Origin of the sequence: Herbaspirillum sp. ST 5-3, assembly GCF_004804275.1 — a bacterium.
GTDB lineage: Bacteria > Pseudomonadota > Gammaproteobacteria > Burkholderiales > Burkholderiaceae_D > Noviherbaspirillum.
On record NZ_STGI01000004.1, the window covers coordinates 1 to 57,671 of the forward strand.

The 57,671-nt window shown below is 58.0% G+C and carries 38 protein-coding genes (1 of these 38 running past the window's edge); 14 read left to right on the plus strand and 24 right to left on the minus strand.

The window, feature by feature from the left end:
* Positions 1-367: 367 nt before the first annotated feature.
* The 15 genes from ppc to E6W33_RS09475 all read right to left on the minus strand — a co-directional run bounded on the left by ppc (position 368) and on the right by E6W33_RS09475 (position 21,007).
* Positions 368-3,118, minus strand: a complete 2,751-nt coding sequence (gene ppc, locus E6W33_RS09405) for a phosphoenolpyruvate carboxylase (RefSeq protein ID WP_136416842.1) — start codon at positions 3,116-3,118, stop codon at positions 368-370.
* Between the two features lie 107 nt (positions 3,119-3,225).
* A complete protein-coding gene (gene zwf / locus E6W33_RS09410) occupies positions 3,226-4,692 on the minus strand; it encodes a glucose-6-phosphate dehydrogenase (protein ID WP_136416845.1) in 1,467 nt (488 codons plus the stop codon).
* 296 nt (positions 4,693-4,988) lie between these two features.
* Positions 4,989-6,341 carry an ATP-binding protein gene (locus tag E6W33_RS09415; RefSeq protein WP_136416847.1) on the minus strand — a complete coding sequence of 451 codons (1,353 nt, stop codon included), beginning with the start codon at positions 6,339-6,341 and terminating at the stop codon, positions 4,989-4,991.
* A 3-nt stretch (positions 6,342-6,344) separates the two neighbouring features.
* Positions 6,345-7,496, minus strand: coding sequence for an FIST N-terminal domain-containing protein (locus E6W33_RS09420; protein WP_136416849.1), 1,152 nt, complete (start codon positions 7,494-7,496; stop codon positions 6,345-6,347).
* Positions 7,497-7,536: 40 nt separating this feature from the next.
* On the minus strand, positions 7,537-8,682 hold the full coding sequence (locus E6W33_RS09425; RefSeq protein ID WP_136416851.1) for an ABC transporter substrate-binding protein: 1,146 nt from the start codon (positions 8,680-8,682) through the stop codon (positions 7,537-7,539).
* Positions 8,683-8,762: 80 nt separating this feature from the next.
* Positions 8,763-10,049 carry an ABC transporter substrate-binding protein gene (locus E6W33_RS09430; protein ID WP_136416853.1) on the minus strand — a complete coding sequence of 429 codons (1,287 nt, stop codon included), beginning with the start codon at positions 10,047-10,049 and terminating at the stop codon, positions 8,763-8,765.
* 114 nt (positions 10,050-10,163) lie between these two features.
* Positions 10,164-11,810 (minus strand): methyl-accepting chemotaxis protein, encoded by a 1,647-nt coding sequence (locus E6W33_RS09435; RefSeq protein ID WP_136416855.1) that lies wholly within the window; start codon positions 11,808-11,810, stop codon positions 10,164-10,166.
* 180 nt (positions 11,811-11,990) lie between these two features.
* Positions 11,991-13,031 (minus strand): porin, encoded by a 1,041-nt coding sequence (locus E6W33_RS09440; protein ID WP_136416857.1) that lies wholly within the window; start codon positions 13,029-13,031, stop codon positions 11,991-11,993.
* A 391-nt stretch (positions 13,032-13,422) separates the two neighbouring features.
* Positions 13,423-14,445 (minus strand): SIS domain-containing protein, encoded by a 1,023-nt coding sequence (locus E6W33_RS09445; RefSeq protein ID WP_247869598.1) that lies wholly within the window; start codon positions 14,443-14,445, stop codon positions 13,423-13,425.
* Positions 14,426-15,565 (minus strand): N-acetylglucosamine-6-phosphate deacetylase, encoded by a 1,140-nt coding sequence (gene nagA / locus E6W33_RS09450; RefSeq protein WP_136416859.1) that lies wholly within the window; start codon positions 15,563-15,565, stop codon positions 14,426-14,428. Before nagA ends, E6W33_RS09445 begins: the two co-directional genes overlap by 20 nt.
* 78 nt (positions 15,566-15,643) lie before the next feature.
* Positions 15,644-16,690 (minus strand): ABC transporter ATP-binding protein, encoded by a 1,047-nt coding sequence (locus E6W33_RS09455; protein ID WP_136416862.1) that lies wholly within the window; start codon positions 16,688-16,690, stop codon positions 15,644-15,646.
* Between the two features lie 21 nt (positions 16,691-16,711).
* The gene (locus E6W33_RS09460; protein WP_136416864.1) at positions 16,712-17,776 is read right to left on the minus strand and encodes a Gfo/Idh/MocA family oxidoreductase; all 1,065 of its coding nucleotides are present in this window, start codon (positions 17,774-17,776) and stop codon (positions 16,712-16,714) included.
* A 108-nt stretch (positions 17,777-17,884) separates the two neighbouring features.
* Positions 17,885-18,724: a carbohydrate ABC transporter permease gene (locus E6W33_RS09465; protein WP_136416866.1), complete on the minus strand. Its 840-nt coding sequence runs from the start codon at positions 18,722-18,724 to the stop codon at positions 17,885-17,887.
* 17 nt (positions 18,725-18,741) lie between these two features.
* On the minus strand, positions 18,742-19,701 hold the full coding sequence (locus tag E6W33_RS09470; RefSeq protein WP_136416868.1) for a sugar ABC transporter permease: 960 nt from the start codon (positions 19,699-19,701) through the stop codon (positions 18,742-18,744).
* 46 nt (positions 19,702-19,747) lie between these two features.
* The gene (locus E6W33_RS09475; RefSeq protein WP_136416870.1) at positions 19,748-21,007 is read right to left on the minus strand and encodes an ABC transporter substrate-binding protein; all 1,260 of its coding nucleotides are present in this window, start codon (positions 21,005-21,007) and stop codon (positions 19,748-19,750) included.
* Positions 21,008-21,837: 830 nt separating this feature from the next.
* On the opposite strand from E6W33_RS09475, the gene E6W33_RS09480 reads away from it, so the two are divergent.
* Both E6W33_RS09480 and E6W33_RS09485 read left to right on the plus strand, forming a co-directional pair.
* Positions 21,838-22,758, plus strand: coding sequence for a BadF/BadG/BcrA/BcrD ATPase family protein (locus E6W33_RS09480; protein ID WP_136416872.1), 921 nt, complete (start codon positions 21,838-21,840; stop codon positions 22,756-22,758).
* 67 nt (positions 22,759-22,825) lie between these two features.
* On the plus strand, positions 22,826-23,809 hold the full coding sequence (locus tag E6W33_RS09485; protein ID WP_136416874.1) for an AraC family transcriptional regulator: 984 nt from the start codon (positions 22,826-22,828) through the stop codon (positions 23,807-23,809).
* Between the two features lie 367 nt (positions 23,810-24,176).
* Here E6W33_RS09485 and E6W33_RS09490 read toward each other — a convergent pair whose 3' ends face one another.
* The 4 genes from E6W33_RS09490 to E6W33_RS09505 all read right to left on the minus strand — a co-directional run bounded on the left by E6W33_RS09490 (position 24,177) and on the right by E6W33_RS09505 (position 32,886).
* The gene (locus E6W33_RS09490; RefSeq protein ID WP_136416876.1) at positions 24,177-26,972 is read right to left on the minus strand and encodes a ShET2/EspL2 family type III secretion system effector toxin; all 2,796 of its coding nucleotides are present in this window, start codon (positions 26,970-26,972) and stop codon (positions 24,177-24,179) included.
* A 46-nt stretch (positions 26,973-27,018) separates the two neighbouring features.
* Positions 27,019-29,028 carry a ShET2/EspL2 family type III secretion system effector toxin gene (locus E6W33_RS09495; protein WP_136416878.1) on the minus strand — a complete coding sequence of 670 codons (2,010 nt, stop codon included), beginning with the start codon at positions 29,026-29,028 and terminating at the stop codon, positions 27,019-27,021.
* Between the two features lie 261 nt (positions 29,029-29,289).
* On the minus strand, positions 29,290-31,026 hold the full coding sequence (locus E6W33_RS09500) for a hypothetical protein (protein WP_136416880.1): 1,737 nt from the start codon (positions 31,024-31,026) through the stop codon (positions 29,290-29,292).
* A gap of 279 nt (positions 31,027-31,305) precedes the next feature.
* Positions 31,306-32,886 carry a hypothetical protein gene (locus tag E6W33_RS09505; RefSeq protein WP_136416883.1) on the minus strand — a complete coding sequence of 527 codons (1,581 nt, stop codon included), beginning with the start codon at positions 32,884-32,886 and terminating at the stop codon, positions 31,306-31,308.
* Positions 32,887-32,959: 73 nt separating this feature from the next.
* On the opposite strand from E6W33_RS09505, the gene E6W33_RS09510 reads away from it, so the two are divergent.
* Complete coding sequence (locus E6W33_RS09510) at positions 32,960-35,896, plus strand: NEL-type E3 ubiquitin ligase domain-containing protein (protein ID WP_136416885.1); 2,937 nt, start codon at positions 32,960-32,962, stop codon at positions 35,894-35,896.
* Positions 35,897-35,992: 96 nt separating this feature from the next.
* On the opposite strand, the gene E6W33_RS09515 is transcribed toward E6W33_RS09510, so the two are convergent.
* The 3 genes from E6W33_RS09515 to E6W33_RS09525 form a co-directional block, all read right to left on the minus strand.
* Positions 35,993-38,836, minus strand: coding sequence for a ShET2/EspL2 family type III secretion system effector toxin (locus tag E6W33_RS09515; RefSeq protein WP_136416887.1), 2,844 nt, complete (start codon positions 38,834-38,836; stop codon positions 35,993-35,995).
* A 57-nt stretch (positions 38,837-38,893) separates the two neighbouring features.
* Positions 38,894-40,627 (minus strand): hypothetical protein, encoded by a 1,734-nt coding sequence (locus E6W33_RS09520; protein ID WP_136416889.1) that lies wholly within the window; start codon positions 40,625-40,627, stop codon positions 38,894-38,896.
* Between the two features lie 118 nt (positions 40,628-40,745).
* The gene (locus E6W33_RS09525; protein WP_136416891.1) at positions 40,746-42,728 is read right to left on the minus strand and encodes a ShET2/EspL2 family type III secretion system effector toxin; all 1,983 of its coding nucleotides are present in this window, start codon (positions 42,726-42,728) and stop codon (positions 40,746-40,748) included.
* 277 nt (positions 42,729-43,005) lie between these two features.
* On the opposite strand from E6W33_RS09525, the gene E6W33_RS09530 reads away from it, so the two are divergent.
* Positions 43,006-46,683, plus strand: coding sequence for a hypothetical protein (locus tag E6W33_RS09530; protein WP_136416893.1), 3,678 nt, complete (start codon positions 43,006-43,008; stop codon positions 46,681-46,683).
* 195 nt (positions 46,684-46,878) lie between these two features.
* Here the strand turns inward: E6W33_RS09530 and E6W33_RS09535 are convergent, their stop codons facing one another.
* Positions 46,879-47,199 (minus strand): hypothetical protein, encoded by a 321-nt coding sequence (locus tag E6W33_RS09535; protein WP_136416895.1) that lies wholly within the window; start codon positions 47,197-47,199, stop codon positions 46,879-46,881.
* 156 nt (positions 47,200-47,355) lie between these two features.
* On the opposite strand from E6W33_RS09535, the gene E6W33_RS27295 reads away from it, so the two are divergent.
* The 10 genes from E6W33_RS27295 (at position 47,356) to E6W33_RS09585 (ending at position 57,237) form a co-directional block, all read left to right on the plus strand.
* Positions 47,356-47,964, plus strand: coding sequence for a toxin co-regulated pilus biosynthesis Q family protein (locus E6W33_RS27295; protein WP_247869599.1), 609 nt, complete (start codon positions 47,356-47,358; stop codon positions 47,962-47,964).
* A complete protein-coding gene (locus E6W33_RS09545; RefSeq protein WP_136416897.1) occupies positions 47,961-49,610 on the plus strand; it encodes a PilN family type IVB pilus formation outer membrane protein in 1,650 nt (549 codons plus the stop codon). Before E6W33_RS27295 ends, E6W33_RS09545 begins: the two co-directional genes overlap by 4 nt.
* Before the next feature lie 15 nt (positions 49,611-49,625).
* Positions 49,626-50,915 carry a type 4b pilus protein PilO2 gene (gene pilO2, locus E6W33_RS09550; protein ID WP_136416899.1) on the plus strand — a complete coding sequence of 430 codons (1,290 nt, stop codon included), beginning with the start codon at positions 49,626-49,628 and terminating at the stop codon, positions 50,913-50,915.
* Positions 50,905-51,465, plus strand: a complete 561-nt coding sequence (pilP, locus tag E6W33_RS09555) for a type IV pilus biogenesis protein PilP (protein ID WP_136416902.1) — start codon at positions 50,905-50,907, stop codon at positions 51,463-51,465. The genes pilO2 and pilP overlap by 11 nt, the downstream gene beginning before the upstream one ends.
* Positions 51,462-53,075: an ATPase, T2SS/T4P/T4SS family gene (locus tag E6W33_RS09560; RefSeq protein ID WP_136416904.1), complete on the plus strand. Its 1,614-nt coding sequence runs from the start codon at positions 51,462-51,464 to the stop codon at positions 53,073-53,075. Before pilP ends, E6W33_RS09560 begins: the two co-directional genes overlap by 4 nt.
* The gene (locus tag E6W33_RS09565; RefSeq protein ID WP_136416906.1) at positions 53,065-54,141 is read left to right on the plus strand and encodes a type II secretion system F family protein; all 1,077 of its coding nucleotides are present in this window, start codon (positions 53,065-53,067) and stop codon (positions 54,139-54,141) included. Before E6W33_RS09560 ends, E6W33_RS09565 begins: the two co-directional genes overlap by 11 nt.
* A gap of 38 nt (positions 54,142-54,179) precedes the next feature.
* Positions 54,180-54,728, plus strand: a complete 549-nt coding sequence (locus E6W33_RS09570; protein ID WP_136416908.1) for a type 4 pilus major pilin — start codon at positions 54,180-54,182, stop codon at positions 54,726-54,728.
* A gap of 189 nt (positions 54,729-54,917) precedes the next feature.
* A complete protein-coding gene (gene pilM / locus E6W33_RS09575; RefSeq protein WP_136416910.1) occupies positions 54,918-55,424 on the plus strand; it encodes a type IV pilus biogenesis protein PilM in 507 nt (168 codons plus the stop codon).
* Positions 55,425-55,435: 11 nt separating this feature from the next.
* A complete protein-coding gene (gene pilV / locus E6W33_RS09580; RefSeq protein ID WP_136417441.1) occupies positions 55,436-56,785 on the plus strand; it encodes a shufflon system plasmid conjugative transfer pilus tip adhesin PilV in 1,350 nt (449 codons plus the stop codon).
* Entirely contained in the window at positions 56,782-57,237 is a 456-nt protein-coding gene (locus E6W33_RS09585; RefSeq protein ID WP_136416912.1) for a lytic transglycosylase domain-containing protein, read from the plus strand. The genes pilV and E6W33_RS09585 overlap by 4 nt, the downstream gene beginning before the upstream one ends.
* Positions 57,238-57,341: 104 nt before the next feature.
* On the opposite strand, the gene E6W33_RS09590 is transcribed toward E6W33_RS09585, so the two are convergent.
* Positions 57,342-57,671 carry the 3' portion of a response regulator transcription factor gene (locus tag E6W33_RS09590; protein ID WP_136416915.1) on the minus strand. 387 nt of this gene lie beyond the right edge of the window, so the window shows 330 of its 717 coding nt (coding positions 388-717); its start codon lies off the right edge, out of view — the gene reads right to left on this strand; it ends in the stop codon at positions 57,342-57,344.

Sequence of the window (57,671 nt, forward strand, 5' to 3'; positions counted from 1 at the left end):
AGCGATTCCTCGCCGCCGCACCTTCCACCAAGCGCCCACACTTATCGGCTGTTACTTTTTAAAGAACTCGTTCCGCCCGCACAACCTCTGCAGGCTGCACATCACTTTCAAAGCGCTGTGTTTGAAAGCGAACCGTGTTGAACGGTAGCCCCTGTCTCGACTCGGAAAAACCCTCAATTTGCAGAGTTTTCTTGTTCGCGTTTCGCGACGGGAGCCGAACTATAGCAAAGCCTTCGGCGCAACGCAACACTTCTTTTATCCAAAACTGAAAGAAAACAATTTATTAAAAAACCGACAATTGCGAAGTAAGGATAAGGGCAGGCATCCAGGCAGCTTGCCATCATCGCATCGGGGCCGTGACAAGCACTCAACCGGTGTTGCGCAGTCCGGCGGCAACACCGTTGATGGAGAGATGGATGCCGGTCCGAACGCTGTCATCCGTCTGACCATCGCGGAAGCGCCGGAGCAGTTCGACCTGCACAAGGTTAAGCGGATCGATGTAGGGCAGGCGACTGCGGACGGCATAATTCACAAAACGAGAGGAATGCTCCGGATCCGTCTGTTCGGTAATTAACGCCAATGCCGTGACAGTCAAGTCATATTCGTGCTTAATGCGTGCGTAAATCGTCTTGCGCAAGGCCTCGTTTGAGACCAGCGATGCATAACTGCCGGCGATCGCCATATCTGCTTTCGCAAGCGCCATATCCATGTTCGAGAGCAGCGTCCGGAAGAATGGCCACTCCCTGTACATCCGCTGCAGCAGCGCCCGGCCCTTCTCGGACTCTTCCGAGAGGTAGACGCGCACGGACGACCCAAAACCGAACCACCCGGGAAGCATGACGCGGCATTGCGACCAACTAAGCACCCAGGGAATGGCACGCAAATCTTCTATTGCTGTCGTCTTCTTGCGTGATGCCGGGCGGCTGCCGATATTAAGACTCGCGATTTCCGATATGACAGTGGACTCCCAGAAATAGCTCTCAAATCCATCTGTTTCATAAACTAGGCCGCGATATGCGCGAAATGCGACTTCGGACATGCGTTCGAGAGCCGCCAGGAACTCCGGCGCCGGCGCGCTGCCCGCTTGGAAACTCGCTTCGAGCGTGGCTGCGATCAGTACCTCGAGGTTGCGCCTTCCCACTTCCGGATTGGCATACTTGGCTGTAATCACTTCACCCTGTTCGGTCAGGCGAAACTGTCCTTGCACGGACCCCGCGGGTTGCGCGAGGATAGCATCGTAGCTCGAGCCGCCGCCGCGCCCCACCGACCCGCCACGACCATGGAACAGACGTAACCGTATCTGATGCTTGGCGAAAACACGAACGAATTCGGACTCCGCCTTATATAGCTCCCAGTTCGAGGTCAGGAACCCGCCATCCTTGTTACTATCCGAGTAACCGAGCATGACTTCCTGGATTTCCCCACGGGATCGCAGGAACTGCTTGTACTCGGGTATCGCAAATAGTGCGTCCATGACAGATGCGCCCCTGCGCAAGTCTTCAATGGTTTCAAACAAGGGGACGACGTTGATATCAAGCTTGCGCTCGGCCGGACGATACAAACCTGCCTCCTTGAGCAGGGTCGCAACTTCGAGGATATCCGATACCGACGCAGCCTTGGAGATGATGTAGTTTTTGATCGCACCCGCTCCGTACCGGACGTGGGCGTATCGCGCCGCATGAAAGACCGCGAGCTCAGACGCGCATTCGTCGGAATACAGCAGATGCGGCGAAACGAGTGGTCGAGATGAGGCAAGCTCCCCGAGCAGCAGCGCGACACGGTCCGACTCGTCGAGAGATAGATAATCAACATGGACGCCGGACGTGCGCAGCAATTCCGCTACGACGCGCTCGTGCACATCGGCATTCTGACGCAAGTCGACAGACGAAAGACAGAATCCGAATACATCTACCGCGCGCCGCAAGTACCGCAAGCGTCCGCGAGCAAGAATGGCGGATCCGTTGATCGTTAGCGAATGGTGCACGACGTCCAAATCGTGCATTAACTCGGCTGCATTGTCATACCGTCGGGCTTCTGCCGCAGAATGGCGCGTCGGCCGTCCGCCGGTCATGGCATGAAAAGTAGCAAACAATCGCGCATGTATTCCCGCCATCGCGCGGCGGTATGGTTCGCCAGCACGGTGAGGCGATGTATCGGGGGATCGATTCGCCATTTCCAGAAGCTCTTCCGAACATTCCCCTTCGGCTTTAGCGATCGACAACTGCGAAGCAAGAATATGCACTTCATCCAGGTAGAAGCTCAATGCCCTTTCGCATTGCATCTTCAAGGTCTGCTCCAGGACTTCCGCGGTCACAAAGGGGTTGCCGTCTCGGTCGCCGCCGATCCAACTGCCAATTGTCAGGAAGCTGGGAAGGGCAGCTAGCTTGGGCGAAGCCAAGCGCGGCGCTAACAGGTCCTCCAGGTGCGCATACAGACGCGGCACTTCACGCAGCATCGTGTAGTCGTAATAAGCCAGTCCATTTTCAACTTCATCGATGACCGATAGCTTTGCCCTGCGCAGCATATGCGTTTGCCAAAGAGTGAGAATTGCACGACGCAATGCGCCCTCGTTCTCCGACGACTCTTCCGGCGTCTGCTGGACGCGGTCGCGCTCGTTGAGTAACTGCGCGATCGCCATACGGCAGTTGAGAATGCTTTTGCGCTGTATCTCGGTTGGATGGGCTGTGAGCACGGGGCTTACCAACGCGTGCCTGAAAAATTCCCACAGATCAGACGGCTGCGCACCAGATTCAAGTACGCCAGTCACTGCATGCGACAGACTCCCTGCCTTAGGCGCCGAGCCGACGATGCGATCAGCCCGTTCACAACGGAGTTGATGCTGGTCTTCCGCCATATTGGCAAGGAGTAAAAAGTAGCTGAACGCACGCAATACATGCGCTGCTTCCCCAGGCGACAATGAACACACGATTTCTTTCAGCTCTCGGTGCGCCGCCTGGTTTTCGTCACGCTGGAATCGGATTGCCGCTTGGCGGACGTTTTCAATCAGATGGTAGACATCGTCACCTTCTTGTTCACGAATCGTCTCGTCTAGTATCCGGCCTAGTTGCCGAATATCGTATTGCAGGCGATTGTCGTTGCCGAGGTCAAGGAGTTGCATATCTGGCCGAAACGTTTCAAGATCAAGGTGCAAAAAAATTAAGTGATTACTGCTACCCCGTAATACCGTGCCTCGAAGAAGAGGTGCAAAAACAGATCGGAGTCTGATTATTCATGCCATACGAAACCGTCGCGTGCGAGCAAGGCGGAGGCCGCACTCGGTCCCCAGCTTCCCGCAGCATATGAATGCGGATTCTCGCCAAGCCTCGCCCAGCCGTCGATAATCGGCTCTACCCATTCCCACGCCGCCTCAAGTTCGTCGCGGCGCATGAAATGCGTAAGTCGGCCACGAATAACATCGATCAACAGGCGCTCATATGCCTCTGCCCTTCGTTGAGGAAAAGCGGATTGCAGGTCGAGGTTTAGCGTGACCGGGCGCATGCTCATGCCGCTACCCGGTTGTTTCGCCATGATCTGCAAGCGGATAGCCTCTTCCGGCTGCAATTCGATCACGAGGCGGTTTGCGACACCATGGGATGCATCGGGAAAGATGGAAAACGGCGGGTTGGTGAATTCGACTACAATCCGCGACGATCGCTTCGGCATTCGTTTTCCAGTGCGAAGGAAGAATGGAATCTTCGCCCAGCGCCATGTGTCGACATACGCGCGCAAGGCAACGAATGTCTCGGTGGTGCTATCCTGCGGCACCTCTTCCTCCTCGAGGTATCCCTTTACTGCTTCGCTCCCAACCGCCCCTCGTATGTACCGGCCGCGTACAGTGTCGCGGGCGATGTCAGCCACGGTCATGCGACGCAAGGAACGGAGCACCTTCAACTTCTCGTCGCGCACACCATTGGGCGACAATGAGACAGGAGGCTCCATTGCGATGATGCATAGGAGTTGGAGCAAATGGTTCTGCACCATGTCGCGCATCGCGCCAGCGCTATCGTAGAAGCCGGCGCGACTACCGACACCCACCGTCTCCGCCACGGTGATCTGAACACTTGAAATATTCGGCGCGCGCCAGATCGGTTCGAGAATCGAATTCCCAAAGCGTAAAACCATCAGGTTCTGCACTGTCTCCTTGCCCAGATAGTGGTCAATGCGGTAGATCTGCTCTTCCTTGAAATGCACACCAACGGCATCATTGATTTCTGTTGCCGAGGATAAATCACGTCCCAAGGGCTTTTCGAGAACCACCCGACTATTGCGGTCAACCAAGCCGGATGCAGCTATCTTGTTGCAAATGGTCGTAAACAACGATGGCGCCGTTGCGAGATAGAACACGCGTTCAGCTTCCTTGCGGGTTCTATCTGCAAGCGCCGAGAAATCGCGGTCTTTCATGACATCGATGCAGATGTAATCGAGCAGCTCTAGAAAGCCGGACCAGGCGTCGGCGCCAAAGTTATCAGGGGATACGAACGGACGCGACTGAATTTCGACGAAGGCGAGATAATCGGAGCGGCTGAATTCATGACGGCCAAGCCCAATAATGCGTGTATCGCGCGGAAGATTGCCGTGCAAATGGGCCATATAAAGTGCAGGCAGCAGCTTGCGTACAGCCAAGTCACCGGCACCGCCGAAGATGATCATGTCGAGAGAAAGTCCAGACAAGGACTTCGAGGCGTTGCTCATGGAGTGACTCTAACGTGTTTAGGTATTTTCCCGGGCAGGCGGTGCATCAACAAAATTGAGCCCAACGGATCTGATTGAAAAAATCCTGGGTGCGTCGCACCCAGGACCAAAAGGCTCTGCAAGTCGGCGTCATGCCGCGTTGCCTTCACCCTAGGAGACAAGCTGTTTCGGTTTGTCTTCATCCGATGTTCATGACGTTCGGGCAGTACATTTTGTTTCCCTCCACCCACTTCTTTCCTTGTATGAAATCAGTATCGCAGACGCCTTCATAATATGTGGTGCTGGCCGCGCGGAAACTAATACGATTCTTGCAGCACGCCGATTCCACGCTCGCCATCATTGCAAGGAAGGGGTGCGAAGCGCGGCAAATCCAGAAAAAAGGTGGTGCCTTTCCCCTCCTCGCTACTCAGTTCGAGATGCCCGCCAAGCAGCTTATAGACTTGCGTGTACACGATATACAAACCAAGCCCCGAGCCCCCCTGCCCCAACTTCGTTGTAAAAAACGGGTCGAAGACATGATTGCGTTTGTCGACCGGTATGCCGATTCCATCATCGGCGAGCGACAAGATGACGTGCTCCCTGCCTCTCGCTGCGACATGTATCTTGATTGCTCCCGCAGTTCGCCCTTCAAAAGCATGAACAAGGGCGTTGCTGATGAGGTTGGTAAGTATCTGGCTTATCGCCCCAGGATGGCTGTGCATTTCTATTGGCTCAGTCTGCTCGACGACCACCGCGTAGGGAGTACGCCGTAGCGTCGGGGCCATTGCCAACAGCGTGTCTGAAATGACATCCTTCAATAAGAATTTGCGACGACTCTCATTCACCCTGTCGACAGAGAGTTGTTTGAAATGGCCAACGATATCGGCTGCACGAACAAGATTGCGTTCGAGAATTTGCGCGATGTCGCATGCCGTATCGAGATAATCTTCCAGCGTACTGCGTTTCAAGCCGCCTGCTGTATACTGGCTCTTCAGACTATCGGCTTCATGGGCAAGCGTCGTTGCTACCGTCAACGCATTTCCGATAGGTGTATTGAGTTCGTGTGCAACTCCTGCCACCAGAGCGCCAAGGCCGGCAAGCTGCTCCTTCCGAACAAGTTCATTCTGCGCGGTTTTCAACTCGCCTATGGTGCGGGAAAGCAGAGCATTTGCCTCGGCAAGTTCGCCTGTACGCTGCTTTACTCGAAGTTCAAGTTGATCATTCAACGCGTGCAGAGCATCTCTTGCTGCACGAAGTTCGTGAATTTGATCGCTCAATCGCAAGGTCAGCCGGTTGTAATCGCGGCGCGTCATCTCCAGCTCTCGGCCCAGGCGTTGAGCCTTGAATTCTGCTGCCACTGCCTGTTGCGTTGATGTGTCTGCGGCAGATATCGCTGCGAACCAGCATGTTGCGAACGATGGAATCAGACGCAGATCCTTTTCCGGCACAGAAAGTCGCCATGCGAGGGATGAGAACTGTGCGATCTGAACGCATTCTCCCGGCGTGACGACAATGCCGGCGAAGTCATCTGCAGAGTCTCCCAGAGAGACCAGCACCTCGTCCAGGCTTCGAGCCAAGATAACAATCGGACCGTTAAGCAAAAGTCGTTTGCTCGGAACTGCGAGGCTAAAGCCATCCGGCGCGGGCTCGATTGTGGATAATAATCGCATCGCCTATTTGCCAAGCAACAGCAATACGAAGGTCATGTTGTGGAATAGATTGCGAGTGAGTTGGCCGTGGTGACAGAGTGGGGAGAACTCTCCGAAACCGGGGAACCCCGCCAACGGAATCGGTCTCTTCAAAGCGCACGTGAGCTCTTCTAGTTCAAGTTCTATGTTCCCGCCAGCGAGCCACTTCCGCCCCGCGCAGCTCACAACGAGGGCGGCGAGAGGTTCAAATCGACATTCACTGAGGCACGCTGCCAGCGACTGCATCTCCAGCCTCATGTCATCGGGCCGCGTGACGCAGACCTGAACTGTTTCGCCGGCGGCGATGCTGCCCCGAAGCATCAACGCGCCGTCGGAGAGGTAATCCTGCTCGAAGGCCCGGAGCCGCTTCTCACCAGGATACTGCGGAACAGTAGTCATCAATGCAATGCCCTGGTCCGCCGGCATTATCGGCTTTCCCATCGCGTTTTCAATGAAACTTACTGCGTCAACGCCCGCAATTCGATGAACAATTTTCCCGCCAGCTTCATTAATCACACCGTTCTCACCAGTCGGAACAAAGGAATTGAAGGCATACACTTCAAATGGAATCTCGCCCGCAACGGCCAACAGCACAACCGAATCGCGCATGACTTTACGGTCCCTGAACTGATAGCCGCGCGCCAGATTGCTGTTGTCGTGCCCTGCCATCCCACCAATGACCGGAACGTTGATTTCATCTCGGATGACCGATTCGATGCTGCTTCCGTCCGCGAGGGAATCCGATACGATGTAGTAAAAGGCGGGCTTTCGACCGTCCAGTGCCAGCTCCAATTTGAACAATGCACTGTGCACGGCGCGTTCTGGGTCACCCGCGACTCCATGTCCGCTTTCAACATACCATTCAAGCTTTCCATCGCTGGCGATTCCGAGTGCGGCAGCCCCGACCTCGCTCGCGCCTTGCCACTCGTAGATGCCGTCACCTGTCGCCCCGATCACGCGCGTTCCGTGATCGTCGAGGCCATCGTACAGTCCATCCATGAACTGCCCCATATCGTCATACTGGACAGTAGCGAACAGAAATACAATTTCCGGCCTGATCTCGCTTAAGGCCTCCCCAAGAAACAGGCCGGCACGATATGAGTCGACAATACTTGTTCGGGCAGACTTTGCACGCATGGAATCTCCTTGCAAAGAGACTGAATCGATGGCGCCGGAATCAGTGCCTTATTTTTCCGTCCGACGTGAGTAGGGTCAGGTCTACCATTCTTGACGCTGAGTGTCTTTTCGGCCCGAAGCTTACGTTGAAGCCTCCGAGATCAAAATCGGCAAGAGACTCAAGGGCAGCAATTACACCCGCTTGCGAGAGATTTTCGGGCGCTTTTCGCATCGCCTCAACGATTGTTCTGGCTGCGACGTATCCCTCGATGCTGCTGTAACTCGGTTCGAATTTTTCCTTCAAGACAGCCTTACCCGTCGCGAGGTATTCCTTTGCGATGGGGGTTGTCGCCGCAAATGGATAGGGCATTACCTGGCTGACCATTACACCGCGCGATGCTTCCGGCAGTTCTCGAATGAGAGATTGTGTGCCTACGGAAGAAATGTCGCAGAACATTCCCTGATACCCGGCCTTTCGCGCAGCCCGAATGAATGCCGCGCACGAGTGATACGCTGCGATTTGCACGATGGCGTCAGGTTTGCTCGCCAATATTGATCGAACAGCGGCCTCGACATCATCCGAGTTTCGCTCCACTTTACCAATACCAGTCGGCGACAAATACCTGAGCTTGAGAGCGCGTCCCACACCAAGAAGCCCAGCTTTCCCCTCGCTGTCATTCTGATAGAAAACCGCAATCCGCTTGATTCCCACCGTCGTTAAATGATTGACAATTGCCGTCGTCTCATCGACATATGACGCGCGAATGTGAAAAACGTACGGACTGAACGGAATGCGTAATGCTTCCGAGCCAGAAAATGGCGCAAAAAACAGCTTCTGTGATTCATTCGCATAGCGCAACGCCGCCATGCTCGTTGCGGTTCCGACATACCCGAACAAGGCGAATACACCTTCGTCAATCAGGCGGCGTGTGTTTGCGGCGCATCGTTCCGGATCGTATCCGTCATCCAGCGTTCGCAGTTCAATTTTTCTGCCGCCGATTCCGCCACGTGCATTGATGCTTTCAAAATGGCAGAGCGCACCATCTCTGAACTGCACTCCCAACTCGCCTGCGGGCCCGGTCAACGCCGCAGACTGTCCAAGCACGATATTCCCGTTGGTCTTCGTCTGTGTCGAGGCAATCGCGGCCGGCAGCACACCGTATGCCGCCATACCGTATGCCGCACGCAAGATTTGACGTCGCTTCATCACTTACTCCCTACACGGTTGCTTAGCTTGTTTGCATGGATTATTTGCATCGATTGGGAATCCGCGTCCTCGGATCGACTTTAATTGGTTCCTCGGTCACGGCGCGGCCCGTGTTTCTTTTGCGGTTCGTACCACCGCATCAAGCCACTCTGTAGCCTTTCGGCTGCGGCTTCAGGAGTCAGAGTTCCATTAATTACGCCGGCAGTGACGACCCAGAACTCGTCTTCAAGATTTGGAGTTCCACGGGATAAGATCTGGTAGGTGGGTCGAATTGTGGGCTCGCATTTGCTCCGCCAGCTCGCGAACTCTCTTGCCAAGGGGCTGCTGAGTTCGATTCGCTCTTTGTTGAGGCTGAAAAATCCCGGCAGCGCGTTTGAGTAGAGCGTGGCAAACTCGCTGGACGCAACCCATTCAAGAAAGACCTTTGCTTGCTTGACATGCGGCGATTTTGGGTTGATGCCAAGCGCAATGTCAGGATGATCACTGATATAGCAGGTATCACCGGCACTTTGAACCGGCGGAGGAAACGCACCAAGCTTGAATGGAGCCTTCTCGAAATCGGCAATTTCCCAGGAGCCGGCAGGATAAATCGCTGCGGCGCCGAGTGTGAACAGGTTCTGGCTATCGGGGTAGGTTTGCGCTTCAAATCCCTCTCCCAGAAATTGCCTCCATTTTTGCAGGGCTCGAAACGGCGCCACCCATTGGGGATCGGTCAGCTTCTCAACACCTGAAATCAGCGCCTTTCGACCGGCCTCCCCCATGTAGTAGGTAGGACCGATATTCTGGTATCCCATCGTTACGGTTTCCCAACCGTCTTTCGTCCCCATGGCCAAGGGAATGTATGTGCCATCAGACTTGAGCTTGTTCAGAACAGAGAAAAACTGATGCACAGTAGCCGGCGCAGTCAGTCCGAGCTTCCTGAATGCGTCCGCGTTGTAGATGAACCCGTGAATGACAGCCGCCATCGGGACACAGAATGTCGTCTTCCCGTCGTCCGTTGACCATGCAACCTTTGCCAGCGGACTGAAGTTCGCCATTCCCTCCAAATCATTTACCGCCAGCAAATGCCCCGTTTGATAGAGCTGAAGCGATTTGTCAAATGCACGACAGGTAATGAGGTCGCCGGCAGTTCCATTCTTGAGTCTTGTAGCGACCGCATTGTCATACTGCTCGGGCGCTGTTGGATCGAACTTGATCCTGATCCCCGGGTGTTTCCTTTCGAAAGCGGGAATGAGTCTGTCCCGCCATACCGGTAGGTCATCGTATCGCCAGCTCTCTATTTTCAACGTAACAGTAGCCTCGGCGAAGGATAGGTTCGCAGATAGCGCAAGTATGGCCAACAGCACACGTGAAATGACTGTAATCAATCGATGTCTCCCCGTCCCCGCGAGCAGTAGCTGCGGTGACCCTAATTCCTGGAAATTGGTGGGTGCGCGCACGGCATGCGCACTTTCCTCGTCGGCCCGCTTCTGCGTTGCAGCCTAATGAGCGAGCCGCTTCACTTGACGGATTCTCTGTACCGGCTCGCGCATCACTTCGAACTCGGGCGGATCTTTCTTGTGGGTTGCCATGCCGGCGGCCGGTTCCCGTATCCTGAACGCGGCGACAGCGTTGACCAAATGCTGCCCCTGCTGGGCAAGGCTTTCAGATGCCGCTGCGGATTGCTCCACAAGCGCAGAGTTTTGCTGTGTCGAACCGTCAAGTAATGTGATGGCACTGCTCACCGCGGCGATGCTCGACGCTTGCCTGGCTGATGCTTCACTAATCGTTGCGATGAGCTCGCTTACACGCCGGACCTGGCCCGCAATATCTGCCATGGACTGTCTGGCATTGATCACCTGCCGTGCGCCAGTGTCGACCTTCTCATTGCTATCGACAATCAGCTCCTTGATTTCCTTGGCTGCTTGGGCGCTGCGCTGGGCAAGACTACGCACCTCGCTGGCGACGACACCGAATCCGCGCCCTTGTTCACCTGCCCGAGCTGCTTCCACCGCCGCATTCAGTGCGAGGATATTGGTCTGGAAGGCGATGCTATCGATCAGCCCGGTAATATCGCCGATCTTGCTGCTCGCATCCGTAATTTGCCGCATCGTGATGACGACATGTTCCATCACAGCATCCCCCAATGCCGCGGCCTCGCTTGTTTCCGCAGACAGTTTCTTCGCCTGCTGCGCCGTGTCGGCGTTTTCGCCAACGCTTTCACTCAGCCTGCCCATTGCAAACACTATCTGCTGCAAGTTGGCTGCTTGCTCCTCAGTGCGATGCGACAAATCTGCGTTGCCGGCTGCAATCTCCTTGCTGCTCTTTGCAATGAGGTCGCTTCCATTTCGAACTTCCACAACCAGATGAGACAGTCCGTCGTTCATTTGCGACAGTGCTCGAAGAAGTTGTGCAGCTTCGTCTCGCCCGGAAGTATTGAATCGCGTAGTGAGATCTCCCTTGGCCGTCGCCTCCGCGACTTCGACGGCGGTCCGCAAGGGTTTCAAAATGCTTCGGGTAATCGCAACTGCAAGTGTCGCTCCCAGTGCAATGGCACCAAGCATGGCCGCAATGATCCATGTCCGTGCCGAAACGAAGGTCCTGGTGCCGTAAGCGCCGGCATCCTGACCTCCCTGGATGTTGTAATCCACGATACGGCGCAAGGCCGCCGCCGCACGGTCGTATTTCTGCTGCGAGTTGTAGCGCAGGAGATTTCTGGCGTCTTCCGCCTCATTTGCGCGTGAAAGCCTCAGCACACGCGCATGCTCGTCGAGGTAACGGCGTCTCTCGCGCTTGTATTCGTCCCAAAACTTCTTTTCCTCAGACGAAGTAATGAGCTTCTCGTAGCCGTCGGCATTCTTGTCGAGCAGAGCGGAAATGGCGGCCATTTCCTTTTCATACTTTGCCTTCTCGTCCGGTTCCGTCGAAAGAATGTGCTGCACCTCTGCGATTCGGAAATTTGAAGAATCGGTATTCATTTCCGCGGTATACCGTGCGGCTGCCATCCACTTGTCCGTAACGTCACTTGCGGCCCGCCGGACTTCCGTAAGCTGCGAAATCGCAAACACACCCATTACCGATGTCAAGGCCAGGGTTGCGGCAAAGGACGCCGTGAGTCGCGTTCCAATCTGAATTGCGTTCATCTTCATGATTGACCTCTCGAATCCATCGAGGTGCGAACCTCGGCACTGCACATGACGTCTGGCGATAACGCATCTCGATCGCTAGCTACCGCCCAGCTTTTTGCACGCTTGACCGTGTCTTCGGTTACGGTTGGTGACGGAAGACACGGTTGTTTGCAGCAATCAATTACTACGCTATAGAGTGCTTCAGAAGCTGTGCCCCATGCCGAACTCCAGGGTATTAACTGCCGACAATCCATCAGCCTTTGACTGGCTGATGTTGGTGTACACGTTGGTGCGCTTGCTCAGGTTGTGCTGATATCCGAGCGAGACGCGCTTGTACGCAGACTTCGTAGTCGAGCACAAGCAGTCATCCAGATGGCCATACGCCGCCTTGACAAGGCCAGCACTGCCAACAGGAGCGGTCGCCGCAAGCACGTAGGAGGTGTAATCCACGTTGTTGACGGTAGTCCGGGTATAAGAGAAGGCCGGCTTGACAACGCCAAAGTCGTAGCTACCGACGATATCCCACAGTTTGTCTACCGGAACGTCATTGCTCAGGCCGTGACTGCGGTCAAAACCGAGCCCGACCGTGAGCGGTCCATTGCGATAAGTGACAGCACCACCGACATCTTTGCTGGTGCCATAAACATTGGCGCGATCAGACGGCGCGTAGGCCAATTGGAATGTGATGCCGTTCAAATCCGGAGAACGATAACCGATCGTGCCAGGCGTACGGAGGTAGTTCGTTTGCGTGTAGTTGGCTTGCTGAATCACCCAGCCCATGCCAGCCTGATTGCCGTCCCAATACCACGGGTCGGCGGCGAGAAGCAATTGCAGACCCGCCGGAGACAGAACATAGCCGCCATAGAATTCGCCGAAGCTGCCGCCGAACTTGATTTCAGAGTTTCTCCCGAAAATTCTTCCCTGGGTTTTGAAATCCTGGCCGCCCGTACCATTCTGGATATTGAGGCCGCCTTCAAGGTTGAAGCCCGCGTAGAGGCCGCCACCCAGGTCCTCTTTCCCTCTAACGCCCCACAGGGAAGAGTTATCGACCATCTGGAACTTGTTGATGAGTGCCGTGTTGGTGCCGAGAATCGGCGTCTGGCCGGTAAGCTCAAAGTTGCTGGCGACCAGGCCGGCATTCACGCTACCGAACACGGTTACCGAAGATTGGGCGCTGGCTGCGCAGCAAACGAATGCAAGGGCCAATGCGGCCGGCATGGATTTCAAATTGTAACGGTTCATTACATCTCCTCCCAGGTTAAAAGATTTGCAGCTAAACTAGCTGCGTGTTGAAGTGCTAGTGGTCCTCTTCTTACAGACTGGTGGCGGCACCTATTGCCGCACAGGCGTTGAACAAACAAATCGCTGTTTCGTTTTCTCCCTTCTCTTCAAAGTGGTCCTGTTATAAAATTGACGTAGTCGTCCCCCCGCCGATCCCAAGCCGGGATAGCGTGCGCGGCAAAGCCAATTTTTCGGGCAAAAATCTCCCTCTCATTCCGACGCGTATCGGAAATCCGGTGAACTGCGTAATCACTGTGCAGCCGTCTAAGGCGGCCCGCGATTTTGCGATATCAAGTGATTCATGATGTAGTTCATCATCGTGAATGCCTGCGAATTTTTTCGCACTTGGCTGTCAGAGTGTTGAAGTCACCTTGTTCAAATGCCGTGGCTTGTCGGGATCATAGCCTCGCGCCCGTGCGACGGACTCGACCATCAGATAAAAACTTTGAATTGCAGAGATAGGGTCCAGGTCAGGCGTTGCCGTTGATGTCAGCGTGAGGTCCCGTCCACGAACATCGTCCGGAGCCGCGAGCAGTACATGGGCGCCTCTTGTCCGCATTTCCTCGGCGAGAGCGAGTAGCGATGCCTGGGCCGGGCCGCGCGGCGCAAAGACGAGCATCGGATAGCCATCGTCCACCAAAGCCATCGGACCATGCTTCACTTCGGCTGCACTGAACGCTTCCGCCTGAATCCCGCACGTCTCCTTGAATTTGAGCGCCGCTTCCTGCGCAATGGAGAGGCCGGTGCCCCGCCCGATGACCATGATCCTTTCCGCTGGCTTGAGGACATCGATGGCCAGACTCCAATCCTGTCGACAGGCGTCATGCAAGACATCCGGCAGCGACTGGATTTCATTCGCCAAACGTTGATCATCGCACCAGGCGGCGACCAATTTAGCGCTCGCGACCAGACTGCAAATGAAGCTCTTGGTTGCAGCTACGCTGCGCTCCGATCCCGCGTAGAGCGGAATCACCCACTCGGACGCCTCGGCCAATGGCGAAAGCGTGTCATTGACGAGCGCGACCGTTTGCGCACCATCATTTCTGAAGGCCCTGATCGGGGCCGTTAAATCGGGGCTGCGACCTGATTGCGAAATTGCGACTGCGAGCAACCCCCTCGCCGAAATGGGAGCATCGTACAAAGTGAACAAAGACATCGGCAACGACGTCACGAGATGCCCCGCGCGGACTGCACTCAGGTAGGACAAATAGCTCGCGGCATGATCTGAACTTCCACGCGCAATCGTCACGGCGCCCGCTGCTTGCTGGCGGCGCAACATTGCCCCGATCTGGCTGTAGCGCCCCTCGTTCTCCTTGAGATGAGTTGCGACCCGTTCGGCCGCCGAGCAGGCCTCTTCACGCATCAGTGAGTACAATTGATTCTCCTTCGACATAAACGGCTTTGACCTGCAGATCTGGCGTCAGCACAACCAGATCGGCCCATACTCCTCGCTCCAGTCTGCCTCGATCGGCGAGGCCGATATGGTTCGCTGGGTAAGTGGAAAGGCGGCGTGCTGCATCTGCCACATCCAGGCCGATTTTCACCAGGTTTCTTAGCGCCTGGTCCATGGTTAAAGTGCTTCCCGCCAGCGTTCCATCGGACAACCGGACTCCGCCCATGCACTTCGTGACTCTGTGTGTTCCCAGTCGATATTCGCCATCAGGCATGCCAGACGCGGCTGTCGAGTCCGTAACGCAGTACAAATAGGGAATCGAACGCAGGGCCGCTCGAATCGCGCCGGGGTGAACATGTATCAGGTCTGGAATGATCTCCGCATAGTCAGCATGCGCAAGTGCTGCACCAACCATTCCCGGCTCACGGTGTTGAAACGGGCTCATCGCATTGAACAGATGGGTGAATCCTTTTGCACCTGCCGAAAGCGCTGCAACGCCGTGTTCATAACTCCCTGACGTATGGCCGCATTGGACCACAATCCCCAGGTGCTTCAGGCCACGGACGAACTCAAGATGCCCCACCATTTCGGGTGCCAGCGTCACAATCCGAATCCGCGCTATTTCGTTAAGCGCTTGCAGCTCATCCATGTTGGCACTGCGTGCGAAGTCCGGCTGTGCTCCGAGTTTCCTGCTATTGATGTAGGGACCCTCAAGGTGAACGCCGAGAACCCTGGCGCAACCTGGACTGCGGTTCGTTACAGCGTGGCCAACCGGTGCAATGGCGACTTCCAGTTCCGACCGGGCTGCTGTCACGGTCGTTGCAAGGATTGCGGTGGTTCCATTCCGCGCATGGGTTCTCGCAATTGTGTCGATCGCGTCACCGCCACTCATGACGTCGGCTCCACCTCCGCCGTGTACGTGCAGATCAATAAAACCGGGCAGGATAATGGCGTCATCAACGTGCGGATAATCTGCGCTGGTTCCATCCACGCGCCAAATTTTGGAAGTAAATTCGATTTCTCCACGAATCCATCCACCCGGAGTCAGGATACATCCTGCCAGCCGCTGCCGATCAGCCGTTGTTCGTTTATCGCTATTCATGATCTGGCATTTCCTGCGAAACCATTGTCCTGGCATGCGCAATTTGCATGTATTCCCTCTGATTTCTGCGATGGCGTCTCACGCCGCCGACACCTTCTGATAGTTCGTCGATGACGTGCCATCGTCACGCACACGCATTCCGGACTGGTCGAAGCGGAGCACCTTTCCCAACATGGGAGTCAGGCCGATACGGTCTCCCACCGCCGCCGCACTTCCACCTACAATCCGAACAGCGAGCTCCGTTCCGAAGTCCATCGTCACGAACAGATAGCTATCAGAACCGAGATACTCCACATGCCTGACAATGCCCATCCACTTTGGCGCATCATCCGTAACGACTATGTGTTCGGGCCGCACCCCGATCGTTGCGACACCTTCGCGCTGAGCCACAGGTCCCGTAATGAAGTTCATTTTTGGCGAACCGATAAATCCTGCCACGAACAAATTTACCGGGTCGTTGTACAACTCTTTCGGATGGCCGACTTGCTGGACGGTACCGTCCTTCATCACGACAATTTTGTCGGCAAGCGTCATTGCTTCGGTCTGGTCATGCGTCACGTAAATCATCGTTGTGCCAAGTGCGCGATGCAGTTGCGCAATTTCCAGACGTGTATTGACGCGAAGCTCCGCGTCGAGATTGGATAACGGCTCGTCGAAAAGGAAAAGCTTGGGCTTGCGCACAATAGCCCGGCCGATGGCAACACGCTGCCGTTGCCCGCCCGATAATTGTGCCGGGCGGCGCTCAAGAAGGGACTCTAATGCCAGCATGGCGGCGGCGGCATCGATGCGCCGCTTGATCTCATCCTTGGACACCCCCTCCCGCTTAAGAGCCAGACTCATGTTGTCGGCGACGTTCAGGTGCGGGTAGAGCGCGTAGCTTTGAAATACCATGCCGATCCCTCGCTTTGAGGGCGGCACCGTATCCATGAGCGCTCCGCCTATTCGCAGGTGCCCCGACGTGTGCTCTTCGAGTCCGGCAATAATTCTCAGCAAGGTCGATTTTCCGCATCCGGATGGGCCCACAATGACCACGAAACTGCCTTCCTCGACCTTTAAATCAATCCCGGTGAGGACATCATGGCCGCCATAGGATTTTTTTACTTGTTCAAGTTCTAATGCAAACATTTTTCGTCTCCTCCAGCAGCATCAGATGTCAATGGCCCGGCGCTCTCGCATACTTCTCTCGGCGGCCAATACGATCTCCAGCGATCGAAGTGCGTCCGCGTGGTGATTGGTCAAATCGAGATCGTTGGCAATTGCCTGCGCAAGAAATTCCTGTTCGCGGTCGCACAGCGACTGGTGATCCACTGTGTCACCGAGCGTCACAAAAGCCTCGGTGTAATCCTCGCTTCCCTTCTCCGCTGAGGCGACACGAAGGCACAGCTGCCCTGCCCGCGTGTGGCTATTGATATCCGCCGGATCCGCATCGTCGCCCATCACGAGAGAGACTGCGCCGCGCTTGCCGATGACATTCTTTACGAAACATGAGGTGCCAGATATCATCGGTCCCCAACCCGCTTCGTACCAGCCGACCGATCCGTCTTCAAAAATAACCTGCAGATGGCTGTAATTTACCTGGTCATTCGGGATGTCTTCAGCAAGGCGAACCCCCATGCCCCGCACCTGGACGGGTCGAGTCCCGGAAATCTGGCACATGACATCCACGTAATGCACCCCGCAATCGACAAACGGCGGTGTCGTTTCCAATAAGCGCTTGTGAATCTCCCAGGCGGCGCCAACCGAGGGCTGATTCAAGTTCAAGCGCATTACATACGGGGCGCCGAGTTCGCGTGCCGTCTTGATGAACTCCATCCAGGAGGGGTGATGTCGCAGGATATAACCAATGACCAGTTTCCGATTCGTTTTACGGGCGACGGACACGACTTCTCGAGCCGAATCGATGGTCAATGCAAGAGGCTTTTCGACAAATACATGTGCCCCTGCTTCCATTGCCCGAATTGCCAGATCGGCATGGCTGTCGGTATAGGTGTTGATTGAGACGACATCCGGCCTGAGCGCCAATCCGCCCTCGAAGCTATCAACGAACTTGTAGCCGTTCAGCTCTTTCGGGAGTTCGACCTCCGTGCGATTGAACAAGCCAATCACCTCAAATGCCGAATTCTTGTGATAGGCGAGAGCATGGGACCTACCCATTTGCCCCAGGCCTGCGACCAGAACGCGTAGAGGACGATTTGAAGAGTTGTGGTTCATTTAAGATATCCAAATTGAGTTAAAGATGTCGATCTCGCCGCTGCGATTACTGGCTGCGGTAAACACAAGCAAAGTGCCTTGGCATTTCCGAGACGTTCCTCAGGCAATTCACTTGACTGCTCCTGAAGTGATGCCGCGGATCAACCCCTTCGAAAAAACCATGTACAGCGCGAGAATCGGAAGAATGCTCAGCGATAGCGCTGCCAGAACTGAATTCCAATCAGTCACATACTGGCCAAGAAATACCTGAGCACCCAAAGTGATTGTCTTGGTTTCTTCGCTCGGCGCCAGGATGAGCGGAAACCAAAGATCATTCCAAATCGGAATCATCGTGAACACCGCAACGCTCACCATCGACGGACGAAGAAGCGGCAATACGAGCCAGAAGAAAATCGCGTACTCCGAGAGTCCATCGACCCTGCCAGCGTTTTTGAGATCGACGGAAATCGTGCGCATGAACTCTGTCAGAACGAAGATCGCTACCGGTAGCCCTTGGGCGATGTACACCAGAATCAGTGCAGTCCGGGTGTTCACCAGTTCAGCGTGCAACATCATGTTCAGGATCCCGACGGTGCCAAGACGGATCGGGATCATCAGCCCGATCGTGAAGAAAAGCCCGGTTATGCTGTTGAAGCGGAAACGATATTCCGAGAGCGCGAAGGCGGCCATGGCGCCGAAAATAATGGTGCCGGCCAGAGCGATCACGGTAACGATCAAGCTGTTCGAAAAATACGACAGAAAATGGCCTTCCGTAAGCACTGATGTGAATCCGGTGACGTCCAGCGTCTCTGGTGTTGGCAAAGCGAGCGGCGCGCTGAAAATGGCCTGCCTTGACTTGAAGGCATTCATGACAATCACGTAAATTGGCGCGAGCGCCAAGGCGGCGAAGAACGTCAATATCCCGTGCACTACAAAGGTAGAACCAGGTGATTGTTTTGCCGATGACATGGAATCGTCCTTTCTCTTCAAAATTGATAGCGCATGAGTTTGCGCTGGACGAAGAACAGGTAGACGCACACCACGGCTAGAATGATGAGAAACATCATCGTTGCAATTGTGGCGCCCATATGTGGATCGCCGAACTGGAATTGCGCTCCGAAGAAAGTGCGATACAACAAGGTTCCGAGAATATCAGTTGAGTAGTTCGGCCCCGCCGATACGCCTTGCGCTGTGTAGATCAGATCGAACGAATTGAAATTGGACACGAACGTGAGGATGGCGACCACACCAACACTTGGCCAAAGCAAGGGAAGCTTGATCTTGAAAAATTGCTGTATCCCGATGATTCCGTCGATTTCCGCGGCCTCAAGGATTTCAGTGGGAATCGAAAGCATCGCCGCATACATGAGGACCATAGGTACGCCCAGCTCTTTCCAAACCGAGATAAGCCCAAGTGTGGTGAGCGCGTACGCCTCTTTCCCAAGGTAAGGAGCGAACAACGATTTCAGGCCGACTGCGTCCAGAATATTGGGGGCTATTCCCCAAAGTGGCGACAGGATTAGTCGCCACACGAAGGCAACGATTACGAAAGACAGCATCGTTGGCATAAAGATCGCCGTCCGATAGAACCCTCCCCCGCTGATGCGAGGAAGCGACAGAAGTGCTGCGATAAAAATCGCAAGCGGCACCATGACCAGCATATGGATAAGGAAAAAATAGGTGTTGTTCTTGAGCGCGTTCCAGAAGTGCCACGCCATGCGCTCATCTCCGAACAAGGAAGCGAAATTCGAGAACCCCACATAGATTTCGCGCTGATCAAGGGACTGAAAAAACGCGAGGCGGAGTGTTTCCACGAGCGGCAGAACCATCACCGAAAAGTAGATCAACATCGCGGGAGCCAGGAACACCGCGATATGCCACCTTACCGCCCGCCTGGGCGCTACGCACTCGTGCTCAGTGGCTGCGGTGAGAACCGTGCTTTGCATGGAAACACTCCTTCGTTACATCATTGCTTGAAAAGGGAACCAGAACTTAGTGCTGCGGCTTGTACCAGCTATCCAGGCCCTTCTGAAGTTGCTGTGCAGCTGCCTCAGGCGTCAAGGTCCCGTTGATCACTCCCGACGCTTTTACCCAGAGGTCGTCTTCCAGGTTCGGCGCACCGCGGGAAAGAATCTGATGCGTAGGACGCGGCGTGCTTTCGCACTTGTTGCGCCAGCTCACGAATTCCTTTGCCAGCGGATCGCTCATTTCGACCGGCGTCTTTTGAAGACTGAAGAAGCCCGGCAGAGAATTGGCATAGATGGTGGCAAATTCCTTGGATGCTACGAACTCGAGGAAGGCCTTCGCTTGCGCGACGTTCTTCGACTTTGCGTTGACGCCGAGGGCGATGTCCGGGTGGTCCGAGATATAGCACTTGTCACCCGCCTTTTGTACGGGCGGGGGGAAGGCGCCGATCTTGAAACTCGCCTGCTTGTTGAAGCCGGCAATTTCCCAGGACCCCGCCGGATAGATCGCGGCACGGCCAAGGGTGAACATGTTCTGGCTATCGGGATAGGTCTGCGATTCAAAACCCTCGCCCAGGAAAGGCTTCCACTTTGCGAGTACGCGGAAGGGTTCGAGCCATTGCGGATCTGTCAGCTTCGCCTTGCCGGCGATCAGTGCGCGACGACCCTCTTCGCCTTTGTAGTACGCTGGTCCGATGTTCTGGTATGCCAGCTGGGAGGCTTCCCAAGTATCCTTGGTTCCCATCGCGAGCGGCACGTAGTGTCCGTCAGCCTTGATCTTGTTCAGCGCCGCAAAGAACTGATCAACGGTTGCCGGCGGGGTCAGCCCCAGCTTGGCGAATGCATCCTTGTTATACATGAATCCGTGGATGACGGCCGCGATCGGCACGCAGAAAGTGGACTTCCCGTCGTCCGTCGTCCACGCGGTCTTGGCAACCTGGGTGAAGTTGGCCATACCCTTCAGGTCATTCAGTGCCAGAAGGCGCCCCTTCTGGAAATGCTGCAACGGCACATCGAACGGTCTGCAGGTAATCAGATCACCCGCGGTACCTGCCTCAAGTTTAGAATTCAATACGGCGTTGTATTCTGCCGGCGCGGTAGGCGCAAACTTGACTTTGATGTCCGGATGGTTCTTTTCGAAGGCGGGAATAATCTTGTCACGCCAAATGGCGAGATCGTCGTTACGCCAGCTTTCAATGGTGAGAACGACTGGTGCGGCACTTACGTTCGCCGCGCCGACAACTGCTGCAACTGCCAGCGCGCCCAGGATTACATTTGTTTTTCTCATCGCTATTTCCTTGAAAAGGGCCGCCTTCCGGGGCCACGAACTCTTTGAATAGCCTCAAACCGTTGATCGGCCTTGGCCAACAATGCTCCTCCTTCGGCAACCATCAACTGCTACTCGTATTGAAGCATCCTGCCTGAGTTCACAATTGGTTACCGTGCTGAAAGTCTGACAGCGGTCGCAGCACGATTGTTATCTGCGTGTCGCAGACATTAATACAATTCTGGCGTCCGCTGACGCATCCTCTCCACTGCAACATACGCCAGCCAGGCAATTTTTTCAGCCCACTCATACTTAAGTCTATGCCGGCACAACTGACGATTCCGTTAGTGGCGCGCAGGCGCAGATTTGTCCATTGCCTGCGCGCGAGTCCGAACAACTGGTGGATCATGGCGTTCATGCACGATACACGCGGATGCATCGGCTTTCCGATTGATCGACACCGTCACACATCTCGTATCTACTTGCCTTGATGTCTCGGCACTCGCTCGCGAGCGAATTTGTCGAAATCCTGTTGATTCAAAAATGCCGGGGCATCCCGACGCATGCATCGGCGCCTGCCTCTGCGGCGACGCCAGAATCGTATCAATGCTCGCAATTGCCGAGCAACACAACTCCCCTCTCGATAACGACACTTGCGATATCGGAAGCCTTGCTTGCTAAACGGCCGCTGGAACCAGGCGTATCGAGCCTGCGACGCATGGATTCAACATCGTTCGCGCGCGGTACGCGAACGCTGGACGCAAGAAGGCCTTGGAAGGGTGTCCTTGGGCGTAGGTCCTTGGCGTTCTCGACGGATAACGTTAACGGTGGCAGAAAGCCACGGAGATCGAATGGTGGATGAATCGCATTACTTCCTTGGAATAGACGGTGGGGGAACCGGGTGTCGCGCGCGACTGACCAACACGAGAGGACAACTTCTCGGCGAAGGAGTTGGAGGGCCGGCAAATCTGGCCTTGGGGATCGACGTGGCGGTCAAATCAGTCATGGAGGCCGTGTACCACGCCTTGGGGCAGGCAGGCGTGGGTGCCAGCGTGCTCAAGCGTACCCATGCCGGGCTGGGTATGGCGGCAGCAAACGTTCCCAAGCATCGGGAAGCGCTTGAGAGCACGCAGCTCCCATTCATGTCGGTCGCGATCCGATCGGACGCCGAAGTTGCGTGCCTCGGAGCGCACGGTGGAAACGATGGCGGAATTCTGATCCTGGGGACTGGCAGCCAGGGAGTGGTATTCCAGGACGGCTCTTTCCATACTGTCGGCGGATGGGGATTTGCCCTCTCCGATTCCGGGTCAGGATCCATACTCGGCCGCGCTGCGGTGCGTCGTGCATTTCTTGCGCACGAAGGAATTGAAACGCCATCCTTGCTCACCAATGAGGTAATGCGTCGATTTAACTTCGACCTGGTCGCAATGCTCGAATGGGCGGAGAAGGCAAAACCGAGAGACTGGGCCGACTTTGCGCGTCTCGTTTTCTCATGCGCAAAGCAGGAAGACAAAGTAGCTCTGGAACTCGTACTGGAAAGCGCAGGCGCAGCCGAACGGATGCTGGACCGGATGCTGGCTCTTGGGACCGCGCGAATCTGCCTGATGGGCGGCCTTGCCCAACCGATCAAGCCATACTTGTCACAACGCTTTAACGACGCTATTGTGGAACCGGAAGGCGATGCCATGGACGGAGCACTGCTATTGGCACGCGCCCAGGCGGATGATTGTTGTGAACACCGATTCGCGGTGCCGGCCAAGTTGGTACCGTAAGAAAACGTGCCAAATGCACTTTGGCCCATAATAATTGCCTGTTGGCAAGTGGTGAAGGAGACAAGTCATGAAAGCCGTTTTGGAGAGTCTGCTCGTCCCCGAGGGAGCAACCTGGACATACTTTCACCGCCGCCTTAACGAATGCATTCCCTTTAACTGGCACTATCACCGGGAATTCGAGCTGACGCTGACGGTCAACAGTATCGGCCAGCGCTACGTAGGAGATACGATCGAGCCGTATGGCGACGGTGATCTTGTTCTGCTCGGTTCGAATGTTCCACACACCTGGATGTCTCAGCGCAAGCTGAATGAAAGCCAACCTCACCTGGCACACGTTTTCTGGATAAGAGCGGAGTGGCTGGATGCCTTGCTGGAAACGGTGGTTGAACTGCGGCCTATTCGGCCCATGCTGCAGAAGGCGAGCCGAGGTATTGTGTACTCGCCAGGAACAGCGATAGCAGTTCGAACGCTGATCGAAGGTTTGGAAAACCTCGATGCAGCCAGCCGCGTCATCAAACTACTTGAGATTTTCAGGCTTCTTGCCGACGACAAGAAGTTCAAGTTGCTCTGCGCCCCGCACAAGGGAAGCGAAAACATATCTCCCTCTGATCGGACACGCATCGATCGCGCTCTCGATTACATTCACCGCAACTATCAATCCGAGATCTCGATGGACGATCTCGCAAAGCTGGCAGCCCTCAGTGTCTCCGGCCTGCACCGCCTTTTCAAGCGCCACACGCGCCAGACGGTCGGCGAATACATTGCGCAACTGAGGATTGGAAAGGCTTGCTCTCTGCTGATTTCAACTGACCGCCCCATTTCCTGCATCGCAAGTGAAGCAGGCTATACAAACGTATCGCATTTCAACAGGCAGTTCCTCGCTATCAAACACGTGACGCCGAGAGAATTTCGCAGATCATACGTGGACCACGATGCGCTGGCGCCTCTGGCAGCCTCGAATAATCCGTTTGGAACCACGACCAAAGAGTCTCGTGCGTCGTCTGCCTCCGGTTTGGCAAAGAGCCGCGACTCTAACGTCGTGGCAGCCTAGGTCAACATTAGCCGCAGGGCGTCATTTCACAACTGGAAGCCAGAGAAATCCTATCGCAGTGCAATGAGATGCGCTCGACGGTCTGCTCCTGCGCGCCGCCTGTACGTTCTGCATGCCCCAGCAAACGACGGATTTCCGCATCACGGCCGGATTCCAGAGTGGTGCGCAAGGCACCTGCCTAACTCTGGTCAGGTAGTAGAAAAGACGAGCCGAATCCACTCGATAGGGCGCGATTGATATGCATGCTTGTCAGCGGTAACGCCGGCCGGCCACGAACACGCACAGTGTCGACGGTGTTCCAATGAACGCGAGTTTTTCCCGCTCGGAAGGGACCGGCTTGGCGCAGGGCCTTGATGACCGGGTGCGTCTATTGTCCGGAATGGTGGCCGTCGATGATTCGTTCCAACTCTTCCACGTCTTGCTGCGGCAGGCCGGCATCGTCAAGTATGTGATAGAAGGCGCGAATCGTCGCGTCGTCCCCTGCTTCCGATGCTGCGACGACGCCGGGCACGTCGGTGCCGTTTGCGGCGAGCAGCAAGACCATTTTGTAGGGGCGCGGCAAGTCCAGCTCGCGCAATGTCGCGCCAAAGGCAACGACCGCATCGGCATGGCCATTTGCCAAAGCAGCATGAAGGCCCGGTGTGCCGCTGGCGTCTTCCGCCATCAGCAAGCCGGCCACCTGCCTCGGCGTCAGCCCGTGCAGTTCATGCAGGATGTCACCGAAAACGACAACGGCGTCCGCGTCGCCGCGTTCTAGCGCCGTGTGCAGCGCTGGCCTACCGCGGCTGTCTCGCGCGTCAAGCCATGTTTCGGCTTCCTGCCGTGTCAACCCTTTCAGGAAGTCCGTGATATGAGCCTCTCGCATGCGCAGTTCATTGGCTCGGCCGTCAGCGAGCAGATCGTGGGCGAGCGCAGCATCGGCCCTCCACACATCGCCAGCCGGCTGCGGTCCCTGGCCGCCGGCAAACCGGAAGGCTTCCTGGATGTCTTCAAGTTGACCTATATCCTCATCTGACAGACCGGCCTTGTGTACCATCGCCTGGAACGCCTCTATCACTTCTGGGACAGCGTCGACCTGCGCGAGCGCCGGTTGGCCCCAAGGGTTCCTGGCCAACAGCAGTTCCAGCTTGAGCTGCGCCGGCAAACCGGATTGGCCGACAAGGTCTCCGAAAGCATGCATGGCGGCGATTTGCTTGTCTTCCATGGCCAGATGCAAGGCCGGCAGGCCGTCGCGGTCAGTTGCGGCCAGCACCTCGGCCTGCATGGGTGCTGGCAGGCCTGAGCCCTTGACCACGCGCCCGAAGGCTTTGACCGTCTCCACGTGGCTCTGTCGCATGGCCTTGAAGAGTCCGGTAAAGCCGTCCGCATTTCGACAATGGAGAAGAGCAATGACTTGTTCCGGTAACAGCCCAGAGCGGTCTGCAATGCTTCCGAACGCGCTGACCGCTGCAGTGTGGCCTTCTTGCATCGCCATGTGCAGACCTGGCACGCCACGCTGGTCCTTCGCCGCAAGCAGATCGGTCAATACGTGGGGCGGAATCTCGAACGTATCCAGCAGATCGCCATAGGCCGCGATAGCCGCGGCATTGCCGTAGTTCAGCGCAGCGTGCAAAGCCGGCATGCCGAGGCCATCTCGGGCCGCAAGCAAATCGATGCCAGCCGGCTCATCCAGCCCTTCGACGGCAGCGCAAATTTCCTCTTGCCGCGCGACGAGCTCCCCGGCGAGGTTCTCGGTCAGCAAGTAGTGGAGCACGGTGGGTGTGACCGGTGGCATGTCGCTCGACAGTCTGCGCGGCGTACCGAACGGCGGAGGAGCGTCGAGATGATCTCCGGACAAGACAAACGCGCTGGACAGTTTTTCTTCCTCTGGATAGTACGCGGCCTCATGCGCAGGGCTTGCCAAAAAGGACGCGAAGCGCCATTGATTCACGACAGCCAGGTCGCCGGTAGCGGCACGCTTGTGAACGTTAGTCAGGTTGGGGTCATACATGGACACTGCGAATTGCTTGGTGCCGTCCGGCCGGAATTTGATCGACAGGTTCGCGCCCAGAGTATGCGTCAGCGAATTCAGGCAGATCTGGCGCTGGACACCCTTCTCGCCCGGGATGGCCGATGCCTGCATCGCGTTGAACTGGTTGACCAGGAAACGTCCCCACTGCCGGTTGTCGAAGAGATGAATTTCTGGTGCGATATTGGACAGCATGGCAGCGGTCGTGTTGAGCTCGATGCCCACATGCTGCGCAATGCTGTCCGCTGTCTGCAGCGCCGAATAATCATTCTTTCCCTTCAGCGCGCGCTGCCGCAGCCAGAACAAGGCCAGGTGTCGGCATTCGATCGGCACGTCTGTGCCGGGGAATGTCGCCTTGCGGTTGAGATCCCGAGGCGGACTGAAGCGATGCGGGAAATGCGGCACTTGCTTGAGCCAGGCGCGGAGCGCGGGGTGGCCTATGCGCATCGCGTGTTCCAGGAGATTGCGTCCGGCGGGCCTGCGAGGGCTTGCGAGTTCTTCAATGGATGCGGAATCGCACAGAACAAGCATGGCGCAATGGATATCGCTGCGCTTTTCATGCGCAGCTCTCGTCCACAGGGCGACGTTGGAACGATCGGAATGCCGTGTACGTTCCTCATCGAGCAATGCCTTGGCCTGCGTCAAATCATATTCACACAATGCCTGTTCAAGCGGCGTAGGCAGTGTCGCAGTGCGGCCGCTGCGTGCCCGTTTCGATATCAATGCATTGATGGTGATCGCTGCTGTCAGAAGCTCGCCGATTTCTTTCGTTGGGACAAGGTCGCGCCGCGGCTCACGCGGATCGGCTCCCATCTGCAATAGATGCCGTACCAAGCCGCTGTCCGCAGCATGAATGGCAGCGGATAAGGGCTTGCTTCCGTCCGCCGCGGCGCAATCGACCTTGAAGCCAGGAAGAGTGGTAAGCGCTTTCTTGATCTGCAGCGAAGATCCGACTGTGCAGGCGTGTTTGAACAGATCACCGGCATTCTCTTTTCCAACTTGCTGACGTTCGCGTGCGGTGCGCGTCACCAGTGCAACGACCTCTCGCTCGCTGCCTTGCGCAATAGCGCGGTGCAAGGCGGATACCAGCATGTCCTTCGCATCGGGAGAACGGTATGCTGGGGCGGTTTCGAACCGAATAGGTTTGCTCAGCATGTCTGGCTCTCCTGGATCCAAGTAAGAGAGAAAAACCTGAGGACCGTTAGCGATGGTCTGGGCGGTTTCCGCCGCTCACGGCCGCCCGACTGCTCTCCTCCACCGCTGCCCATACCGCGGCCTGTTGCGCCTCGCTGAGATGCTCATGGAGAAGCTCCTGAAATATTTCGACAGCCTCGTCATGGCCGCGAACAGAAGCATGGATCACGCCGGGAATTCCATTCGTGTCGCGGGCGAGAAGCAGATCCATCTTGTCGGACGACGACAAGCCAGACTGCGTCAGCAGGCGACCGTACTGCGCCACGACAGCGCCGTTGCCTTGATGCAGGGCCACGAATAAGCCGGGCGCACCATCATCTCCCTTGGTCGCGATAAGATCTATCAGCGCCTCTCGCGGCAGGCCGCATTCGGAAACAATGCCCGCGAACGCAGCCACCGAGCCGTCGTAGCCATCGAGCATCGCGATATGCAGCGAGGGAGTGCCGGTCCGGTCGGCGCCGGAGAGAAATGCAGTGGCCTCGTCCGGCGGCAGACTGCGCAGGTGCGCCACGATATCCTGCTTATGCTGCCACAAATCGCCGTCGAATCCATTGCGCACCAGCGAGCGAAACACAGTTGGTTCCAGAGGCGACGGACAGCTCGTGGCGGTTCGACCGGGCGCCGCAAATGGCTGCCTGGCGCTGCCGGATGGCGGTGCGGCTGCCTCGATATCGGTGATCACATATGCCGTCATGATGAAGTGATCGTTGGGAAAGTATCCTGCCTCCCTCGCGCCCGCCTCCAGAAACGACGCAAACTTCCATTGTCCAACCACGGTCGGGTCCGAGGTGCTGGCGCGCTTATGCACATTGGTCGCGTTCGGGTCATAGAGCAAGGCGCTGTACTGCCTGCTGCCGTTTGGTTGATGCTCCAGCTTCAGCTCGGCCGCCAAAGCGTGCGCGTCGGTCAGCAACAGAATCCGTCGCTTGCAGGATGTTTCGCCGGCGGATAGTGACGCGTCCATTGTTTCGAACTGCCGCATGAGGAAGCCGCCCCAGTGGTCCTTGTGAAACAAGTGGGCCTCGCCCGCATGCGTACGCAATTCCAGGAATTTTTCTTCCATGGAGGGAGGAACCTGCCGAGCGAGCAATTCCGGCGACTGCAGCGCGCTGTAGTCGTATTTCCCGTCCGTCGCGCCGACGCGCTGCATGAGCCAGAACGAGGCCAGGTGACGGCAGACGATCGGCTCACCATCTTCCGGGAAGCTAGCCACATCGTTACCATGTATTGCCGGACCGCGCTTGTCCGAATAGTAGGGATACTGTTTGAGGTAGGCCCGCAGCGCTGGCGGAGAATGACGCATTCCGGAATGCAAGGCGCTGCGTCCGGTTTCGTCCAATCGCATGGCTGCCGCTTCGATGGCGGTATGCGGCCGCGTGGTGAGGATCGCACAGCGGATATCGGCGCGCTGCTCATGCACTGCCTGCATCCACAATCCAAAGGTGGACAGTCCGGGATGCCTTGCCTGCTCCGCAGCGAGCAGCCTGACGACCCGCGGCATGTCGTAACGGCGCATGGCTGTGCCGAGGGGTGAGCGAGCAAGCTCGTCAAGTGGCGCTCCTCGTGGAAACAGCTTGTTGATCACCTTTGCTGCATACAACAGGTTGTGGATTTCCTGTTGCGCGTGCGGCTGCCGGTTCACCGTCACATGGGGCGATGGGTCCGCTCCCTGCATCAACAGGTGGCGCACCAGGTCGGTATCTTCGCATTGCACGGCGGATGCAAGCGGAGTACGCCCTGTCGGACCAGCGACATTAGGATCAAAGCCCGGCAAACCGGTGATGGCACGCCGGAGGTTCGATGAACGACGGTGCTGGCAGGCATGGTCCAGCAGATCCGACAATTCTTGCGCCGGAAAGACCGTGCCGGCTCTGCCGGCATTCTGCAGGCGCGCATGCAACGCATTGTTGCTCTCGTTGCTGATCGCGTTGCGCAGCTCGGCGACGGCCGCCTCGTACGGCGCAGTGACGGGAACATCGCGGAAGGTGGCGAGGTGTGGAAACCTGTTTGGGAACATGGTCTGGTTGGGTGAACGCTGTATGGAGAAGGCCGCTGATCGAGAAGTAAGTGGACGGCGGCCCCGTTACGGTTCCGTCGGGTGTGCGTCGCCTTTCCGAGCCTATGCGGCCGTAGACATTGCGGGCGAGTTTGCGCCGACACATCCGTTCAGGCGCCCGGAACCAGGGTCGTCAAGATCACTTCGAAGGACGGAGAGTCGCCTTTTTCCACGGCGGCTTGCGCGGATCGCCCCCTCCTCATAGTCATCTGGAAGACGGGCCTATTGCAGAATCCAATCTCGCAGCCCCGCACCCATCGTTGCTGCCCGTGCCGCAATAACGTTAGAGGCATACATCTGCTCCGGCCCAGACAGAAACTCGATCTTCTGTCGGAGGGTCTTCAGCACTCCAGCCTCTTTCTCCTTGGGCAGGCCAGCGCTTTGCATGCGAATCGCTTCGAATTGCACCAGCCTCGGGTATTCGGGCAGATGCTCGATGTTCTCGGCAAGATGGTCCAGCGCCACCGCTTGATGGACCGCAGGCAAGCCGGCGCTCCGGGTTCGTATCGTATCGAATGCGTCGCTCCGCCGGTATTCGGGCAGATACTTGATATTCCAGGCCATCTCTGACAGCACATCGGTTTGGTGTGCCGCAGACAGTCCCGCACTCTGCGTACAGATCGTCACGAACTCGGTAAACCGGTCATCCATGGGTAGATGCTTGATGCTCCCCGCCATCTCGGCCATCACCATGGCCTGATGATCCGCGGGCAAGCCAGCACTCTGTTCGCGCAGGGATGCGAAGCAAGGCTGACGTTCCGGTTCGGGCAGGAATTGCACCTGTCGCTGCAGAGCCTTCAGCGTCGCGGCCTGCAAGGGCAGCGCCATTTCCGCGCTCGCAGCCTGAATCGCCTCGAAAGCCTCGCGTCTGTCCGCTTCGGGCAGGTTCTCGATTTGACCTGCCACGGCATACATCATTCCGGCGGTACGACCTGGAGGCAAATCAGCGCTCTGGTTCAGAATCGACAGGAAAGCCGGCAACCGCTGCGCTTCCGGCAGCCGGCCGAATTCCGTGGTCATGAGTTTCAGCAAGCCAAAGTGCTTCTCCGAAGGCATGCCTGAGCCCTGGGATTGAACTGCCTGGAATCCCGTCAGGCGCTCCCCTTCCGGCAGATGCTCGACTGCGGTTATGGCCCTCTTCAACACATTGACCCGGTTCTCCCAAGGCAGATCGGCGCTCTGATCCAGAATCAGCCGCAAGGCGTCCAAGCGGTTTTCTGCCGGCAGGGTGCCGATCCTCGATGTCAAGCTAAGAAACACCTCCGTTTGCTCCGTGACCGGCAATTCCCTGGCGCTTGCGACAAGTTCCCCGAAAGCGCCCATACGCTCACCCTCGGGCAATGCTGATAGCTTCACGCCCATGAGCTTCAAGGGCATGACGCGATGCTCGGGAAGCCACTTTCCAATCTCACCGACGGCATCACGGAAAGCACCCCGGCGATCACCCGGCGGCAAGGTGTCGAAGTGCCAGTGCACTTGCGGCTCTTTCCAGTCGGCTTTTTGCGGGATCAGACCCGCGCTATACATCGCAAAAATCTGGAAGCCGCTCATTCGCTGCCGGGCCGGCAGATCGATCCCCTGGAAGCCCAATATCGTTCCAAGTTTCTTGCTATGTGCCGGCGTCATGCCGACACCTTGCCGGGCAATGGCGCGAACGCCCGTGAGGCGATCCATTTCAGGCAAGGAGCCGGTTTTTCGTGCCAGCGCTGCCAAAGGCCTGTACTGGTGGTTTTTCGGCAGACGTGCAATGTCTGCACAATGGTTCTGGAATTGCTCCGCTCCCTCATCCCTTACCCCGATATAGCGGATCATGATCTCTTCCAGTTCCTTGGCCTGCCTGAACTGGAATGACGTGGCGCCGCGGACGGCCTTGCTGGTCGCGGCAAAATGTGCGAGACCGTCCAGGGACAATTCCTCGCCCACCCTGGCAAGCACATCATCCGGCAGATCGGTCAGCAATATCGGTCGCCGGACCGCCGCAAGGCTGGACAGACTGTCACTGTTACGGGCCGCGGGCGCCTCCCCAAATCTCCGTCCCACCGCATCCATAGGCGCCACCACTGGTAACGACTCACGACTGATTACCCTGCCCATGCAATTGCCCATAATGCTTCCCCCTCATGGTCCATGCGGCGTGTTGCCATACAGCGATGAGTCGCGGCGAGTGCGGCGGGAGTTCCATCCGTGCGGAAACATTTCCCGGTGTGAACGGCGAGGGCCGCTCGCATGCCCGGGGGATCACATGAGAACCCAGTCTCGCAACTCTGGAGGCAATTCCTCGATCTGTGCTTCAAGGGTGTTGTAGGCGGCCAGGCGATTGGCATGAGGAAGCCATCTGATATTCTGCTTCAGGGCTTTCAGCACGGCTGCCTCGCATTCAGGGGGCAGATCGGCGGCCTGCGCACGAATTGCCTCGAATCCCGCCAGCCGATCGGTTTCGGGAAGGTGCGAGATACTCGCCGCCAGCGACTTCAGCGCCGCGGCCTGGTGTTGTGCCGGCAGGTTCATGCACTGCGTGCGTAGCGCATTGAAACACGCCATCCGATTCGGCCCGGCGACATGGGCGATTTCCCGTGCCAATCGTGCCAGGATCTCGAGCTGGGCGTCCGGCGCCATATTCATGCTCGGTACCCGAACCGCTTCAAAGCCCCCCAGATGATCCTCTGCGGCCAGGTTGCCGATGCGCTGCATCAGCCCGCAAAGCGCCTCCGGCGCAAGCGCTGGGGGCAAGCCCATGATCTGCGCCCAATTTCCCATGAAGGCCGGCAGGCGGTCTCGCCGCGGCAGCTTGGTGATTCCCCATGCCAGGGTTTCCAGCAGCTCGACCTGGAGTGCCGGCGGCAAGCCCTTGCCCTCCGATTGAATTGCCCGGTAGCCGGCAAGCTGCTCTTGTGCCGGCAAATGCTCGATTTCATTTGCAAGGCTGTTCAACACCTCGAACCGATGCCTTGTGTCCAGCTCGCGGCATTCGGTCAAAATCATCTGCAGGGTCGAGAGGCGACCGCTTTCCGGCAAAAACCTGATGCATGACGCTGCACGCTGCAGCAAGGCCGCCTCCTGCTCACGCGGCAGATTCAGCTCCGGCAATCGCATCGCCTCAAGCCCGGCAACACGATCATCCACCGCCAGAAAACCGACGCGCCGCATCAGATTGCCCAATACCGCGGTTTGGCCCACCGGCCCCAAATCGTCCACCTGGTCGCGAATCGACACAAATGCACCGAGACAGGAAGTCTGCGGCAGCTCGCCGATTCGTGCTGTCAGCTCGGTCAGCATCACCTCCCGGCAATCCGCCGGCATCCCCTTGCTCAGCTCGACCAGCGCCTCGAAGGCCGCCGTCCGCTCCTCCACCGGCAGCGAAGACAGATGCCCGGCCAGGAATCTCCCCGCCGTGACGCGATGTTCCGGAAGCCAGCCGGCAGTCTCGCGGACAATCTCATGAAAGGCCGCCGCACGTTCCGCATCCGGTTGCACGTCGATATGCCAGTGCAATTCGGGCTCCCGCCATCCCTCCTGCTGCGGAATCAAGCCCGCGCTATGCATTGCGCGAAGCTGGAAGCCGCGCAATGCATCCGGCGCCGGCAGCGAATGCCTTTCCGCGCCCAAGACGGCCGCCAATTCCGCACGATGCTCCGGCAGCATGCCCACGCCCTGCCTGGCGACAGCACGCAGCCCGGCAAGGCGGTCGACCTCGGGCAAGGTTCGGATTTTCCTTGCCGCTTCCACCAAAGGTCTGATCCGATGATTCTTCGGCAGGCGGCCGATGTCGGAACACAATGCCTGGAAGTCCCGCGCTCCGGCATCGGCCTCGTAGGTCATTGCACGCGCGGTTCGATGCAGCGCCCTTGCCTGCCTGATCAAGAATGCAGTGGCGCCGTAAACGGTTCTGCTTGTGGATGAAAAATTTCCGAGCGAATCCGTCGGCGTCTCCTGCCCGATTCTAGTGATCAGCTCGTTCGGCATCGAAGACAAGGATGCCGCCGGGTTTGCGCTCGCCCTGCCCGGCGCCGCAGCGTCCGAACGGCTTGCGGCAACGGGCAGCGGGTTCGCCTTTCCCCTCCCTCCTGCGCTTCTGTCCATCTTCACCCCGCTCAAGCCGATGTCTGTTTCTCACCCGATCTTCATGGGTAATCCTGCGCCACGCAGAGTTCCACACTCTCTTCACCAGCAGTGCTTCCTGGGGCACAAAATAAATTGCCGACTTGAATCGCCCGGTGCGAACCACACTCCATCCTGGTGCCACTCAGCAATGCGACTCACGACATCATCTTTCGACATGCGAAATAACAGACCCAATCAACGCACATCGATTCCCGGCTCTCCCGATCAGAGAATCGGCAATGACACGAGGCCGCAGCCTGGCGCGCTCCCGGTCCCCGCCGCCCCACGCGATGCGCGCGCGTCGTTGGAACAACGAACTCTCCGCCCCCACCCTGAGCAGCAGTCGACGAACGTGCCCGCTTCATTATCAGCGCCCAGGGAAATCAACCGCGCGGCCCATCTCTCATCCTGGAACGCATGGGCCCAGGCCAGGACCTCCACCACCGAGCGGCGTGACGTCGCCGTTGAGCGCTTGGCCGGATGGCTCGCGCATAATGATCCATCTGTCCCACTCGATTTATCGGGACTTCAGCTGAGCAGCTTGCCTGCCCGGTTGCCGAGCACAGTACAAAACCTCACGGTTTCCGGCAATCACCTTACGATCCTGACGCCGGGCAGCGCGCCACAATTGCGGCATCTGGACGCGTCCAACAATATGCTGATCCAGTTGTCGCAGTTGCCTCGTTCGCTTCGCAGCGTCAACCTCAGCGACAACAACTTGCGTTACCTCCCGATCCATATCAGCGGGCTGCATCCCGAATGCTCCATCAATCTCGAAGGCAATCCGCTGCCTGACCGCCTTCGCAACAATTTGATGGGCTTGAACGAGCATCCTTCCTACCACGGCCCACGGTTCTATTTTTCTTCCCTGGAATGGGCATTCGGTGCATCCGGCAATCGGCTGGAGCAGATGCTGAACCAGACAGCATCGACCTTGTATCCTCCGATAGACATGAATGTCGCTGCCATGGATGTCGATGGGCAGGCACCAGGTGCTCTCGCACCGGAAGCACCCCGTGAGAGAACAAGGGAGGAATATTTTGCGGAATGGGATGCATGGGCAGAGCAGCCCTGCGGCTCGGACGAACATCGCGAAGAGGCGGTCGATCGGATGAAGGACTGGTTCGACGAAGACAATCCGAACAGCATGCTTGACCTGACCGAGTTGGGGCTGACCAGCACACCACCGAGCTTCCCTCCCACGGTCACGCGGCTGGATATTGCACGCAACGCGCTTGTCGAGATAAACGTACCGTTCCCCGAAGGGCTTCTCGAACTGGATATCAGCGACAATCCGTTGCCAAGATGCCCTGATGTACCCGACGGACTGGAGAAGCTGGTCGCGACCAACAACGATTTTACCGAAATTCACCGCCTGCCCGGCCGGCTCCAGTACCTGGAGATTTCAGGGACGCCCGTCTCCCAGCTGCCGGAGCTGCCAGGCGGGTTGCATACCCTGATCGCGCCCAGAACCGACTTGTCGCATTTGCCGCCCTTGCCGGAAGGCATGGAAGACATTGACATTACCGGATGCAACTTCCGGCAGATTCCTTCTCCCCTGCCTCCTCGCTTGCAAGTTCTTGAAATCTCCGAAAACGAGATCGAGGCCATCACGGAGTTGTTGCCGACGCAATTGGAGAACGTCGATCTCTCTGGCAATCAATTGACCACCGTTCCAGAATGGCTTGCAAGCAGGCTGGGAAGCCATTGCGCCGTTGATCTCGGCAACAATCCATTGTCGGAGGAGACCCGAGCTTTCCTCGAACGCGTTACCAGCGCGGAGAACTACAACGGACCACAGTTCTTCATCTCTGAGGGTAACGAGATGGAAAACGAACCCCGCCGCCCGCTGAGTGAGGCGATCGGCGCCTGGTTTGAAGACGAAAGCGTGGCGGAGAGATGGAGTGAATTCCAGGGTGCACCAGGCGCTCCGGAATTTTCGCAATTCCTCGATCGCCTGCGCGGCACGGTCAACTACAGTATCCCGGCATTTCGTCAAAGTGTCACGGAATGGCTTTCCGACCTGGCGAACCGGCCGGAGCTTCGCAAGCAGAGTTTTCTGGTGAGCCACGGGGCAACAGAATCGTGCGAAGACCGCGTCGCCCTGACCTACAACGAAATGAAGAAAGTTCGTCTCAATGCGGATGTCGAAGAAGGACGCTATGACCAGCGGCTGGGCGAGCTCATCGAGATCGGCAGAGGCATGTTCCGCCTCGACGTACTGGAAAAAGTGTCGCAGGAGAAGGTGAAATCCCTTCGCCTTGTCGATGAAATCGAGGTCTATCTTGCATTCCAGGTCATGCTGCGAGACAGGTTGGACCTGCCGGTCGATACCGAAGCCATGCGATTCTTTGCTTCGTCCTATGTTACTCAAGACGACCTCGCCGCCGCCGAACATCTCGTGAAAGAGAAGGAAAACAAAGAGTTCGTCAATTACTTGTCGACCTCGTGGCAACCGTGGCAATCGGTGCTGAAGCGCCTGGCCGGTGAACAGTTTGAAAGCAACCAGGACAGACTGATCGAAGCAATGGGTGAACCGTTCCAGAACTTGCTCAACACCCGCTTGCGGGAACATGGTTTGCAGAATGATCCCGATGCGCAGCGCGAGATGGGCACACAGGTAAGAGACGAGATTGCCCATGAGATCAAAGGCGCTTTGACGAGAGAATTCCTGCAGTCTCGCGGTCTGGGCACGACGCTCGCGCAGCGGTGGATGGAGGATGAGTGATTCGCAAGATCTCGGCTGCTCGGGGACTCGGCTGGCGACGTCCTGTCGCATCTGAGGATTTGCATTCCTCGCATGGATGATTAGCGGCGATCTTCCCTAGATTTGCTGATCGCGCCGGGTACTCCACATCTGCCGCGTCGTCTCGCGCAAGGCATCCCGCGCCTCGGCGCGGCCGTGCTGGTAAAGCACAAAGGCGCCGGACGTGCCATTCAAGCTTCTTGCCTCCATCAAGCGCTCCTTCACTTCCTGCGGAATCGGCAGCGTCGCAATCGACCCGCCGAAGGCGCGGATCGCGTCCGCCCGATTTGCCGCGAAAGCCTTGAACAATCCAGGTATTCCCGCCGCGTCGCGTGCCTCCAGCAGTTGCACCGTTCGGTCCGTGCCCAGGCCGCATCTGCCGAGCAGCTCGACGAAAGCACGGATCGCTGTGGCGTCCCCGCGCTGCAATGCTGCATGCAGAGCGGGGGTGCCGTCGATGTCCGCGGCGCGGAGTAATGAAAAAGTCGTTTCCGATGGCAGCTCAGCCCGTGCGATGAGGTCGCCGATCGCTTCGACGGTCTCCTCGCTTCCCGACTGCATTGCGGCGGCGACGGCGGGAGTACCGTCGACCTCCGTCACGCTCAGCGCCCGCACCAATTCTTCGCGTGACAGGTCTGCCTGAAACAGGACCTGCCCGTAGGTGCGGATTGCGTTGGCGCGGCCGTACCGGCATGCCGCACTCAGCCAGGAAATGCCACCGAAGGCCGGCGCGGATACCGTGAGCAAGGCAAGCCGGTCGGCTGCCGGGATGTCGGCCGCCTGGATGGCCGCGCCGTAGGCGGCAAGACCACCGGCCGGGCCATCCCGCAGGGTTTCGAACATCCACGGGATGCCGTCGCGCTCGTGGGTGAGAAGTGTGCGACGGTCGGCGACCGGCAATCTGAAGCGCTGCAGGAGTTCCCCATAGGCCCTTGCAGCCTCGACATGCCCGCGCCTGCAGGCCGCAACGATTGCCGATGTTCCGGTATCGCTCCTGGCGGCCAGGATCGGGGACAGGTCGTCCCGCTCGATGCCTGAACGTGCGAGCACATCGCCGTACAAGGGAATCAGGTCGTCGCGCCCCGTTCCCATCGCCTGGTACAGCCAGGGCATGCCGGCATGCTCAACGCCAAGCACTTGGGCACGTCCGGCAGGATCGATACATTTTCGCAGCAGATCGCCATAGGCACTCAGTGCCTCGACGCGCTTGTAGAGCAGGCCAAGATGCAGGGCGCTCATGCCATCGACGTCGCGCGCATCGAGCAGCCTTATCTTCGCTTCGCGCGAAAGATTGGCGTCCGCAAGGAGGTCACCGTATGCATCCACGGCATCTGCATTGCCACGCTGCGTCGCCATTTGCAATCCCGGGTAGCGACGGTAGTCCTCGGATCGAAGAAAGCTTTCCGTCTCTTTTTCATCAAGCCCGCGCAGATGGACCAGGATTTCCGTTTTCCGTTTCCGCAACTCGCCGCCCAGCCCCGCCTCGAGCAGATGATGGAGCACCGTGGGTGAAAGCGGTGGCAGCCTTCCTGACAGCATTCTGCCGGCATGCGTGCCGGTGCTGTGTTCTGCCTGTGACGCGGTGGATGTATCAGCGGACAGGACATGGACCAGGGACAGTTTTTCCGCCTCGGGATAGTACCTGGCAGGACGCCCCGGCATGCCGAAGAACGACTCCAATTGCCAGCGCGCCACGACACCAAGGCTTGCCGTCGCCGCCCGCTTGTGTACATTGGTCCAGTTCGGATCGTAAACAATGGCTGCATATTTCCGCTCGCCGTCATCCCGCGCGGTCAGCTTCAGTTCCATCGCCATCGCGTGCACCGAGGACAGCAACAGCATCCGCTTGCGCAGCACGCCAGCCGCGAGCGATGTATTCTCCTCCTGCATCGCAAGGAAACGCTCGCGCAGAAATTGCCCGAATTGCCGGTTGTCGATCAGGTGCGTTTCGGCCTTGGCCCGCATCTCCCTGTACACCTCTCCCATATTCGGTGCCATGGTTTGCGCGATGCGCCTGGGACTGGCAAGTACCTCGTAATTTGCAACACCGGAACGTCGGCGCTCCTGCAGCCAATAGGCGGCCAGGTGGCGGCAGGCGATCTGCTCCGTGCTGCCGTGAAAGGTCGCCCTCAGATTGTTATTGACGCGTGCAGGACGCTTGGCGGAATAGTACGGAACCTGCTTGAGGTAAGCGCGCAATGCGGGATGTCCGATTTCCATTGCCCGGTGAAGAACACTCGCCCCCATTGGCGCCGGACCGTCCGCAAGCGCCTCGATTGCCGCTGGTTGGCGCAATGCGAGCATGGCGCAGAGCACATCCAGGCGCTTGCCTTCCGTTGCCGCGATCCAGAGCTTCCTGTCGCTCGGATCCGGCTGTTTTTCCCTTTCTGCTTCCAGCAAGCGTGCAGCGGTGTCAACCTCATATTTGCGCAATGCCTCGCCGAGCGGCGTTGTGAACGCATCACTGCGCCCTGCCTCTGCTTTCGGGATAAGTGCGTTGATGGCCTTGGCCGCGCGCAACAAGGCCGCGGCATCGGCCTTGTCGTCACCGACGTGCAATGCCGGTTCCGCTCCGATGCGCAGCAGATGGCATGCAAACGCAAGATCGCCTGCAGCGATCGCGGCGCTGAGCGGCACCCGGCCACGCGCGCCGGCGGCATTCGCATCGAATCCCCGCAGCCGGGTGAATGCTTCCTTGACCGGCGGAGGACGCCCCGCGACACATGCCTCATGGAGCAAATCTGCAATGACACCGGGTGCGAGTTGATGGCGCTCAGCATTCGCCTGCGCCACCACTGCGGCGGCATCCGCCCTTCCCTCACCCCTTGCAAGCGCGTGCAGCGATCGCGTCAGCTTTTCGATCGGCGAATCATGGGCAGGAGCGGCCCCCGCCTCAGTCGATAACAAATGTTTGATGTGCATGCCTCGTCCGGAAAAATATGCTTGCGCCTGCGCTGGGGATTGCCCGCAACGTTCGTGTTACCGACGAAGCGGTGAGCGAAGATCTTCCGGCAAGGCGTTCATCACCTCTTCGCCCCATACCGGCGGCAAAGCTGGAATCATTCTTTTGATCGAAGTGACGCCGTCCCTGCGTGCCTCCAAAGGCATAAACTGGATGTTTTCCGCCAGCGCAACCAGTACGCCTGTACGTAGCTCCTCGACAAGTCGCCGGCTCTGATAACACACCAGGCGGACGCATCGCACTCCCGAGTGCTCCGGCAAGTGCCGCAGCTTGCCTGCGACCTTTTCCAGCAGTGCCGTCTCGTCGCGGGGGTTCAGGTCCTTACCCGCGACTTGAATCTCTTCGAGCATCTCGGGGCCGAATACGTGCGATTCGGGATTAAATACGGTGACAAATAAATCGAGCATGCCAGCCTTTAACGCTGGCGGCAGTTTCCTGATATCGGCAAGAATCCCCGTGAAGGCCTTCCGTTGTTCTTGCGACGGCAGGCCCCTATATTCGTCAATCAAGATTTTCAGAAGAGCCTCTTGGCCTTCAGGAGGCATGTCCTTGCCCATTGATTGGATGAGCTGAAAACCGGGCAATTGATCGAAATATCTAGTGCGTTTCCATTCCTTCAAGAGGGTCGGCGCCATGGCAAGCTTCCCCTCGGGCGGCAGCCCCGCGCACTGCTCCACGGCCATCCGGAGCCCCTCGAGAACATTAGGCTCAGGCAAGCGCGCGATGGATTCCGTCATGGCCTTCAACAGGATGACCTTCGACTCGGGCAGAAAGGGCATTTCCCTCACGTCGATCGCATGGAATACCGCAAGCGCGCCGCCGACCATTGCCCTCCCCCCGCTATGGGCCACACCCAGTAGGTAGTCGAGTCGCTCGGATTCCGCATTTGGCTGATGCGACATGAGTAACGTGAGTGCTTCATGCACGTCGGCCGCAGGAAGGCGGCGGAGATGCTTGTGCAGTTCATTCAGGCCAGCCATCGCTTCCGTTGGTGGCAGCCCGGCAACAGTGTCCACGAGAAGTCGGTATGCCGGCAGGCGGTCGTGTTCGGGAAGGTCGCCGAGGTAATCAACCAGCCCATCTGCCGCAAGGCGACGATCCTGCGGCAGCCACAGTCCGGTTTCGTTGATTGCCAACTGGAGTTCCGCCAGTCGCTCTTCCGGCGGTAGCGTGTTCAGCCTCCAATGCACCTTAGGCTCCACCCAGTCATCCTGCTCAGGGATCAGGCCGACGTTATGCAGGGCGAGAATCTGCAAGCCGTTCATGCGCTCGTGGTAGAGGAACCGCCGCTTCTTCGTCAGCGCCGCCCCCAGCTCGGCCTTATGCTCGGGCGACATACCCGCGCCCAGTATGGCGGCAGTACGAAAGGCGCCAAGCACATCCGTGGGCCTTGGCAACCATTCAACGTTCCGCATCAGCCGCTGCAAAGGCTTGATCTGGTGGTTCTTCGGCAAGCGCGCGATTTCCGCGCAGTGGGTACGGAAAACCCTCGCACCGCCGTCCACGCTCGGTTCATACTGACCCACCTTGTGATGAACCTCTCTAGCCTTGCGAAGCAAATGGCTCGCAGCGCGATTGGCTTCCTTGTTAGTCGCCGCAAAGTGAGCGAGCGAATCCAGCGGCAACTCTTCCCCTATCCTGCGAAGCAACTCTGGAGGCAAACGTGATAGCGGCCCCTGCTCCACCTCCACCTCACGCGCTGTGTTTGATGGAACCAGAACCCCGGATGCGGCCCCTCTCCCTTTTCCCATGCAATTTCCCACTCAGCGACCTCCTCGCGGTTCTCAACGATGCTCCGGTGCGATACCAGATCGACGATGAGTGCGGATAAGGAGGCCCGAGTTCCGGTTCGCAGGCGCATTCTTCGTCTCAGGCCCCCAGCATCTCCCACCAGATCTCGTCACGTTGTCCTGCTGTCAGGTCCGAGTAGTAGACGCTTTCCTTGAAAGCCCTCACGGCATCCGCATGCCCGTTCGCTTGCGCGGCCGCCATTCCGGGCGCACCGGATTGACCGAAGCGGGCGAGAAACAAGGTTTTCATATCGTCCGGCGATAGCCCGGCATGTCCGATAATGTGCCCAAGGGCCGCGACCGTATCGGCATGACCAAGGGACAGGGCGACGTACATGCCCGGCGGGTTTTTGCCGCGTCGGCATTCCAGAATTCGCGCCTTGTCGTTTGCCGAAACATTGGACGCCATCAGGATTTCGCCGAACGCCTCAATGGCATCGTGATGCCCTTCCTGACAGGTCAGATAGAGGCCCGGGATGCGCCTGCCGTCCCTTGCCGCAAGCACCTCCGCAGCAGCCTTGGGGTCCAGTCCGTTCAGATGTTCAAGTATCTTGTCCTTTTGCGCACGCAGCTCCCCACCAAAACCGCCGCGCAACAGATGAAAGATGGTCTCACGGCACGGTCGAAACATGGGACCGGCAAGACGACGATTGGGGTCCACTCCGGGCGCCGATGCGCCGAAATCTTCCTTCAGCCCCGGGTTATCGTCCGTCACCGCAAAGGCCATGAGAAGCGGCGTCTTTTCCAGCAAATAGGTGCGCTGACTGCCGGGAGCAAGCAGAAAGGATTGGAAGGTCCACTGTCTTGCCGTCGAAAGGTCGGTACAGCTTGCGCGCTTGTGCGTATTGGTTTCGTTCGGATCGTACAGGAGAGCGGAGTAGGTTTTTTCACCATCGGGCCGGTTCGCGATCTTCAGTTCAAGCGCCATCGAATGATTCGAGGTAACGATATAGAAATGCCGTCTGACCGATTCGCTCGAATCAACCGACAGCGGGCGCATCGCCTCCAGACGATCAGCCAAAAACGTTCCCCAGTCGTCGACATGGAGCATGTGCGCTTCGGGAGAACGGTTCATGAACGCCACATAGCTGTTCTGAATTCTTGACGAGATTCCAGCGCGGATCGCATCGGCACTGCTCAACGCGGCATAGCCATCCTTCCATGCTCCCGAGATCATTCGCTCGCGCAGCCAATGCGAACTCAGATGCCGGCAAACGATGGTTCCCGGCCCATCCGCAAACGCGACGGTACCGTTGTTATATTTGGGAAAATCATGGCGCAGCGACCGATAAGGAAACTGCTTGAGGTAGGTCTGCATTGCAGGGCTCACGTCTCGCATCGAACGGTGCAACACGGAATGCGCATCAGGACGTGCCGCGGCGGCGAGTTTCTCGATGGACTTCGGTGAAACCGTCGCGAGAATTGCGCACTGAATGACCTCCCTGCCCTCACGTACTGCCGATGCCCACAATGCGTCGAGTGTACCCAGTTTTTTCCTCGTGGCCTCCTGCTGCAGCAAGGATCTCGCCCGTTTCAGGTCGTAGTCTCGCAGCGCTTGCGTCAATGGACTGGCGGCGGCGCGTCTGATTGGCCTTGCGTCTCCCTCGTTCCTCGGCAACAGGCGGCTGATTGCCTTCGCCGCGTGCAGCAATTGCATCGTTTCGTCTCGTGCGTCCGCTGGCACACGCATGTCAGTACACGTCGAGGGATCGGCTCCGAGCCGCAACAAATGACGCACAAACTTGACGTCGCCGGCATTGACAGCGGCAGCCAGCGGACTGATGCCGCCTTCGGCGCGTGCATTGGGATCGAAACCATGCACCCGCGTCAGTGCCTTCTTGAGGTGGGTCTTGCGGCCAGTTCGACAGGCCTCGACGACGATGTTCGCCAGCGTATCTGGCGCGATGCTTTGCCGGCTGTTCGCGGCACGCGTAATCTTCAAGGAAAGCGTGATATCGCCGTTTCGAACAACGCTGTCCAGGAGCGCGACCGCAAGCGGATCAGTTGGACTCCTGGGTGTCTGGCCAGGCTCGCCGAGTCCTCGGACGACGCTCCTATCCACTTCGGAATCTCCTCTCTATTGAATCATCCAGATGAAATTGCATGGCACGCCCCGCCGGGATAAGTGACTTCACAAGCGCCGCAGTTCCCTCTGCCGTCCACTATTTGTATGCGCCCGCCGCGCATATGCCTTCAGCTTGAAAATCCGCTTGATCCCGCTCAAACGGGCCAGGTCGGAACCGCGTAGTGGAACAAGCCACTCAAGTGAGGCAACAAGACGCCGCGCATTCCTGCGTGGCGCCTTGTCGCGCCCGAGTCGTGCCACGGCCGCAGCTTGCATGGGCACCAGATATCACAGCGAATCTAAACGAGAGAGCCAAGTCATGGGAATGTTGGACAGTTTCCGCCGATCCGGCGGTGGGGTACAAGAGAAATCATCGGCATGGAATCCGTTCGTATCTCATACCGTCGCGCAGGTCACGAATAAACCTCAGGTGGTCAGGGACGGTCAGACCCGGCCCCAGCTCCCGATCGACGAATCCGAAAAATCCCGGTTTGCCGGAGCAATAAGAGCCGCCTATCACTCCACCGAGACCAAAAAGTGGCACCTGGAGTTGGCGCCCTCCAAAAAGAACAAACAGGGCGACAATTTTGTACAGACACTCAGCCACAAGGATGCCTATCTGAAGATTGTTCAGAATGATACCTACTTTTCTCGCGACACCGGCAGCCATCTCGATAGGGCAGCGCTGGCCGGGGTTCTGCGCGCAACTCAGGCCTCCCTCCCCCGCTCCGCGGATGCGCCTCCCGAGATTGCAGGGGCCGAGCTGGTCGTGCTCGCCCAGGCGGCAGCCCTGGCCAGTAGATATCAGCTTGATGGCACAGAAAATCCCATTGCGATCGCCGACGCGGCGCGCGGCCTGTCCTGTCTGCAAAATCTGGATCTGCTCGCGAGCATTCGCGACCCCGAGGGAAGGGGCTCCCCTCCAGGCAGCGACTCGCCCGAGGAGCTGGTGGTCAGTTGTCCGCGCGGTGTAGGCATCGGCGCGGGCGCTGGCAGCACCATCGGTCATGACAACGATCAGTTCGATTCCAAGGACGTGGATTGCGCATGGCGCATCGCCTCGGTTCTCGAAGCGACGCCGCTCGGCTTTGCAACACTCAAGAAACTGACGCGTTCCAATCCTCCTTCGCATCCCGTGCACCCGAGCGTGGAAAAACACGACGATGTGATGCTGCATGTCTATCTGAAAGCCGCCCGTGAAAAGATGAAAGAAGCCAGGGCGGAGAACCGTCAGATCAATCCCGATCCGCGCAACATCAATAGCTATCATGGTGGCGACAACGATTTGGCGGGCCCGGCCAGGTTGACACTGCTTGACAAGGCACTGCTGGCGGCGCGCGAACATCTCGTTGCATCAGACATGCATGCACGCAACGAGGCTGAGGCCACCAAGCCGTTTCGATTCGATCCCACGAAGTCGCAAGCCCCGGTGCATGAGTGGGCGGTGGCGGCGGTCCGCAACGGCATCTATTCCGACAAACGGGTGGATGAGCGTGGCGAGTTGACGCAATTTGGCAAGATTGAAGAGCAACTCGAAAAAATGGACCTTTGGGTCAACCGGGCCAGCGGCAGAAACGATGATGGCACGCCTGAAACAAAATGGGACAGAGTCGTGCGCGGCATCAAGCAATTCTACCGGCCGCGCCATTATCGATCGCCGTTGAATGCCTATAAACGGCTGGCTCCCGGAATAAAGAAGAAGTCCGGCGTAAGTTTCGGGAATCCCGAAGAAGGCGGTGTCGGCGATGCCCGGGAGTTCAGGGACAGCTTGATCCGTAACCTCGAAGCGGGCCTGAAGAGCCTGGGCGGATCGAATTGGATCTACACCGATATGGACGCTCATGGAGAGGAGCAGAAGGGGGAAGACGCGTGGCGCCTGACGAACAGACGCGGCGCCTTGTTCGGGTCCTCGGAGGACGGCTCGCGCATGATCATTCAAGTGGACCAGGAACGTCCGGACCTGCGCACTCTCAAGAGTGCAGCACGGTTAGCCATTCTGGAGCAATTCCGCGAGGAGACGGTCTTTCTGCCACGCTACCTGCATGGCGACAAGCTCGACGACGGAGCGATGGAAAAGGCACTGGAGCGTGTAAGCGGCTTTCTGGATGGCGGGCTCGAAAGCCAGTCAGAAATTGTGCAGGCCGATCTCAGGTCGTATCTCCGTGCTGAAAACCGCCCGCTCACGCCCGAGCTGTTGGCCGAGTGGGCGGCCGACGTGGGAGGTCCTAAAACCATAGACGATGCCGTGAAGCTTGCCAGCGGCAATTCGTCGCAAAATATAAGGGCGCTTGAGCCAGGAGAGCCCGACTGGCGCGCGTTCGGCAAGGCAATGGACCGCGTGGTCAACGGCAACGTCGATCGGGTGGAAACCAAACCGCTCACAGGCCTGCCAAAGGATGAGATCGGCGCAATCTTCGAAGAACTCGTCCGGCACGAGGAGTTGGGATCCACCACGACCTTGGCCAGTGGCGGCACCTCCGGCGTCGGGTTTAGCGGACTGGTCGGAAGCGTCATCACCGCTGCTCATACTGCCTTCCTCTGGATGACCGCCTTGCTGGTGCGGCCGTCCGCCCGTGCCGATTTCCGCGCGGACAAGCACGATACCATGACAATCGGCCCCAATCCGGAGGGCACGGAACTATTTCTGGGCAGGCAAAAAATAAAGGGAGTCAGCGGCGGCGCAAACCTCGCTGTAGGGCCGGGTTTCGATGTGGGAGAAGGCGTAGGCGCGGCCGTGGGGGTTAGCGTGGGAGCTGGCTTGTCCTGGGGGAAAGAGACCCGCGAAGGCGTCACGATCCGCTTTCCGCGCATGGACACCGGCGTGGCAGGTGAAGTGAAGGAAGGTCTCGACATCGACCCGGAAAACAACGAGAAGCTGGGCCGCCTGACGCGCAAGCTCATCAATCAATGCAAGGAGCCGGAAGGCAGCCCAAAGGCTTACATCAATGCGCCGGGTGAAGAAGACAGCAAGTCCTTGCTGAAAAATATTTGGCAGGAATGGCCGGAAGTGTCGATCAACTACGCGGGCATGAATGACGATCGCCATGGCCACGATTGGAACGTCGGCCTCGGCGGCGGATTCGCTTTCGGCCCATTGCGCGCAGGCCTTGGTCCGGTTGCGGGGAGAGTCACAACACATTCAGACTTGAAGTCAATTGAGACGGGTGGCGCACTGCATGTCGACACATACAGCGTCGGCACGACCAAAAAAGTCAGGGTGGGTGGCTCTATCGGTTTCACTGCTATCAAAAATGTCTTCAAGAAGATTGGCGCGGGTATCGCTGGCGGCGACGTCAACCTCGCTCAAGCCGTGCCAAGCGCAGACCTTGCGAGCGTGGGTGCAACCATACATCGCAAGGGAACGGCGGAACGGTTTACCTGGATCAAGCAGGATGGCGAATTGAAGAAAGAAAGCTATCGCCAGATCACCTATCAGGATGCGGACTCGTTCGTGGATGCCGTCAAACCCGATATGGACATCTGGGCAGAAGCAAAAGCATTCAAGTTCTCGAAGACAAAGTTCCACGCCTCCACATCCAGCGCGAATGGCTCGCCGCTCTCGCCAGAAGAGGCAACGAAGCAGTTGATTGAACGGGCTGCCGCCATCGAGACAGAACGCCGCAAGAACAGCGAACATCTGCAGAGCGCCAAGGACAATCCCGATCCATGGAAAAACTTCCTGGCATTTTACGAGTTCAGGGACGACGCGCTGAAGACGGCCAATGCCCTCAACTCAGTTGCCGATATGGCGTTGCGTATGGGCGACGAGGCGACCGCCAAGCAGTGCAGAGAAACGAGTGATCAACTGTTACGCAACGAGCATAGCTATGAGCCGGCCTTCCTGGTCGATGTCCAGGTCGGCTATGAGACCAAGACAAAGGGCATAAACATTCTCCTCATCCGCCAGCAGCAGGATACGATCATCCGCACCAATCTTCACACTTTCACCTGACACGATTGCGGAAGCGAAACTCACTTCATCGACGTCAGGTTTCGCGTCCGCCACATCATGGGACTATCAATAGCTGCGCAGAGTATTCGACCGACATGCCGACACCTGCGCAGCATCGACCGCCGTTCCAACGCGGCCGAGTCATGGCTTGATTTCATGGCACCTCTTCGGCGGCCTCACCCAGCCGACGAATCTTTACCGGAAGAAATCCTCCGGGCCTCCCATGGATTTACTGACCGGCTCATGGCAAATCTCCCGCTCATACTTCTGTATAAATTGCGACACCTCAGTGAAGAGATTACTTTCCATACAGAAGAAACAACCTTGATTGGTTAAAGAAAAAGCGACGCGACGTTTGCCATGCGCCTTCGCAAACCGCCGTGCCGGAGACAACGTGCTCAACGGAGATTTGATGAACTTTGTTGAGATATGGATACGACCTGAATGACTAGAATCACTACTCATACGTAGTGTCGCAATGGTGACAAAACGAGTGCGCAGCACATGCCTGTTCATGCCGCGCTGCGTTCGTTACATTCCGCCACCTTGATTCAGCCCGTGCAGTCCTGGCGTTTTCTTTTTTCTTTTGAATCATCGAGCTTGTCCCGGCGGTACGTTTGATTGCTAAGTTGGCGCGGCATCCAGAAAGCGCCACTCATGGGGAGGATAGTGATGCAACAAGACACACTGCGGTCGATGAACTTCGCGTTTGCAATGCCGCTACTGAGTTTATGCCTGCTGTTGAACGCGGGTTCGGCAAACGCTTCATCGGGTTCCCCGGCCTCGCTCGGTGCATTCGACGTACTGAAGTTCGCAACCAGCTCCCCCTCCAGCGCGTTTGCAGGGGCTTCCGTAGCCGATGAATGCGAGGAGGAAGACCTCGCGTCAAAAACGCCAGCAAAGAATTTTGATCAGGACGGTGTCATGCTGGCCGCGGCGCAAAAGACGTCCAAAACGCATTCCGCAGCAGCCGCAAAAACGGAAGCCGACAAGCCTGCAACACCGCCACCGCCTCCTCCCGCTCCCGTATGGGAAATCACTCCCTCCGACGGCACCTTGAACGGCGTACTGGCACGCTGGAGTGCGCAAGCCGGGTGGCAGCTTTCCTGGGAACTCCCAGTCGACTACACGGTAGAAGCACGCACTGCGATCCCCGGAACCTTTGAAGAAGCGGTAGAAGCGGTCGCAAAGAGCATGAGCACAGCGGAGATTCCGCTCAAGGCCATCTTCTACAAGGGCAATAAAGTCCTCCGCATCGTGGCGAAAGGGATCGAACAATGAACCGCAAACTCTTCATTCTGGCACCCGGCCTCTTCGTGCTTTCCGCTTGCGCCAATCTCGCCGGCGACATCGAAAGCCGCGTGGACGATACCCAATCCAAGGCGGAGAAGCTGGTCAAGGATGTGGGACGGACCGCGCCCGGCGTCGTCGCAAAATCGGCACCGCTGGTCGAGCACGAGGACGGTATCTGGCTCGGGAAGAATATCGTCAAGGTCGGACAGCCCACCTTGCCAACCGTGTTTCATCAACCTGCAACCTTTGACCGCACGGTAGCATCCCTGGCCGAATTCGCCGAGCGCATTGCGATCAGATCCGGCATTCCGACCAAAGTAACGCCAGACGCGCTCGCCGTCTCCAGCGGTGCCAGCATGAGCCCCGCGGCAAAGCTAGCGCCGCGCGGCCCGGCAAGCTGGGGCGGTCCGAGCAGCGTACCGCCACCGCCCGGTGTCCCGATGGCGGCCGGCCACGGACACGCCCAGGATCCGATCCGCATCGAGTATTCCAGAGGAACGTTCAAAGGTCTGCTCGACGTGGCTGCCGCACGCTTTGGTGTGTACTGGAAGTACGTGAACGGCACCATTCAATTCTTCCATACCGAATCGCGCACCTTCCAGATCACCGCCATTCCAGGTGATTCCACCTTCAACGCCAGCGTCGCCAGCGGCGCGACATCCACCGGCGGCACCGACGGAGGCTACGGTGGAGGTAGCGGAGTCAGCTCCAACAACTCGCAGAAGACAGCAGTCAGCTCCAACCTGTCCGTCTATTCAAGTATGGAGAAATCGATCGGATCGATGCTCTCCGCGCATGGGAAGGTCGTCACGTCGCCCGCCACGGGAACGATTACGGTCGTCGATACGCCCGATACCCTGGAGCGGGTGGCAGCTTTCATCGACGATGAAAACAAGGCGCTTGCACGCCAGGTAGTCATCAACGTCACCGTGCTGGCAGTCACACTGAACAACACCGATCAGTACGGGATCAACTGGGACCTCGTCTATAAAGGCTTGCGCCAACGCTACGGCATCCAGAATACGCTGAGTCTCAACCCCGTCAATGGCACCAATTTCGCGGCCGGCATCCTGGCAACATCGACCAGCAATTTCGCCGGTTCGTCGCTCGTCATGAAGGCGCTCTCGGAACAAGGTAAGGTGCGCCGCCAGACCACCGCATCGGTAGTGACCCTGAACAACCAGCCAGTGCCGGTACAGGTCGCCAAGCAAACCAGCTATCTGAAATCGTCCCAAACCACAATTACCCCGCTGGTCGGCGCGACAACCACGCTGACGCCGGGCATGGTGACCTCGGGCTTCAACATGAGCATCCTGCCGCACGTTCTTGCCAATGGCACGGTGCTGCTGCAGTTCTCGACCGACATCTCGGCGCTGCGCGGCATTCGCACTGTCACCAGCAGCAATAGTTCGATCGAATCGCCGGAGCTTGATACGCGCAATTTCCTGCAGCGCATCGCCATGAAATCGAACGAGACGCTGATCATCAGCGGCTTTGAACAAACGGACGACAACCTGGACAACCAGGGCGTCGGCACACCGAAAAATTTCCTGTTCGGCGGCGGCTTCAAGGCGGCCACCAACAAGGAAGTGATCGTCATCCTGATCACGCCGACGACGATGGCCAGCTCTTGAGAAAAGAGAATATCCATGGCTACCCATATCACTCAGATCGGCAAGCACAAATTCGTCTGCGGTCTGTTCTGGCAGTCCCTTTCCCGCCCGCGCGAGCTGGCAAAGGAAGCCGCGACGCTTGCCAGGAAGATCGATTCGGATTTGATGGTCCTGCGCAAGGACCACGCCACTGCCCAGGCAGGCTTCGCCCACACGAGGGACGGCGCGCGCCGCAACATGTACTCGCTGGCGGCGGCAGTCTCCAAGACGCTTGCCATCGAGGGCGCGAACTATGACGGCGAGAAGCAGCCTGTCCACAGCTGGCTGGGTGCGTTCAAGTTGCCGGAAGGCGTCTGGGCCTACTTTGCGGTAAGAGACGCCAACTTCCTCCCCACCGGTGATTTTGTCGGCACCAAGGATGAGGTGGTGGAGCGCCTGCTCAGCGATTATGGAATGGGCGGCTGGAATATCGTCATTGGCGACGAGGAACTCGAAGATCACGGCTTCCACAACTTCAATGCCAAGCGCATTGAAGAACTCCTTCCTCGCAAGCGAAACGGCCAGATTCGGACGCATAGCTGGTGGCGCCTGCGTCAGACGGAAACCGCGATTCCCTGGGTGCCGCTGATCGCCGCAGGCTGCGTGCTTGCTCTCTCTGGCGGCGGTGCAGCGTATTGGTACAAGGAGCACAAACGGAAAGAAGCGGAAGAACGCGAACGTGCAATCGAAGCGGCCAGGGCCAAGCTGTTCGGTAACAAGCAGGCGCAGAAGCTGCCTTCGCCGTGGGCTGCCAAGCCTCTGCCGATGGCCTTCGTCCAGGCCTGCCTGCAAAAGTTCGGGCATCTGACCGCCGGCGGCTGGTCGCTCGATGAATATGCATGCACTCCGGCGCAGGTGAGCTATACCTGGTCACGCCAGGATTCCACCATCGCGTTTCTGCTGGAGCAGATACCGAAGGCGAACGTCGATCTGACCGGACAAAAGGCAATCTACTCCGAGCCGCTGACGCTGGCCGCAGGCAAGGAAGAACCGATCCTGACATCGAAAGAGCTGATCGAGCCCCTGGTCTCCCGTCTGCAATTGCTGGATATAGCGCCAAAGCTGGGGAAGCGCCCGCCGCCGCCTCCCCCTCCAGGCAATGCACAGGATCCAAAACCAAACACGGTGATTGTTCCGGAATGGCAAACATATTCGATTGCCATGAACAGCGGAGCACTGCCGCTGGTCGACGTGGCGGAAATTCTCAGCAAGCCCGGGGTTCGCCTTGAAAAGCTCGTCTACAAAAGTGGAGCGTGGTCAATTGAAGGAGTCATGTATGCGAAATAATCTCAAAGCACTCATTCTCATCTGCGGCGCCGCCATCGGCGGCCATGCCCTGGCCGAGTCCGCCTCTGAAAGCTTGACGCGGATCGAGGCGGAAACGCTCATCCTCAAGGCACGCGAAAAGCAGCTCGACATTCAGGCGCGGATCATTGCGCGCCAAAATGAAATCGCGGCCAGGCAGACCGATACCACCCGCATGTCGCAGGTAACGCCCGCCAGCAATCCCGTCATTCAATCGGTCGAAGAAATCGGCGGAACGCCTTACGCGACACTACAGCTCGACAATGGCACCCTGGTTGATGTGAAGGTCGGCGACGAGCTGCCGAACGGCATGAAGATCGTCTCCATCGGCCTGAACGACGTCGTTGTGAAGACTTCGAAAAAGCGTCGCATACACCTTGCCACGGCCGCGCAGACGGCGACCGTGTTCAACCCCAACCTGCCGCGCCCCGGTATCGGTTTGCCCTCTCTGACGCCGATCGCCCCGCAAGCCGCCAATCTGCCGACGCAGACGGCTCAACCGGCTGTCACACACACCGGGGTCGCAAAATGACTCCGCGCGACGACGGACTTGCGGCGCATACGCCCAGCTCGGTTTCTCGAGCCGCCGCCGACCCGAGCGATTTTTCGAAGGCAACTGTACTCAGCCGGGAAGGCGCCTTCGAGGCAAGCGGCGAAGAGCGAAAACTTGTCTGCCTGCTATCCGATGGCCGACTGCTGATCGCTGAGGGTCAGGGGCTGGATGCGCACGTCCTGTCCTATCGCGCCCGCCTCGACAAGCTGCACCGGCCCTATCTGCCGACCTTCACCAGCATCGAAACAATCCGGCGGATCTATGCGAATGATTTTTCCGCACCGGTGCAACGGCTCAATGAGCACTCGACCATGCAGGTCACGGCAAAAGATTTGCTCAAGCGGGCCTGCCACGCGCGCGCATCGGACATCCACATCCGCGTCAAGAAGACTTGCACCGAAATCTATTTCCGTGTGCATAACGATCTGGTGAGAGTCGGCGAACAGACGCGCGAATATGGCGAGCGCCTGTTGGCAACCATGTACGGTGCAATGACCTCGGTCTCCGACAGCTCCTACAAGCCGACAGAACGCCAGGACGCGAGTATCGCGGACCGCGACAAGCTGCCGCCCATGCTGTATGGCGTTCGCATTGCGACTGCGCCGACCAACGAGGGCTCGGTCATGGTGCTGCGCCTGCTCTACAACGACGCCGGCGATAACATCGATCTGCGGCCGCTGGGCTTTTCCGAGGCGCACGCACAGCAACTGCAGCGACTCAAGGAGCAGCCGATCGGCATGAATATCATCAGCGGTCCGACCGGCTCCGGAAAATCGACCAGCCTGCAGCGCATTCTCCTCGGAGAAATCCATGAGGCACAGGGAACGCTCCACGTGTTGACGGTAGAAGATCCAGTCGAATACCCGATCGAAGGCGCAGTGCAGACCTGTGTCACCAACGCCGGTACCGAAGATGATCGCGCGCGCCTGTTTTCCGCCGCCATTTCCAACGCAATGCGGCTGGACCCGGACACCATCATGATCGGCGAAGTCCGCGATCGCGCCTCGGCGCAAAACGCCATCCGTGCGTCCATGACCGGGCATCAGGTATGGACCACGGTACACGCCAACAGCGCCATCGCCATTGTCGACCGGCTGGTCGACCTGGGCCTGCCGATGGCCCTCGTCGCCGATCACGGCATCGTCACCGGACTGATCAGCCAGCGGCTCGTCAAGGTACTCTGCTCGCACTGCAAGAAGCCCTTGTCGAAACACGCACCTGAGCTCCCGGATGCCGTGCTGTCCCGACTCAGAGTCGCGTTGGCAGATGGCATCGGCAACGTGCATATCGCGGGCCCCGGATGCGAGCATTGCCGCCATCAAGGCACCGTCGGACGGACCGTGCTGGCCGAAGTCATCACACCCGATGCCCAGTTCTTCGAATACGTCCGCGCCGGGAAGAAAGTCCAGGCGACGCATTACTGGCTCCAGCAACTCGGCGGCCGGACCATCCTCGATCACGCAATTGAAAAGGTCGCGGCGGGCATTGTCGATCCGCGCATGGCGGAAAAGGTCGTGGGCCATCTTGCCAGCAGCGACCTGCATGCCAACAAGCGCTTGAACCTGGTGGAGGCAGCCTGTGCAATTTGACATCCATCGCTTGTGGGCCAGGACACAATTCCGCGAGTCGGAGCGCCTTCGGCTGTACCGCAAGATTGCCAAGATGCTGTCCAACGGACTGCCCATGCTCAAGGTGCTCGAAGAGTTGCATGCGCGCGCCTCCTACCACGGACGGAAACTGAACGAGCCGCTTGCCATCGTGCTCGACGACTGCCGTCGCACCGTACAGAACGGCGGCTTTCTGTCCGAAGGGCTGGAAAACTGGGTGCCGCGCGTGGAACAAATGATCATCCAGGCTGGCGAGCAATCCGGCCGTCTGGAGGTCACGCTTTCCGCCGTTATCAATGTCGTCCAGTCGGGCAAGAAGATCAAAAACGTCATCCTTGGCGGGCTGGCTTATCCCATCACCATCCTGTCATTGATCCTGGTCTATCTCTATGTGTTCGGCACGCGCGTCATCCCGGAGTTCGCCCGCATCGTCAATCCGGCGACCTGGCATGGCGCAGCCAAGTCCTTGTACATCATGTCCGAGGTGGTGCAGCACTGGATGATCTACATCGTCATCGGTTTTGTTGCCCTGCTCGCCGCCATTCTTGTTTCGATGCCCCGCTGGAGGGGAAACGTGCGCGTCCTGGTTGACAAGATCGCGCCCTATTCCATCTACCGCCTGATCGCTGGCAGCAGCTTTCTCGTCGCGTTTTCAGCACTGCAGTTTGCCGGCATCACGGTCGAAAAATCGCTCGCGCGTTTGTCCAGTCTGGCCCAACCCTGGCTGCGTGAACGCCTCGATGGCGCGCTGCTCGGAGTGAAGTCGGGCCTTAATTGCGGCGAGGCGTTACGCAATGCCGGTTACGGCTTTCCGTCGAAAGAAATGATCGACGACTTGTGCGTCTATGCCGACTACAAAGGTTTTGCGGAAGCACTCAGGATGCTTGCGGACGAGTGGATGGAAGAAGGCGTGGAAACCATCACGACGCAAATGAAGGCATTAAACGGTTTATCGATTGTCTTGCTGGCAATCGTGATCGGTTGGCTGGTGACCGGCTTCTTCGGCATCCAGCATGAAATCGCAGCCATGACACGGGCTGTTCGCTAGGTAGTTACCCATAACGTCAAACATGTAAGGAGAAAGTCATGAGAAAAGTATTTTGCGGGAATGACATTGCGCCCAAACAGCTCCGCCACCAGCGCGGCGCATCGCTCCTTGAAGGTATCGCCTACCTGGGTATCGCGGCCATTGTCATTCTTGGAGCGGTGTCGCTTTTGACGGGGGCGTTCAGCAGCGCTCAAACCAACCAGACCACGGAACAGCTCGCTTCCCTGCGCACCGTCATCAAGAAGCTTTATATGGGACAAGGCGGCGGATATACAGCTAACGCGAATCTGCTCAATGATCTCGATGCGGCCAATCTGATACCGGCCACCCTGGCACACACCACGGCCAACAATGTCGTAACCGCCAGCAATGCGTGGGGAGGCGCGGTGACTGTTACTGGAGGCGGCGCCACATTTACCATCGCCTATCCAAACGTTCCACAGGAGGCTTGCGTCGGCATTCTTCTCAGTACAAACGGTTGGACAACCGTGGCCATTGGAAATAATGCTATCCCCCTGCCTGTCACTCCCGCGGCCGCAGCAGCCGCGTGCGGTGCTACCAACAACTTTTCGTTTACCGCAAGTTGATTCGCTGTTGAATCAAGTGTAACGAAGCCGCCAGGCAGCGCAACTATCCGGGGCCTCATGCCACACATGTCTGGCGGATCACCCAAGGCACTACCAATTAGCCGTATCGGCTAACGAAGATTTATTAGCCTCGAATCAGGACATCCGCATCCAGCAATCAATTGAACAACGCGACGCAGGGATGAAGAAATGTGGAACGTAATGGTGGCGGCCGTACTCGCCGCGCTGATGAGCTTCTATTCCATGCAAACCGAGCGCAACGTATCGACTGCCGAACAAAACAGGAGCGTGTATCAGGCTGACAGCATGGCCGTCTATCGGGATGCGGTCGTCAGATATTTCACTGCGAACCCTGCGCAGTTCGGAACGGTATCGACTGACGCTCTGATCGCGAACAACGATTTTCCGGCATGGTCGCCGCAGGCGCCGGCGGATTTGTGGAACAACTTCCGCGCAAACGACGGCACGATTTATATCTTCGCCGCAGCGGTTTCTGACCAACTTCCTCGGCCACCACGCAACATCACTGACGATATCGTCCGTCTCTCTCGCAAATCGGTTCTGACCGGCGTCTTTCGAACCGGCGATACCACCTTGCATTCCCCGGTCCTGGGCCAGACAAACATACCACTGCCGGACGCCGGCAGCGTGTCGATTCCGGACGGCAGCCCCGTCTGGGTCGCCATGATCAACTGAGGGTCCCTACCATGATGAAACGTAACGAGCACGGTTTCACACTCATCGAGCTTCTTGCCTCGCTCGCTATTGGCGCGGCCATGCTGCTTGGACTGACCGCCATGGTGGATACATCCATCAAGGATGTGAAAGCCCAGCAGGCCGCTGCCTATCAAGCGCAAGTCACGGATGCGGCAGCCAAGTATATCAGCGAGAACTATGGCGCCCTGGCCACGGCTGCGAATACGACGGTGACAACAGCAATCCCTATGTCCACACTGGTCGCAAGCGGCTTTCTTCCGAACGGCTTCCAGGCGACCAACGCCTATGGACAGACGCCCTGCCTTCTTTTCCGGGCTGATACCAGAACGAGCGGCGCCAATACCGTTTATGTGTTGAACGCGCTTGTGGTGACCGAGGGAAGCGCTGGCCAGCGCATCCCGGACGGCGAGATCTCCGTCGTCGCCGCCAACGCGGGCAAAGGCGCCGGCGCCATCACAGCACGCACTCCCAATGCCGCGCAAGGCGCTTTCGGGTCCTGGCAAATCGATGGTACGACGAGCCCGACGCTGGCCGATTTTCAGAGCGCGAGCTGTTCCGGGAACGTGGCTGGACAAGGCAGCCTCGCGTCAGCGCTCTTCTTCGATGGTCCGGATCAATTGCTGACCGAATACCTGTATCGCAGCGCGGTTCCAGGAAGGCCGGACCTGAACCAGATGAACACGCCCCTGCGGCTCGGATCCGCGGCCGTCGTCACGGAAGGCGCGGCTTGCGACACATCCGCCGCAGCCCTTGCAGCGGATGCGTCGAACAATCTTATGTATTGCGACAGCGGAACCGGAAACTGGGCATCGATGACAATGTGGAAGGCACCGATGCCCAGCTATGCAGCACTTACTGCACTGACCAACCCGACCGTAGGAGAAGTCCGCATGATATCGGATCTTAAGCGGGCCTTCACTTATACCGGGTCGGGCTGGACAGCATTGGCGGTAGACCAGGATGGCAACCTGAGAGTACCCGGCAAACTTGACGTCGGCACCATCGCCGCAACCGGCGAAATCAAAACCGCCACGAATCTGCTTGCCGACAAAAACGTCATGGCAGGCTACGACATGATTGCGGCAAACAAGGTACACGGCAACGAGGTGGTAGCCACACAAGAAGTCGCTGCTGGCGCTCTGAGTTTGTCCGATGGCCTGTATGGAAATACTTATCTGGTCGCTGGTTCCGCTTGCCATATTGGACCCTTCACGGCTGCGGATGGGTCTACTTACTATCAATGGCCGGTCGGCACGACGATTGTGGACGCGAACGGCATTACGATGAACTGCGCCGGAGACCATACCTTCCACTATCAGAACAACCAGTTGGCGCCATGATCGATCGGGCATTTTTGAGCGCAGCGGCTCTTCTGGCGATCATGGCACTGCCGGGCAAAGCCATCGCATGCTGGGAGGACGCCGCTGCCCATTACGGCGTCAATGCGCACGTCCTCTACGCGATTGCAAAGACGGAGTCGGGCCTCAATCCGAATGCCGTCAATCGCAACAAGAACGGCTCGTACGACATCGGCCTCATGCAGATCAACAGCAGCTGGCTCCCCACTCTGCGCAAATATGGGGTGGATGAACAAAGGCTTCGACAACCCTGCGTGAACATTTATGTCGGCGCCTGGATTCTGGCGCAGAACATGCAGCGCCTCGGGAATTCCTGGGAAGCGGTCGGAGCCTACAATTCAAGCAAACCGACGCTGCGTCAGCGCTACGCCTGGAAGGTCTACAAGAACCTTTTGCCGGCAGCCAGTGCCGAAACGCGCGCTGCTCGCAAGTAGACCGACCAAATCATTTCGACGGATAGAATATCCTTGACGGCGCTTCCCGCGCCAATGGCACAGCAAAGGGACAGGTGCGCGGAGCGCAGCCTGCAAACTGATGCTCACGCGTTCTGCAGCACGCCGTCAATCACGGCCGGCTTGCAGACTTCAAGCCGGTAGCCATGACTGTACGCGGTACGAATGATCACGCCGCGCTCGACACCCAGTTCCAGTTTGCGCCGCAGTTTGTAGACGTGTTGTTCAATCGTGCGGCCGGCGATATCACTCCCCGTTCCCCAGATCGCGCTTCCGATACGCTCGCGTGAGATATAGACGTTCGGTGTGGAGAAGAACAACCAGGCCATCGTGAACTCGCGCGGAGTCAGCTCGATCGGATTTCCCTGGTAGGTGAAGGTGTTGGCCTCGCGATCGATCGCGAAGCCGGCCAGCTC

Coding starts and splice junctions, on each gene's coding strand:
- ppc (WP_136416842.1), bottom strand. CDS start 3,118: ATGCAACTCCTTGACCTCGGCAACGACAATCGCCTGCAATACGATATT.
- zwf (WP_136416845.1), bottom strand. CDS start 4,692: ATGAGCAACGCCTCGAAGTCCTTGTCTGGACTTTCTCTCGACATGATC.
- E6W33_RS09415 (WP_136416847.1), bottom strand. CDS start 6,341: ATGCGATTATTATCCACAATCGAGCCCGCGCCGGATGGCTTTAGCCTC.
- E6W33_RS09420 (WP_136416849.1), bottom strand. CDS start 7,496: ATGCGTGCAAAGTCTGCCCGAACAAGTATTGTCGACTCATATCGTGCC.
- E6W33_RS09425 (WP_136416851.1), bottom strand. CDS start 8,682: ATGAAGCGACGTCAAATCTTGCGTGCGGCATACGGTATGGCGGCATAC.
- E6W33_RS09435 (WP_136416855.1), bottom strand. CDS start 11,810: ATGAAGATGAACGCAATTCAGATTGGAACGCGACTCACGGCGTCCTTT.
- E6W33_RS09440 (WP_136416857.1), bottom strand. CDS start 13,031: ATGAACCGTTACAATTTGAAATCCATGCCGGCCGCATTGGCCCTTGCA.
- nagA (WP_136416859.1), bottom strand. CDS start 15,565: ATGAATAGCGATAAACGAACAACGGCTGATCGGCAGCGGCTGGCAGGA.
- E6W33_RS09455 (WP_136416862.1), bottom strand. CDS start 16,690: ATGTTTGCATTAGAACTTGAACAAGTAAAAAAATCCTATGGCGGCCAT.
- E6W33_RS09460 (WP_136416864.1), bottom strand. CDS start 17,776: ATGAACCACAACTCTTCAAATCGTCCTCTACGCGTTCTGGTCGCAGGC.
- E6W33_RS09465 (WP_136416866.1), bottom strand. CDS start 18,724: ATGTCATCGGCAAAACAATCACCTGGTTCTACCTTTGTAGTGCACGGG.
- E6W33_RS09470 (WP_136416868.1), bottom strand. CDS start 19,701: ATGCAAAGCACGGTTCTCACCGCAGCCACTGAGCACGAGTGCGTAGCG.
- E6W33_RS09475 (WP_136416870.1), bottom strand. CDS start 21,007: ATGAGAAAAACAAATGTAATCCTGGGCGCGCTGGCAGTTGCAGCAGTT.
- E6W33_RS09480 (WP_136416872.1), top strand. CDS start 21,838: ATGGTGGATGAATCGCATTACTTCCTTGGAATAGACGGTGGGGGAACC.
- E6W33_RS09485 (WP_136416874.1), top strand. CDS start 22,826: ATGAAAGCCGTTTTGGAGAGTCTGCTCGTCCCCGAGGGAGCAACCTGG.
- E6W33_RS09490 (WP_136416876.1), bottom strand. CDS start 26,972: ATGCTGAGCAAACCTATTCGGTTCGAAACCGCCCCAGCATACCGTTCT.
- E6W33_RS09495 (WP_136416878.1), bottom strand. CDS start 29,028: ATGTTCCCAAACAGGTTTCCACACCTCGCCACCTTCCGCGATGTTCCC.
- E6W33_RS09505 (WP_136416883.1), bottom strand. CDS start 32,886: ATGACCTACGAGGCCGATGCCGGAGCGCGGGACTTCCAGGCATTGTGT.
- E6W33_RS09515 (WP_136416887.1), bottom strand. CDS start 38,836: ATGCACATCAAACATTTGTTATCGACTGAGGCGGGGGCCGCTCCTGCC.
- E6W33_RS09520 (WP_136416889.1), bottom strand. CDS start 40,627: ATGGGAAAAGGGAGAGGGGCCGCATCCGGGGTTCTGGTTCCATCAAAC.
- E6W33_RS09530 (WP_136416893.1), top strand. CDS start 43,006: ATGGGCACCAGATATCACAGCGAATCTAAACGAGAGAGCCAAGTCATG.
- E6W33_RS09535 (WP_136416895.1), bottom strand. CDS start 47,199: ATGAACAGGCATGTGCTGCGCACTCGTTTTGTCACCATTGCGACACTA.
- E6W33_RS27295 (WP_247869599.1), top strand. CDS start 47,356: ATGCAACAAGACACACTGCGGTCGATGAACTTCGCGTTTGCAATGCCG.
- E6W33_RS09545 (WP_136416897.1), top strand. CDS start 47,961: ATGAACCGCAAACTCTTCATTCTGGCACCCGGCCTCTTCGTGCTTTCC.
- pilO2 (WP_136416899.1), top strand. CDS start 49,626: ATGGCTACCCATATCACTCAGATCGGCAAGCACAAATTCGTCTGCGGT.
- pilP (WP_136416902.1), top strand. CDS start 50,905: ATGCGAAATAATCTCAAAGCACTCATTCTCATCTGCGGCGCCGCCATC.
- E6W33_RS09560 (WP_136416904.1), top strand. CDS start 51,462: ATGACTCCGCGCGACGACGGACTTGCGGCGCATACGCCCAGCTCGGTT.
- E6W33_RS09570 (WP_136416908.1), top strand. CDS start 54,180: ATGAGAAAAGTATTTTGCGGGAATGACATTGCGCCCAAACAGCTCCGC.
- pilM (WP_136416910.1), top strand. CDS start 54,918: ATGTGGAACGTAATGGTGGCGGCCGTACTCGCCGCGCTGATGAGCTTC.
- pilV (WP_136417441.1), top strand. CDS start 55,436: ATGATGAAACGTAACGAGCACGGTTTCACACTCATCGAGCTTCTTGCC.
- E6W33_RS09585 (WP_136416912.1), top strand. CDS start 56,782: ATGATCGATCGGGCATTTTTGAGCGCAGCGGCTCTTCTGGCGATCATG.